Raw genomic sequence first — 57,671 nt, forward strand, 5'->3', positions numbered from 1 at the left:
CAATCGACGGCATCCGTTAATTTCCCGATCGACAGCGACTCTGCAATCATTACACAAACAAGTGTAGCGGAAGCAACTAAAGTAGCGAAAATGATTAACTTGGGGGCTATGCCGCTAAAGTTAACCGAAAAATATATTCAACGTGTTGATGCGACGCTAGGACAAGCATCCTTGCACCAAACAGCGCGCGCTGGGCTTATTGCATCGATCCTGATTTTCGTCTTCATGGTACTGTACTACCGTGCACCGGGGCTTGTTGCGGCTTTCACGCTAATTACATACATTTGGGTTCTTCTTGCGGTCTTCGACTTTATGAATGCAACCTTGACATTGCCGGGTATTGCGGCCCTTGTACTCGGAGCAGGTATGGCGGTTGACGCGAACATTATTACATACGAGAGAATCCGTGAAGAAATTCGCGCGGGCAAGAGCATCCTTTCCTCTTTGAAAGCAGGATCCAAGCACTCCTTCCGCACAATCATGGACGCTAACGTGACGAACTTGATTGCCGGTATTGTTCTTTACTATGTAGGGAACGGCGCAATCCGCGGATTCGCGGTTATTACAATGCTAAGTATTATCATCAGTATCTTAACCAACGTTCTTTTCTCCAGATGGCTGCTTCATCTGATCATACGAGGCAACTTGCTGAAAAAGCCAAGTTATTTCGGCGTGAAGGAGGCAGACATCCGTGGACTCTAAGAACAAGTTTGATTTTGTAAGATCTCGTAATAAATTCTTTGGTATTTCGATTGTTCTTCTTATCATAGGATTAGCTGTAATGCTATTCTCAGGGATGAACTTCGGGGTCGATTTCAAAGCAGGAACGAATATCGATCTGGTTGTAGGCAAGCAGTTGGATAAAGCCAAAGTCGATGAGATTCTGAACGGTTTGTCAACGAGCGGCGATGTGAAATCGCATCATGCGGACCCGACAATCGGCGGGAATAACAGCGATCGCGTCTCAATCCGCTTCGATGACGTGCTGAACGACGACGCGGTGAATAAAATTCAAAAAGCATTCGCAACGGCTTACGGCGTTGATGTTTCCAAAGAGATCAATACCGTAGATCCTCAGTTGGCCAAAGAATTGCTGTTGAAAGCCGTATATGCGGTAGCGATTGCCAGCGTATTGATTTGTGTGTATGTCAGCATCCGTTTCGAATGGCGTTTTGCGATTGCTGCGATTATTGCCATTCTTCACGATGCATTCATGGTTATCGCAGTTTTTGCGATTTTCCGCCTGGAAGTCAATCTTCCGTTTCTGGCGGCGGTTTTGACGACCATCGGTTATTCCATCAATGATAAAATCGTTATTTTTGACCGTATCCGTGAAAATCTCAGATTCGCTAAGCTCAAAACGGACGAAGACCTGGTTGCCTTGGTTAACGATAGTATTTGGCAGACGATGGCGCGTAATATCAATACCGTTCTCGTGGTATTAATTGCCGCTGGCTGCTTGTACATCTTCGGAAGCGAGTCCATCAAGCTGTTCGCACTTGCGAAGCTGGTCGGATTAACGAGCGGTGCTTACTCTTCCATCGTTATTGCTTGTTCTCTGTGGTACCTCTTGAAAAGAAAATCGTTACGGAGTTCTAAAAAGAAAGCTGCAGCGTAATAACCATAATAACTGGCCGCGTGAATGTTGCGCGGCCTTTGTATCCGTTCAGGGGGAGTGTCAGCGTGAAAGACGAGCGTTTTCAAAAAACGGAGCTTGCAGTATGGGGCGGCATCGCCGGTAATGCAGCTCTAGCGTGTCTGAAAGGTATTGTTGGGATTATGGCGCAGAGCTCAGCCTTGTTAGCGGATGCCGCACATTCGGCATCAAGAGCCATAGCTTCATCCGCAGCACTGATTCGGGTGAGATCAGATCAGCAGCCTCCAGAGGAGTTGGATGCCCAAAGTCCAGAAAAGAATATGTCTATTGCAAGTATTCTGCTGGCTATTGTCGTTCTTATTATAGGAATCGAGATGGGAATTTCAGCGATTCATGCCTTAGGGTCTGCCGAGGAACATACTGACAAGAATTACGCGCTCGCTGCGCTTGGACTTTCGCTAGTCGTCAAAGAAATCATGTATCAATACGTGAGCCGGTTAGGCAAACGTATAGGTTCTCAGGAATTAATTGCTAATAGCAGAGGGCACCGTTCCGATATATACTCTACTATTGTGGCTCTGATCGGGGTATTCGGCGCAACACTCGCCAACGTTTTGCAGGTCCCATTCCTTTCCTATTTGGATCCGATAACAGGAATTATCATTTCTCTTTTGATCTTGAAAATGGGGTATTCGCTTGTCAAGGAAGCTTTACATAGGAAGCAAGAGTACGTTCTACAGCAAGAGGATGCTGACGATTTGATTGCCGTTGTGCAGTTGATTAAAGGTGTAATCACTGTAGATGACTTAAGAGCCAGAGAGCACGGACATTATGTGGTGGTTACGGTCAAAATCAGCGTGAATCCAAGGGTAACGGTTTGGGAAGGGCATGAAGTTTCCAAAAGGATCAAACAGCAGCTGATGAAAAGATTCCATCATGTTTCGGATGTGTTTGTGCACGTGGCTCCTTATGATGCCGGCTATCCCTACAAACATTCTACGGATTCAGAGCTCAGCGAGCTCCCGTCCGTTATTCATTAATTTTGTAATAAGCACGAAGAAAGTTTTGCATAGCAAAACGCTAAGGAGGACACACAAGTGCTAGCACCAAAGGCAAGATGGAGCATTGGCCATGCGGATGAAATGCTCATAGAAACTTTTGTGCGCGAGCTGCAGATCGACCCGCTTGTGGCCCGACTGCTTGTTCTCCGAGACATTCGGACGGTACCTGAAGCCGAACAATTCATGCATGGCGGGGTTCAGTATTATCATGATCCCTATTTGCTTGACGGCATGCTCCCGGCTGTTGAACGTATCCGGAAAGCGCTGCAGAACAACGAATTTATTCGCATATATGGGGACTATGATGCAGACGGCGTTAGCAGCACTTCGCTCATGCATCATTTGCTCACAGGCTTAGGCGCCCGGTTCGATACGTATATCCCGCATCGCATTCGTGAAGGCTATGGTCTGAATCGCTCAGCGATTGATTTGGCCAAAGAGCAAGGTGTAGATCTATTAATTACTGTGGACACTGGCATTAGTGCCGTTCAAGAAATCGCCTACTGTGAAGAGCTAGGCATAGATGTCATCGTGACGGATCACCACGAGCCTCCGGAGCACCTGCCACAGGCTCTGTCTGTGATCAATCCGAAGAAGCCCGGCTGTCCTTATCCTTTTAAGCACCTTGCCGGTGTCGGCGTTGCTCTGAAGCTGGCACACGCTTTGCTGGATAGGCTGCCAGAGGAACTGCTGGAATTTGCGGCGCTTGGCACGGTAGCGGATTTGATGCCACTGAATGGCGAGAATCGCTTAATTGTCAAACAAGGTCTGCAGCGCATGCAGGATTCGGCTTACGCGGGATTCCGTTCGCTTATTGGCGTCTCAGGCATTGAACGCAAGGAAGTGACAGCAGGGCACATCGGCTTCTCGCTCGCACCAAGAATCAATGCCAGCGGAAGACTGGAAGCAGCGGATATCGCGGTTAAATTATTGACAACGTTCAATGAAACCGAGGCGGAGCAAATTGCTTTTGAATTGGATATGCTGAATAAAGAACGTCAACTTATCGTTGAAGAGATGGTGAAAGAAGCCTTTGTTCTAGCGGAGGAGCAGCAGGCCAAAGGTTTGGACAAAGTGATCGTCGTTGCGAAAGAAGGCTGGAATGTGGGCGTTGTCGGCATTGTAGCCTCCAAAATCGTGGATAAATTTTACCGTCCGACCCTGGTACTCAGCATTGATCCGCAGACGGGGATTGCCAAAGGTTCAGCACGTTCCATTGCCGGTTTTGATTTGCACAAGGCTTTGACCGTCTGTGAAGAGTGGCTGGACCACTATGGAGGCCATCAAGCGGCAGCTGGCATGAGTTTAAGTAGAGACCATTTGGAGGCTTTCACGCAAAAGTTGAATGAGCTTGCAGCTGCGATATTGACGGAGCAGGATTATATCCCGCTGTTGAAGGCCGACGCTGTATGCAGCTTGCCCGATGTTCCGATTGCCAGCATTGAAGGGTTGGAGAAGCTTGCGCCATTTGGCATGGGCAATCCCGCGCCCAGGTTCATGTTCACTGATCTGTCGCTGGATGACATCCGGACCATGGGCAAAGAGAAGCAGCATCTGAAGCTCGCGCTCTCTCAGGCCAAAGATGAAGTAAGCTGCTCGGTGGAGGCCGTTGGATTCGGCAAAGGCAGCCTGGCGGGACTCATCACGCAAGCAGCAAAAGTCGATGTGCTTGGCGAGCTGTCCATCAATGAGTGGAACGGTGTCCGCAAGCCGCAAATTGTCATGCAGGATTTGAAGATCACGCATATGCAGCTCTTTGATTGGCGTGGAGCGGGGCAATTAAGCGCCAAGCTGAATATGCTTCAAAATAACCTGGCAACAAGCAACACGAAGAATCAAGTACCTGGTATCGTGCTCTTCGACGAAACGGATGTGAAAGCTTTTGCTGCCACGTCTTTCCAAATCGGCGACGAAATCCCTTACTGGGTCGTTCAAGACAGCGGCTTATTACGGCCAGGCAATGAAACTGCCAGTCAGCTGGATTTTGCCCATATGAAGGACATCATTCTGTACACGATCCCAAGGAGTTTAGTTAGCTTACAAGGTGTGTTACAGCAAGCCCTTGGCATGATGCGTTGTTATCCGGTTTTCGCAGAGTTAGGTCCTGACAGCGGAAGCACATTGCCTTCCCGTGAGATGTTCAAGATGATGTACGGAACGTTGCAAAAAGAGGGTTCGTTGAATGTGCAGGATGCCCGTCTAATGGCCTCATTCAGCAAAAGATCGGGCTTGTCACCAGCAATGATTCAATTCATTTTATCTGTGTTTGAGGAGTTAGCGTTCATTGAAAGACAAGGGGCTATCGTTAAACTGCATGCATCACCTGCAAAAAAAGATCTTACGGCATCCCGCATTTATCAGCATAGAATGAATCGTCAAGAAGTTGAATCTGTTGTGATGTATTCTTCAGCCAAAGAATTAGAGCAGTGGATTGCCCAACATATCAAGCAAGAAAACCACATATTGGAGGAAATTATATGAATTTCAAAGAGTATATTCGCGTTATCCCAGACTTCCCGCAACCGGGAATCCGTTTCAAAGATATCACCACGCTGCTTCAAAACGGTGCTGTCTACAAAGAAGCCATTGATCAACTGAAAGAAATGGTTAAAGAGAAAGAAATTGATGTCATCGCGGGACCGGAAGCTCGCGGCTTCGTGATCGGCGCTCCGCTGGCATATGCGCTTGGCGTAGGTTTTATTCCGATTCGCAAAAGCGGTAAGCTGCCAGGCGAGACCATTGAAGTGGATTATGCCTTGGAATACGGCAAAGATAAACTTGCCATGCACAAGGATGCCATTAAGCCTGGTCAAAAAGTTCTAATTGCCGATGACCTGCTGGCAACCGGCGGAACGATCCAATCGTCGATCGATTTGATTCAACAGCTTGGCGGAGATATTGTTGGGGCAGCGTTCTTGATTGAACTTTCCTATTTGGAAGGCAGAAATAAGTTTAATGGTATAGATGTGGTTTCCTTAGTTCAATATTAAAATAAGCGAAGAATCGAATGTCATATTCGATTCTTTTTTGTACCTAGATATAGGCCGTAAGGAAGGAATATTTCAAAGGATTTTAGGCAAAATGATGTTTTTTGTCGAAAGGTTAGCGTGGCATAGTTGACGCGGAGCCTGCCTTGCAGGCATAATGAATAAAAATCGACTAAAGATGAGCGTTTGAAAAGTTCGCTTTTTAAACAACCTCTAAAGGGAATGGGTAGATGCATGGGTATAGAGCAGCTGTTAGAGAAGGCAGCCACCTATCTGAAAGAGAATGATTTGCAGAGGATACGGGAGGCCTATGAATTCGCGGATGAAGCCCATCATGGCCAAGTGCGCAAATCGGGGGAGCCCTATATTCTGCATCCACTCGCTGTTGCAGATATACTGGTGAACATGCAGATGGACGTCACTTCCGTGATCGCGGCGCTTCTGCATGATGTCGTTGAAGATACAACAGTTTCACTCGAAACTGTTCTAGATAAATTCGGGAAAACCTGCGCAATGCTTGTAGACGGCTTGACGAAGCTCGAACGGATTAAGTTCAAATCCAAGGAAGAGCAGCAGAATGAGAACTACCGCAAAATGTTTGTTGCTATGGCGCAGGATATCCGCGTTATTTTGATTAAACTGGCGGATCGGCTGCATAACATGCGCACATTGAAGTACCAATCGGAGGAAAGCCAGCGCCGCATAGCGGAGGAAACGCTGGAGATTTTCTGTCCGATTGCACATAGGCTCGGAATTTCCACCATCAAGTGGGAAATGGAGGATATCGCTCTCCGTTATTTGAATCCTCAGCAGTATTACCGGATCGTGAATCTGATGCAGAAGAAGCGAACCGAGCGTGAGCAATATATTGAAGATGTGATCCACAGTATCAAAGAAAAGCTGGATGAGATGGGAATCCAGGGAGATATCTCCGGAAGGCCCAAACATCTCTACAGTATTTATAAAAAAATGAGCTCCCGCGGCAAACAGTTCAATGAGATCTATGATCTCATGGCGCTGCGCGTCATTGTCGATGGCATCAAAGATTGCTACGCTTCTTTGGGTATTATTCATACATTGTGGAAACCGATGCCTGGGCGTTTCAAAGATTATATCGCTATGCCTAAGCCGAATATGTATCAGTCTCTCCATACAACAGTGATCGGTCCCAAAGGGGAACCTCTAGAGGTTCAGATTCGTACTTGGGAAATGCATAGAACGTCCGAGTTCGGTATTGCTGCACACTGGGCGTACAAAGAAGGCGGTTCTGTTGTTCCATCAGGCACGTTTGAAGACAAGATGAGCTGGTTCCGTGAAATTTTGGAGCTTCAGCATGAAACGAATGATGCTTCGGAGTTTATGGAATCCATGAAGATGGACTTCTTCTCCGATCTTGTCTTTGTGTTTACACCAAAAGGCGAGGTCATCGAGCTTCCGGCTGGTTCTGTGCCATTGGATTTTGCATACCGTATTCATACGGAGGTCGGTAATCGGACAATTGGCGCCAAAGTCAATTCCCGCATCGTCCCCTTGGATCACAAGTTGAAAACAGGGGATATCATTGAGATTTTGACGTCCAAACATTCTTATGGACCAAGCCAGGACTGGATCAAACTCGCGCAATCGTCCCACGCCCGCAGTAAGATCAAGCAGTGGTTCAAGAAAGAGAAGCGCGAAGAGAACGTCGAAAAAGGGAAAACCATGATTGAGCGCGAGCTCAAACGGTTGGCCATTGATCCGCCGACACTGATGAGCGATGAGAAAATGCTCGAAGCGGCAAAGAAGTTCAATTTTAACGACATTGAAGACATGCTCTCTGCCGTCGGGTTTGGCGGGATTACAGCCGCGCAAATTTGTACGAAGCTTACAGAGAAGCTGCGTAAGGAAGCCGAAGAAGCTCAGGTGCTTCAGCTCACTACGGAGGTTAAAGAAGTTAAGTCGCCAAGCGCAACCGAACGGAAAAGCCGTCCAACCAACGGCGTGAAGGTGAAGGGCGTGGACAACTTGCTTGTGCGCTTTGCCCGCTGTTGTAATCCGGTTCCCGGCGATTTGATCATCGGCTACATTACAAGAGGACGCGGCGTGTCCGTGCACCGGGCGGATTGTACGAATATCCCTACAAGTATGGGGGAAGAGGAACGGGTTATTGAGGTTGATTGGTGTGAAGCCATCGAATCCAATTTCAATGTGGAAATTGAGATTACAGGCCATGACCGTCGAGATTTCTTGAACGAAGTGCTTCAGGCTGTCTCAGAAAGCAAAACGAGTATTTCAGCGGTTTCAGGCCGATCGGATAAAAACAAGATGGCAACGGTTCATATGACCATTTTGATCAAAAATATCGATCATCTGCAATCCGTTGTCGAGAGAATCAAACGTGTGAGAGACGTTTATTCCGTTCAGCGCATTATGCAAAGCTAAGCTTGCGGCTGTGAACGAACGTGAGGAGATTTAGAGAAACCATGAGAGTAGTTGTTCAGCGGTGCAAGCGCGCCGAAGTAACTGTGAGTGGCGCATCTGTCGGACAGATCGAGCAAGGTCTGATGCTGCTTGTCGGCATCACCCACGACGATACCGAGCAGGATGCGAAATATATAGCGGACAAAGTAGCCGGACTGCGCATTTTTGAAGATGGGACCGGTAAAATGAATCTTTCCGTGCTGGAGACAGGCGGTCAAATTTTATCCGTTTCCCAGTTTACTTTGTATGGGGATTGCCGCAAAGGGAAAAGGCCCAACTTCATGTCAGCAGCTAGACCTGAGATTGCACAACCGTTGTATGATAAGTTCAATGAGTTGCTTCGCGCTCAGGGCTTGCAAGTGGAAACGGGCGCATTTGGCGAAATGATGGATGTTTCCTTTACGAATTGGGGACCTGTTACTTTGATCATCGATAGTAAATAGTCGGGTTGCCTCTTGCGCAAAGGATAAGATGCGGACAGCCTGGATATACTAAAACTGTATATTCTTGCAGTTAGGAGCATCCAGATGCGTCAATCGATCAAGCACAAAGCCATGACGGCGCCAGTGCAGCAACTGCTGCATACAACACTTGCCGAACGGATGAGTCAGGCACCGGCGTTAGCCGACGTTGAAATTAGCGCAGAGTTCACATCCGATCAGGAGAAAATGAAAAGCATTCCCAAAAAATCATATCGTTAATCGTAAAGCCCCGCGCTGCTTCGTCAGCCATGCGGGGCTTTATTTGTTGGATGAGAGGCAATATGGCAGGATTTCTCTAAGACTTTAAAATGTGGTAAACTAACAAGTGATGTTTTTGGCTGACAAAAATCGACTGCTCAAGAAAGCTTATCAAACCTTCAACCGGTAAGCTGTATGAAAAGCAGGGGACAAGGTGGGTGCTCTCGTTTTAATGGCAAATCCGAATCGTAATAATTCCGCTTCCAAAGGATGGCTTTGGTTGATGGGAATCTTGATTCTGCTCGCGGTGCTGGGGGCTGCGGCGTCTTTGTATTATCAATATAAACACCACATAAGCGGTGGACAGACTAAGGCGAAGCAAGAAATTGAAGAAGTGAAATCCGTAAAGAAAACAAAAGAAGCGTATGATGTCATTGTCGTTGGTACAGATCCTGAGGGGGTTGCTGCGGCTGTTTCGGCTGCGCGTAATGGGTTAACTACCCTTCTGGTGGATGGACGGAATCGTGAGATTCTGGGAGGGCTAATGACTCTGGGCTGGATTAACTCCATTGATATGAACTATGCTCCAAACAAGAACCTTATAGGGAAAGATGATGTCTTCAACAAAGGTTTCTTCTCCGAGTGGTATGCCAAAATTGAAGGGGATTCCTTCGATGTGAACACAGCCGCGAATGCGTTCTATGATTTGGTTAAAAATGAATCTAAAATCGATGTGCTGCTCAAAACGAAGAAGATCGATCCGCTCCTTACTCAAGATAAAAAGGCTGTGCAAGGCGCTACGATTACACTCGAAGACGGCAGGACGCAAGTCGTGAAGGCGGCTTCGGTTATCGATGCGACGCAGGATGGAGATTTCGCGGCAGCGGCAGGAGTGCCGTTTACGATCGGACACGAGGATATCGGGGATCCGAATTCCAAAATGGCCGTGACGCTTGCGTTTCGTTTGAAAAACGTAACACCGGAAGTTTGGAACCTGATGGCCACAAGGCTGAACGGGGATAATAATCCGGATACAGGAGTCAACGATGTAAGTGTATTTGGTTATGGGGAGATGAGTAAGTACCCGCCTCTTAACAAAGAAAGAGCCAAGATGAGAGGGCTTAATATGGGTAGGGAAAATGACAATACCGTCCTTATTAATGCCTTGCAAATTTTCGGGGTTGATACCTTTGATCCGAAAGCTGTTCAAGAAGCTTTTGACATCGGGAAAAAAGAACTGCCTAATATTTTATCTTATATGCAAAAAAACTTCCCTGAATTTGCAAGCCTTGAACTAGATGGATCTGCACCAGAGCTATATGTTCGGGAAACGCGTCATATGCAAGGGGAATACCGACTGAGCATTGTTGACGTTTGTACGAACAATGATCAATGGGACCGTATTGGATTCGGTTCTTATCCAGTGGATATTCAAAGGATCTCTCCGACCGATAACGGTAACGTTGTGTGTAAACCGAAGCAGTACGCTATCCCGTTCCGCAGCCTAGTGCCTCAGAAGGTGGATGGACTGCTTGTAGTAGGTAGAGCCGCCAGTTACGATACATTGCCGCATGGAAGCGCCCGCGTTATGCCTACAGGCATGGCCGAAGGGGAAGCCGCAGGAGCTGCAGCGATGTTCGCGAAACAGGAGAAGATGACGTTTCGTCAACTATCGGCGTCCAAAGAAGTCATTGCGAAGCTGCAGGAACAGTTGAACAAACAAGGGATGGAGATTCATCCAATGACGCTCAAGCCGCAGCCTTTTATGGAGCATAAAGCTTACGAGGGGCTGAAATCCGCTCTTATGCTTGGCTTGGCTTCCGGCGCGTACGACAACAATTTTCACTTGGATGACCCCGCGAATCCGAAACGGATGGTCAATCTCGTGAGCGGCGCGAAGAAAATGAAGCCGGATGCCTTCAAAGGGGATGTATCGCAGGCCATCGCGAAGATGGAAAATGCTGATAAAATTCCGTTATCGCTTGAACAAGCCACTTATACGGTAACACAAGCTTTGGGACTGACGGCTACATCCAAAGAGGCGCAGGCAAAGCTAATAGAGAATAAGCTGTTGACCGATGCTTCATTGAAGCTAATAGCAGACAATCAAAAGTTAACAAACGGTGACGTATACTTGCTTATCAAAGATCTGAAGGTTGGCCTAACCGGCAAACCTTAATAAATAACAAATAAGAGCCTTATTACACCGTAGTTGCATGTGGCGATAAGGCTCTTATCTTTTTTTTCGAAGCCAATGGAAGTTTTGACTGCGCTTACAAAATTCAGTCAGCTTCTGATGCATCCTCTTCGGCTTCCGCAGATTCTTCCGCATCTTCTTCGGCAGAATCATCACTATCTACTTCGGCTTCCTCGTCGGCATCAACTTCCGCTTCTTCTTCCGCTTCGACTTCTTCTTCCTCAGCTGCTTCTTCAGCTTCGTCCGAATCCTCAATGGCCTCTTCTTCGGCTGCTTCAGCTTCTTCGGCTACATCGTCTTCAACTTCAGCTTCGGCTTCGGATTCCTCAGAGAAGAGCACCACTAGATCCTGCCGTTCCTCTTGAAACTCGTTTTGTGTTGTCATTGTTACAGCCTCCTGATGATAAATTCAAGGCCATTTGCCTTGTTGTAATGTATATGTGTAAAAAAGGCTGAATATACGAGGGGAGCAAAATGAAAATGATTGAAAATACAGGGAAAACACTGTAATGAAATTGTAATTTAAATTTCATACTGCGTTAATCAACCATGGATATAATAAAGCTCGACCCCCTTTAATTTATATATTGTCTAGAGGCCTGCCGCCACTCGTGCTGCAGGCTATTTTCTTTTGTAAGATGGGCTCATGTTTCGCCATCGAAATAGAAAAGGGCTATCACCCATCGAGTCATTTCTGACTTAAGGAGATAGCCCATTTCTTCATTTTTTACAATAAAGCATCCAGAGAATAGCCGCCTGCACCGATAAGCGCGACGCCCAGTGCCGCAACAATCAAAAGCAAATTGTACTCGAACCCATTAGAAGTGGACCAATAGCTTTTGTTATGAACCTTTACAATAGCAACAAGCATAGTAATGATAATAAGTGCAGCCGCAAATGGTGTCCAAAGTCCTGCAGCAAAGAGCAATCCGCCTGCAATTTCCGACAAACCTGCAAGGACGGCCATCAGGACACCGGGCTTAATGCCGATGGAATCGAAAAAGCCTCCTGTGCCTTTTGGTCCATACCCACCAAACCATCCAAATACTTTCTGTGTGCCGTGCGCGGCTATTGTTAAACCTAACACCAAACGGATAAGAAGAAGACCTAAAGCCATGACTAACTACTCCTCTTTAAATAAATTTTATTTAATTACTTACTTTATGTTAGTATATTATTACGCAGCACTTACTTTTGTCAAGCGACTATGTTAAAATTGTTTATAAGGAGATGATTTATATGGAAGACTACCAACTGTGCCCGAAATTCGAAAATGCATTTGAACTTCTGGGAAAGCGTTGGACGGGGCTCATCGTACATGTCTTGTTGACGGGGCCGAAGCGGTTTAAAGATATATCCGTGCTTATCCCAAGTATGAGCGATCGCATGCTTTCGGAGAGATTTAAAGAACTTGAGGCTGCAGAGATCATTGTCCGACACGTGTACCCGGAAACTCCGGTTCGTATTGAGTATGAATTGACAGCTAAAGGAAAAGGACTTAAGCCTGTTATGGACGAGTTGCAAAAATGGGCAGACTCTCATTAATTAAATGAAGGCGGCGCTAAGTCAAGTGGACGTATATCTCTTGACTTTACTTCTGCCAATGTTTACAATAAACAATAATTCAATACCTTTGTGATCCGTTGAAGGGATAAAGTATTTCGCCCCCACATTATCAGAGAAGGAAGTCCAGGCTGCGAGCTTCCTATGATGAGCGAACGAAAAGACCTCCCCGAGGACCTGCTGGGAACGACATGTCGATTTATGACCGTCTAGTAGCGGCAGTGCGTATTCGCGGGCGTTAACCGTAAAGAGCAGATTTCTGTTTATTGTGCCTATGGCGCGAGAACAGACGATCTGAATGTGGGTGGTACCACGGGTGAATTTGTGAATCAAATCTCTCGTCCCTGACGAACGTCGGGGGTGGGGGATTTTTTTGTTATATAACCAAGAGCGACAGATAAAGGGAGGTTGAACATATGAGCATTCAAAAGCCAAAAGGCACGCAGGACCTGCTTCCAGGCGAAGTGGAGAAGTGGCAGTATCTGGAGAGTATGGCGAGAGACCTATGTCAACGATTTAACTACAAAGAAATCCGTTCGCCGATTTTCGAAAGTACGGAGCTTTTTTCCAGAGGTGTCGGAGAAACGACCGATATTGTCGAGAAAGAAATGTACACCTTTATGGATAAAGGCGATCGCAGTATGACATTGCGCCCGGAAGGGACAGCCGGCGTTGTTAGGGCTTATGTGGAAAATAAGCTGTATGGAGTTCCAGATCTGACGAAATTGTTCTATGTGGGACCGATGTTTCGCTATGAGCAGCCCCAAGCCGGAAGATACCGTCAGTTCCACCAGTTCGGGATTGAAGCTTTCGGATCCGTTGATCCAAGCATTGATGCCGAAGTTATTGCTCTAGGCTACACGTTTTACAAAGAAATTGGGTTAAAAGACGTAACCGCTGAAATTAACTCCGTGGGCACACCATCCGTTAGAACGGTTTACCGTGAGAAATTACAGGAATTTTTTGCACCTGTGAAACACTTGCTTTGCAAAGATTGCCAGTCCCGTTATGATCGCAACCCAATGCGCATTCTTGATTGCAAAACCGATCAGAAGTACGCGGTAGGCGCTCCTGAGATTCTGGATTATTTGGACGAAGAATGTTCGACACACTTTGCACAGGTTCGCGAGCACTTAACCGCTATGGACATTCCCTATCGGGTGAACCCTCGCCTGGTGCGCGGGCTTGATTATTACACACACACCGCTTTTGAGTACAAAGCAGCCGGCATTGGAGCTATCGATACAATTGGCGGCGGCGGGCGCTACAACGGTCTCGTTGAGCAAATTGGCGGACATGGCACGGATCAGCCAGGGGTAGGATTGGGGCTAGGTCTGGAACGCATTCTGCTTGTGCTGCAGGCGCAAGGTGTTGAGATTCCGAAACCGGAGCCGCTTGATGTATACCTGATCGGGTTAGGCGAGCCTGCCGAGAAGGAAGTCACGAAGCTGCTGCACCAGTTAAGGGTTCAAGGCCTCAAAGCCGAGAAGGACTACCAAGGACGCAAATTGAAGGCGCAAATGAAATCAGCAGACCGTTTTCAAGCGAAATATGTGGCGATTCTCGGAGACGATGAGTTAGCCCGCGGCGAAATTACGCTGAAGCAGATGGAAACAGGTTCTCAAGTCATTGTAAGTTTAGTGGATCTTGCTTCAAATGCTGCAAAGACACTATTCGAATAGATTAATTACTCATGAGGAGGCAACAACATTATGATGCTCAAAACACATCATTGCGGGCAGCTTACGAAAGATCAGGTAGGACAGACTGTTATTCTAAACGGGTGGGTACAAAGAAGACGTGACTTAGGCGGGGTACTATTTATTGATCTTCGCGACCGCAGCGGGCTTGTACAGACCGTATTTAACCCGGATTTCTCAGGGGATGCTCTAGCGATTGCTGACCGTGCACGTAATGAATATGTGCTTGCTGTAAAAGGGAAAATCGTAGAGCGTGACGCCGAAACGGTTAATAAAAATATCCCGACGGGTGAAATTGAAATTCAAGTAACAGAAATCGAAATCATGAACGCTGCCAAAACACCTCCGTTCTTCATTGAAGACGGCGTGGAAGTAGATGAAGCCGTTCGTCTGAAATATCGCTATTTGGACCTTCGCCGTCCGGAAATGCAAAGAACGTTAATGCTTCGCTCAAAAGCGTCCAAAATATTCCGCAATTTCTTGGACGACCAAGGATTCGTAGAAGTGGAAACACCGATTTTGACGAAAAGCACACCGGAAGGCGCTCGGGATTACTTGGTGCCAAGCCGTGTTCACCCAGGTGAATTTTTCGCGCTGCCGCAATCCCCACAAATTTTCAAACAGCTATTGATGGTTAGTGGTCTGGAACGGTACTACCAAATCGCACGTTGTTTCCGCGACGAAGACCTTCGTGCAGACCGTCAACCGGAATTTACACAAGTCGACATTGAGACTTCCTTTCTGGCGCAAGATCAATTGCTGGATATTTTGGAAGAGCTTGTCGTGAACTTGATGAGAGAGACGGCACAAGTCGAAATTCCGCGTCCTTTCCAACGGATTACGTATGCGGATGCGATGGCGAAATACGGCTCAGACAAACCGGATCTTCGTTTCGGGCTAGAACTTGAAGATGTATCGGATATCGTGCAAACTTCCGGCGTTCAAGTATTCGCGAATGTGGTTAAAGGCGGAGGCCAAGTGAAAGCGCTGAATGCCAAAGGCTGCGGTACTTGGAGCCGTAAAGAGATCGATGACCTGCTGCCATTCGCGGCGCGTTACGGGGCCAAAGGCTTAGCTTGGATTCAAGTCAAAGACGGCGAATTCAAAGGGCCTATCGTGAAATTCTTTAGCGAAGCTGAAATTGCTGCTCTGACTGAGCGTCTAGGCGCTGAAGAAGGAGATCTACTTCTTTTCTCCGCTGACAAAAAGAAAGTCGTTGCCGATGTGCTTGGAAACCTTCGTCTGAAAATCGGTCGTCAGCTTGGACTTATCGACGACTCCAAATTCAAATATGCATGGGTTGTAGACTTCCCACTGCTTGGATACGACGAAGAAGCGAAACGTTATGTCGCCGAACACCATCCGTTCACGCGTCCTAATGAAGACGACATTCATTTCTTCGATACGGACCCAGGTCAAATTCGCGCTCAAGCGTATGACCTTGTATTGAACGGCTATGAAGTAGGCGGCGGTTCCATGCGTATTTACCAACGTGACGTGCAAGAGAAAATGTTCGGAGCACTTGGTTTCTCAAATGAAGAAGCACAAGAAAAATTCGGCTTCTTGCTCGATGCGTTCGAATATGGAACGCCTCCACATGGCGGTTTCGCCTTCGGTTTCGACCGTTTAGTGATGCTGATCACAGGCCGAACGAACTTGAGAGAAACGATTGCATTCCCGAAAACAGCTAGCGCGACTGACCTGTTGATGGATGCACCGGGAACTGTAGATGACAAACAGCTTGATCAATTGTCGATTCGCTTAGCGCTTAAGCAGCCTGCTAAAGCCTAAGAACATTGAAGAGGACGTGTTTCTATGCTTCACCAATTTTCGCGGACTGAACTAGCCATTGGCCCTGAAGGTCTAGATATTATGAAAAATAGCACTGTCGCCGTCCTGGGCATCGGCGGTGTCGGTTCGATCGCTGCAGAAGCATTGGCGCGTACAGGGGTCGGACGGCTTATTCTGATCGACAAGGACGTTGTCGACATCACGAATATTAACCGTCAGATTCATGCCCTTACAACGACCGTAGGGCAGCCGAAAGCTGATCTGATGCGCGATCGGATCAAATTGATTAATCCGGAATGCGATGTTATTTCGATGCGGATGTTCTACACAGAAGAAACATACGAGGAAGTGTTCGCTCATCACATCGACTACATGCTCGATGCCAGTGACACCATTTCCTATAAAATTCATCTGATCAAACAGTGCCTGGAGCGGAAGATTCCGATCGTCTCCAGCATGGGCGCCGCTAACAAAATGGACCCTTCGCAGTTCAAAGTAGCGGATATTTCCAAAACAAGCATGGATCCGATCGCTCGGGTCGTGCGCCAGAAGCTGCGCAAAGAAGGCATCAAAAAAGGCGTAAAAGTCGTCTTCTCCACCGAAGAGCCGATGAAGCCGCGTGAAGACGTTACACAACAAATCGTACCCGCGAATGCACCGGAAATTCGCAAAGCGAAGCAGCCTCCGGCGAGCAACGCTTTCGTTCCTCCGGTCGCGGGATTGATCATGGTCAGCGTGGCCGTGAAAGATCTGTTGGAGATTGGTTCGAAGAAATAAAAGATGAGGGGCTATCTTAACAGGTCAGAGATGATCTGTTGAGGTAGCCCCTTTTTGTTTTGGAAAGTGGTGGTGGGGGCATGGTGCTGTGAAACAGAGAGGTGCTGCATTCGGGAGCCGTGTGCAACTCCAAGTGCAAGTGCTAAATGCAAACCCTCGACCCCAGCTCCACGCCCACCTCACGTTATCTAGACAGTAGCCATCTTTTTACGGACTCAGTAGCCGCTATTTCGACAATTGAGCTAAATTTCAAGAGCTAACGGACTGAGGAGGCGTTATTTAATGGTTTTGTTGCTGTTTTAGGCAATTCCGAGGCATTTAGCAACTGGTGAGTCCGTTAGATGTAAAATTTGTCCCAAAAGCAGCAAATAGAGATACCTCAGTCCGTTAGCCCACAGAAATTCTCAACAAGCAGTAAATTCCGACAGAATGCCCAATTTCCAACCAATTCCCAGTTGTTAACTGTAGGAATTACAGTACCACATTTTAAACACCAGTTTTGCAACTAACTTACTTGTACGAAATACAGCTTCTCCTCGCGCTCTAGCCAAGCAGCCACCTCACACAAGACATGACAGTCTACCCTATGAGGCGTATAATGAAAACAGTCTATTTAAACCCAAAGCAAAGGAATAACCAACATGGACTTGTTTACATATGCCTCATCGCAAGAACCGACCGGCAAGCTGCTCGCCGACCGTATGCGGCCTACAACGCTAGACGAATACATCGGTCAGGAGCAAATTGTCGGCAAAGGCAAGCTGCTGCGCAGAGCCATTGAAGCCGATCAGGTGAGCTCCATCCTGCTCTATGGTCCGCCGGGCACAGGGAAGACCACTCTCGCCAATATCATCGCGAACCGGACCAAGGGAGAGTTCATGAAGCTGAACGCGGTCGATGCTTCGGTCAAAGATGTGCGAGAGATCATCGAGCTCGCCAAGACCAATAAAGCGATGTACGGCCGCAAGACGATTTTGTTCTTGGACGAGGTGCACCGCTTCAACACCTCGCGCCAGGATGCGCTGCTCCCTGCCGTAGAGCAGGGCATCCTCATCTTCATCGGGGCGACCACAGAGAACCCGTTCCACCATGTGAACGGGGCTCTGCTGTCGCGCTCGACGCTGTTTCAGCTCGAGCCCCTCACGGCGGAGCATGCGCTCATCGCCATGCGAAGAGCCATCGCCGATCCCGACAAGGGGCTCGGTTTCATGCGCCTTCACGTGGACGAGGAGGCGCTGGAGCATATCGCGCAGATGGCCGTTGGCGACATCCGCCGCTCTTTGAACGCGCTGGAGCTGGCAGCGCTCACGACCTCGCCCGAACCGGATGGTACGGTTCGGATCACGCTGGAGGTGGCGGAAGAGTCGATCCGCCGCCCCATCGTGAAAGCGGACGAGTCGACGCAGTATGACGTCTTGTCCGCCTTTCACAAGAGCGTACGCGGCTCCAGTGACGCCGCGCTGTTCTGGTTCTTGTATGCCGTCGAGAAGCTCGGCATGGACCCTATGACGTTCCTGCGGCGCCTTATCGTCGCTAGTAGTGAAGACATCGGCCTGGCTAACCCGCAGGCCATGGTGCAGTCTGTGACGGCCATGGATGCGTACCACAAGATTGGCTGGCCGGAATCGAAGTACGTCATTTCCCAGGCAATTTTATTCGCGGTGGAGAGTCCCAAATCGAATTCCATCCCGATCGCGATCTCGCGTGCGGAACAGATGATGGAGCGCGTTAAATCTGCAGACGTGCCGCTTCATTTGCGCGATACGCACTACAAAGGAGCGGAGAAGCTCGGGCACAAAGGATATATGTATCCGCACGATTATCCGGGGCATTATGTGCAGCAGCAGTATTTACCGGATGAAATTAAACATGAAATCATCTTTGCGGCCAGCGAGCAGGGAACGGAAGATAAGATGCGGCAGAATCAGCACAAAAGAAGAGGGAAGCCTGCAGATCTATAAGATCTGTAAGTTCCCTCTTCTTTCTTGTTCCATTTGAATGGTAAAAAGTTTTTCCGACACAGGGTCATATCGTATGGATACGATCAGCGGGAATTCAACGCCCTGATGTCGAACCCAGAAGCGAAATTGTTGCTGATCCACCCCTGGCGCTACACGGGAATGGCCCAAATACTTATAGTCTAGCAACGTGTATACTTTGCCAGCTTCATGGAAGGCGACTCGGCTCCATTTGGCATAGAGGGGGTCAGGATCTTGAGACGGAGCTGGCTGTCGGGCTATAGCTTCCAGGATGTCAACTTCCATGCTCGCTTGTGCTGTGCCGCACCAGCTTAGTCCAAGCAGGAGAAGCACGGCTGAGATTTTCCTCATTCGCTCACACCTTTCGCCTATAGGGTTCGCGTAGGCGCGAGGCGGCATACTAGCAGGCATTGAGGTAAATTAGGGCACTTTTTGCAGATTGAGGGGATAAAAAAAGAACCTCCTAAGAAGAAGAGGCCCTTTTCTTTTTTTACTTATAACTTAAAAATCTTTCCAAGGTATTGAACTGCCTTAGAGCTATAACGCTCCTGAATATAAGCTCTAAACTGATTTTTCGCTTCAGGTGTCGGTAATGAATTCACCGCTAAACCATGAAGTTCCATCCAATGCAGGGCTGTCATATAGCAGGTACTGTTCCAGCCGTTTTTTGTACCATTGGCGGTCAAACGCTCGCTGATGCCCGCAATTACAATATCCGTTTTGCTCTGCAGCTCAATGAGCGCACGGTCGAATTCACTTTTGGACTCTTTGGCTTTCATTCCGGTAACAGCCCGAAGCTCTTTGACATCAATGCCTTCGTTCGCCTCAACCGCTTGGAACAGCTCGACGGCTGATTTGGGAAGCAGCCCGTCTTCATAGCGTTCTTCCACAGAGTAGGGGTCTTCCAACAGATTTTTTACCAAAGGGAAAAGGTCCGCTGAAATTAATAAAGGCTTCTTAGCGAAAAAACGCCCATAGGCGGCAAGTCCGTCACCTGGCAGGCGGTCCCGCCAAAGCCAAGGATCTGTCTCCAAGCCGGTATGCCATTGTCCTTGTGTTGTCATGGATTCAAGTGAAGGATGATCCGGTATAAAAGAAGAGAGAGATAGAATGCCGACTTCTTTCACGATTTTTGTCACATCCTCGTACGTAGCAGCCTTCAAGTCCGCCTCATTCATTTTAATCAAATTGATCATCCTTCTTTCTCGAACCAACTATTTTGTCTCGTATTATTTATGAACTTTATCAATTACACCGCCGCCTAAACAAACCTCACCGTCATAAAAAACAACGGATTGCCCAGGCGTGACAGCTTTCTGCGGCGAATCGAAAACTACTTCAACAGTTCCGTCCTCTTGAAAAGTCAGAACGACGCCTTGGTCAGGCTGACGGTAACGGAATTTCGCTGTGCAGGCGAATGAGCCTTGAGGTTTCTTCGGAGAAATCCAGTTTACATCAGTCGCTGTCAGCCCCTTGGAATAAAGTCCAGGGTACTGCTCGCCTTGAACGACAAGGAGTTCGTTGGTTTCCAAATTTTTATCTACGACGAACCATGGCTCGCCTGAGCCTGAACCGCCAATGCCAAGACCTTGTCTTTGGCCTAGCGTGTAGTACATCAGCCCGTCATGACGGCCTTTAACCTCGCCGTTGCGGATATCAACCATATTGCCGGGTTTGGCAGGCAAGTACTGGCTGAGGAACTCTTTGAAATCGCGCTCTCCGATGAAACAGATGCCCGTGCTGTCTTTTTTCTTTGCCGTTGCAAGACCGGCTGCTTCGGCAATTTTACGAACTTCCGGTTTCGGCAGGTGGCCGATTGGGAACATCGCTTTGGACAGCTGCTGCTGCGTAAGCACGTTGAGGAAGTAAGTTTGATCCTTGCCAGGGTCATTGCCCCGCAGGAGCACATACTCGCCGTCTTGTTCTTTCACTTGGGCATAGTGGCCGGTAGCGATATAGTCGCCGCCTAAATCTATGACTTTCTGGAGCAGCTCACCGAATTTGATTTCTCTGTTGCACATCACATCCGGATTCGGCGTGCGACCTTTGGTGTACTCGTCCAAGAAATAAGCGAACACCTTATCGTAGTACTGTTTTTCAAAATTAACTGTATAAAAAGGGATTCCGAGCTGGTCGCATACTCTTCGGACATCCTCTGCATCTTCTTCGGCTGTGCAATGGCCAAATTCATCGGTATCGTCCCAGTTTTTCATGAAAATGCCGATGACTTCATATCCTTGCTCTTTCAAGAGCAGTGCGGCAACAGAAGAATCGACACCCCCGGACATACCCAGAATGACACGTGTTTTTTTATTCATGGCTTGTGTTCCTCTTTTCTATCCTGTGAGACTTAGTCGTTTATCTTTGAAACTCTTCCTATTATACATCTCTCTAGTTAAAAATTAAAATATTTCATGAGAATGTCATTGTTTTTCCCCCACAGAACAAGGAATTATGATAACATAGATACGATATACGGATGTTTAGGAATGTTTTTGTTAAAAATGGAAACGCTGTTTACCTAGATAGGGACGAGCATACTGTCTGAACGTGGACAAAGCAGTAGGTAAACAACTCACAATTTCTCGTAATATCAATTAGCCCCCTTGATGGCATAAATGTTGAATGAGGTGTAAATTTTGAAAATTTCCACAAAAGGCCGCTATGGTCTAACGATCATGATGGAGTTGGCCAATCGAGTTGGTGAAGGTCCGACTTCACTCAAAAGTATTGCCGAAAAGCATCAGCTATCCGAGCATTATCTCGAGCAGCTAGTTGCTCCTTTGCGTAACGCGGGATTGGTCAAAAGTATTCGTGGAGCGTACGGTGGATATATTCTCTCCAAGCCTGCTGATCAAGTGACAGCGGGTGAAGTGATTCGCGTGTTGGAAGGACCGATTAGTCCTGTCGACTTTACGGAGGAAGATGACCCGGCGAAGCGCGATTTATGGATCCGTATCCGCGACAGCATCGCGGAAGTGCTTGATTCTACAACGCTTGCGAACCTAATTTCCTTTGAAGACGCAGGCCAGCACGACAATTACATGTTTTACATTTAAGGTGATTTATGAATCCAATTTATCTTGATCACGCGGCGACCACGCCGGTGCATCCCGACGTTATGGAAGCTATGCTTCCTTTTTATACAGCTTATTTTGGCAATCCTTCCAGCACGCATAGCTTCGGCAGAGCGACGAGAACAGCACTGAACCGCTTTCGCGACGCGATGGCGAAGTCACTTTGCTGTCTGCCTGGTGAACTCATCTTTACGAGCGGCGGGACTGAAAGCAACAATATGGCGATCTTTGGGATCATCCATGCGAACAATAATGGCAAGAAACATATCATTACGACAGAGATTGAGCACCACGCTGTCCTGCATCCCTGTGAGCGGCTGGAGAGCCTCGGTTACGAGGTCACTTACCTTCCAGTAGGTCCGACTGGTCTTATTCAAGTCGAAGATGTGGAGTCGGCTATTCGTCCCGATACGGCTCTCATCTCTATCATGTATGTGAATAATGAAATAGGCACGATTCAACCGATTGCAGAAGTTGGCCGGTTAGCACGAAGCCGGAATATTCCTTTTCATGTTGATGCCGTTCAAGCTTTAGGTAAATTACCGCTGAATCTTCATGAACTGCCGGTTGATTTGCTTAGCTTGTCTGCTCATAAAATATATGGTCCTAATGGTGTGGGTGCATTGTATGTCTCCAAGAATACGAAGCTGGTTCCTCATGCATTTGGCGGTGCGCAGGAAAGAAAACGCCGCGCGGGAACGGAGAATGTAGCTGCCATAGCGGGGTTTGCCAAGGCAATGGAGATGATTCTCCCTATGACGGAAACCCTTTACGAGCAAGCTGCAGAGCTTAGACAGTGTATGATGGCTAGCTTGGAGCAGCAAATAGGCCGTGATCAATTTACGATAAATGGACATGCCGAACAACAAGTTCCGCATATTCTGAACATCAGCTTTCCTGGCGTATCCACAGAGACGCTGCTTATGAATCTTGACCTGGAAGATGTGGCTGCAGCAAGCGGTTCTGCGTGCACCTCAGGTTCACTTGAAGTGTCTCACGTTTTACAAGCAATGAAACTTCCAGAAAATGTTACAGCCTCTGCCGTTCGATTTAGCTTTGGAATGGGGAATTCTAAAGATCAAATTGAAACAGCTGCCCAGAAAATTGCAACCATTGTCAAACGGCTGCGTAATAATTAGTACCGGGTGGTTCTAGGAGGAAAGCACCTTGCGCAGAGCGCATGATTTGATCGGACTTCCCGTTCTGACGGTAGATTCCGGCAAACAATTAGGCCAAGTGAAAGATTTGATGATTGACCCTGAATGGAACATACGAGGCATTATTCTAGAAGCAAAGATGTGGTTTTCCTCCTTACGGTACGTACCGTGGGATGGAGTTGTCGCTGCAGGTGAAGATGCCGTTACCATACCGAACGAAAATGTCATAGTCGAGTTTGAGCAGGCAGTTGAATGCCATGCTTTTCTGGAAGGAAGCCACCCGATTAAAGGTCTTCCAGTCGTTACTGTCGGCGGAGACAAATTAGGCGTGGTAGAAGATGTTTATTTAACCCAAGATTGGGGTAAACAAATAGTAGGTTATGAATTGTCCGAAGGGTTTATTTCTGATTTAAAGGAAGGGCGTAAATGGCTTCCCATGCCGGATTCGGCAACCAAAGGTGAAGATGCCATTATAGTGCCTGTACATTGCTCTCAGGAAGTAGAAGAACTCTTCGTATCCAAAGAAGAATAGGGTGAGCAAGATGCGTTGTCCAAACTGTAATTCCAAAGATATTGGAAAGATCGGTTCCCACCAGTTTTATTGCTGGGGTTGCTTTATCGAACTCAGCGTCAACGGAGAGAAAATGTCCGTGTATCAAGTAGAAGAAGACGGAACGCTAAGTTCTCTGGATGATTTATTTTTTGAAGAAGAAATGCCATTGATCCAAGAACACGCAAATTAATCATAATAGCAAACAGGAGACGTTACTTATGGGCACATCCGTGCTTGTAAAGTAGCGTCTCTTTGTTTTGGTCTACAAGGTTAATTTGACCAGCATGTACATATACTGTATGAGCGTAGATATATTTAGAATCACTGAGGTGGACGAGATGGAACGTTTTTGGAGAAATCGTTGGTTTGTAGGGCTGGTGTATTTGCTTTTGGCACTGGCCTGTATCTATATGCTGCTGCTGATCAAACCCATTTTACTAAGCTTATTCACTTTTTTAAAAGCGATATTAGCGCCATTTTTCATCGCAGTAATTATTTCCTATATCTTGAACCCGGTCGTGAACATGCTGAACCAGCGCAAAGTGCCGAGAACGATTGCCGTGCTGTTGATTTATTGTGTTTTTATATCCTCGCTCACGGTCATAATCATGAATATGACTCCTGTATTTATGACGCAAATTGCGGAGCTGAACGAGCACATGCCGCAGATGGAAATTCGCGCGCAATCGATTGTGGACGGATTTAACCAGAACAGACTGCTGCCGGACAGTGTGCGAGACGGCTTTAACCACTCGTTAACGAAGTTGGAAAATAGCATTTCCATGGCGATATCGAATTACATGAATCAAATTGGAAGCACGATTTCCATGCTGTTTATTGCATTTATCGTGCCATTCGTTGCCTTTTACATCATGAAAGACTTTCAAATCATCGAGAAAACGGCGCTAGCCATCGTACCGAAGGAGCATCGCAAGAAAACAGTTAAGCTTCTCATCGATATCGATACTGCGCTTGGGAATTATATTCGCGGCCAGCTGTTGGTTTGCGTCATTATTGGGGGGCTTGCGTACTTGGGGTATTGGCTCATTGGTATGCCGTATGCGCTTTTACTCGCCAGTGTGGTGGCGGTTTTCAATATTATTCCCTACCTTGGCCCGTTTTTTGGAGCCGCGCCCGCGATCATTATGGCCTCAACGATTTCGCTAAAAATGGTGCTATTTGTCGCGATTGTGAATTTAGCCGTGCAAATTCTTGAGGGGAATGTCATTTCACCGCAAGTGGTAGGCAAAAAGCTGCATATGCATCCACTCGTTATTATCTTTGCCTTATTGGTCGGCGGGGAAGTAGCGGGTATAGTTGGCCTCATCCTAGCGGTACCGTTCTTCGCGGTCATGAAGGTGATCATTCAGCACGTTTTCTTGCACTATGTCCATAAACCCACGACTTAGCGGGATCTAAGGATGGGCTAGGCCAAAACTAGGCTAAGCGCATAAATAGACGCACAAAACCCCCGTGTATCATGACTTGCGGGATCATGGTACACAGGGGTTTTGCACGAGGGTTGAGGATATTAAAGGGTGTGGCATACGTAAACCATCGAATGGGCTACGGAATGAATTAAACGTTGATTCTATGTTGCTTCATTCGATAATGAAAATCATTATCAATGAGTTTAGTATATCGCCATTGAGAACGATTGTCAACTATGATTTTAATCCTTTATCTTTATCGTCTCCTTGATCGGCATTTTCTTCTTTTTCTTCTTTTTGCTCTTGAAATTGAACGCGGGTTTGGCCTGTTATATAATCGAAAGGATTATATCGGCTATCCGGAATTTCCTTCTTAATGAGTGTTTTGGCCATGATGTAGATGACGAGAACAAAAACAGGTGTAATTAACCCTAGCAGCATAAGAGCTGATAAATCCATTAGCATCACTTCCTCATCATTTTGTTGGATCAATATTTTATTGTACTTACGATGTCCACACCAAACTGGTTCCATGAACAGGGATCAATATTGACACGGTTCAGGCATAAAGTTATAATTTGCCTTATCTAGATCTACTGCAAAAGCGTTGATGAAATTGAAGTAAGTCATAGTCCACTGTCAGAGATGAGGTTCCGGTGAGCGGCTTTTGCGCGAATCCGGCTGGAAGAACCTCTCGGTGCTAGGATGGCTGAAAGCTAATTTCGGAGTGTGGATGAACTCCACCGGATGGACCCGTTACAGATCCGCACAAGGAGATTGCCTGATTTCCTCTGCCGTAGGTTCGGTGGGAGGGAAACGCAATAACCAGGGTGGTACCGCGATGATTCGTCCCTGTATGTTACAGGGGCGTTTTTTGTTTGTTTTCAAACATTATAGGTAAATATGGAGGCTTGAGTGAGATGAAGGCAAGTGAAATTCGTTCCAAATGGTTGCAGTTCTTCGCAAGTAAAGGGCATAAAGTAGAGCCCAGCTCTTCGCTTGTTCCGCATAATGATCCGTCGTTGCTCTGGATTAACGCCGGTATTGCGCCGTTAAAGCCATATTTGGATGGACGGGAAATTCCGGAGAATCCGCGTATTACGAATGCTCAGAAATGTATTCGTACGAACGATATTGAGAATGTCGGGAAAACGCGCCGTCACCATACATTTTTTGAAATGTTAGGGAACTTCTCCATCGGTGATTACTTTAAAAAAGAAGTTATTCCATGGGCTTGGGAGTTTTTGACGGATCCGCAATGGATCGGATTTGATCCGAATCGTATTTCCGTTACCGTGCACGAAGATGATGAAGAAGCTTTTGAGATTTGGCACAAACAAATCGGTATCCCGGAAGAGCGTATCTACAAGCTCAAAGAAGATAATTTCTGGGACATCGGCGAAGGTCCATGTGGTCCTTGTACGGAGATTTTCTATGACCGTGGCGACAAATACGGCGATTTATCCGATCCGGAGTGCTGGCCTGGGGGAGAAAACGAACGTTTCTTGGAAGTGTGGAACCTTGTGTTCACACAGTTCAACCATAATAAGGACGGCAGCTACACACCTCTTCCTAACAAAAACATTGATACAGGCGCAGGACTGGAGCGCTTCGCTTCAATTCTGCAAGACGTAGATTCCAACTTTGACACGGATCTGTTCAAACCGATTATCGATAAAACCTGTGAGCTTACAGGTGTAACGTATCATGTGAACGATGATCACGATGTGGCATTGAAAGTAATCGCCGATCACATTCGTACGGTGGCCTTCTCCGTAGGCGATGGCGTACTTCCTTCTAATGAAGGACGCGGTTATGTGATCCGCCGTTTGCTGCGCCGTGCTGTGCGTTACGGGAAAGTGCTTGGCCAAGATAAACCGTTCCTCTACAAACTGGTTGCTACTGTCGCTGAAATCATGGGCGTTTACTACACGGAGGTTGTAGACAAACGTGAATTTATCGAAAAGGTTATCCGTACCGAAGAAGAGCGTTTCCATGAAACGTTAAGCGATGGTTTGGTCATCCTGGCGGAGATGGTCGAAAAGACGCGTCAAGCCGGTACGAATCAAATCAGTGGACCGGATGCCTTTAAACTATATGATACGTATGGCTTCCCGTTCGATTTGACGGAGGATTTTGCTTCAGAAAAAGGCTTGACGGTTGATCGTGAAGGGTTCGACGCTTCGATGCAGGAACAGCGTGACCGTGCAAGAGCAGCTAGTCAAAAAGAAGGCGGAATGAAGGTACAAGGCGGCCCGCTGTCCGAATTGACGGTTAAAAGCGAATTTGTTGGATATAATGAATTGGTAGTTACTGCTAATATTGAAGCTATTGTTCATGAAAATGAGCTTGTCGACATCGTTGGCGTAGGCGAGACTTGCCAGGTTATTCTGGACCGCACACCTTTCTATGCGGAAAGCGGCGGTCAGGTGAGCGACTTCGGAACCATCCGCAACAGCCAGGTTACACTGAAGGTTGAAGATGTCATTAAAGCGCCTCATGGGCAGCATGTTCACAAAGTCGTAGTGGAGTCTGGCGTTCTGCGCAAAGGCGACACGGTAGAGGCTATCGTAGCATCTGCTGAGCGCGGCGATATCATCAAAAATCATACGGCTACGCATTTACTGCATAAAGCGCTGAAAGAAGTTCTGGGCTCGCATGTTAACCAAGCAGGCTCCCTGGTAGAACCGGATCGTTTGCGTTTTGACTTCTCGCATTTCGGCAGCATTAGCAGCGAAGAATTGCAGGATGTTGAGCAGCGCGTGAACCGTCAAATTTGGAATAACATTAATGTCGAAATTTCATTGAAACCAATTGCTGATGCGAAAGCGATGGGAGCAATGGCACTATTCGGCGAGAAGTACGGCGATATCGTGCGCGTCGTGCAAGTCGGCGATTACAGCTTAGAGCTGTGCGGCGGCTGTCACGTTCAGAACACGGGCCAAATCGGTTTATTCAAAATCGTGAGCGAATCCGGTATCGGGTCCGGCGTACGTCGGATCGAGGCAGTTTCCGGCCGCAGCGCGTATGAATACCTTGACCAGCAGCTGCAATTGCTCAAAGAAGCAGCAGGCATGCTCAAATCGAACGTTCAAGACGTTCCGAAACGTGTCGAAGCGGCACTGCAGCAAGTGAAAGAGCTTGCACGTGAGAACGAATCGCTGCGCGGCAAACTTGGCCGCATTGAAGCGGGATCCTTAACGGATCAAGTGAAGCAAGCTGCCGGTGTTTCGGTGCTAGCTGCCCAAGTCAACGCAGCGGATATGGATTCACTTCGTAACATCGTCGATGAAATGAAGACGAAACTGGGGTCTGCTGTTATCGTTCTAGGCGCTGTGGCTGACGATAAAGTCAATTTGGTTGCAGCTGTTACACCGGACCTTGTTGCAAAAGGCTTCCATGCCGGCAAAATTATTAAAGAAGTAGCTGCAGCAGTTGGCGGAAGCGGTGGAGGCCGACCGGATATGGCCCAAGCAGGCGGTAAAGACGCTTCCAAATTACAGGCTGCACTTTCCGGCGTTGAGGGACTTCTGTCGCAATTTGCATAATTATTTTTTTGGGGGACAGGAATTTTTAAACCCATAGAGAATATAAACCAGTATACACGAACAGTTTTCAAATTTTTACAAATGGTATCACAAGGAAAGTGAGGTGCTCCTGATGAGTTCCATGGATAAAACGATGAAGTTCAACGTGAAAGCAGAAGAAATTGAGACATCGCCCAAAGATGTGTTATTAGCGGTGTACGATGCTCTTCAGGAAAAAGGGTATAATCCGATCAACCAGATTGTCGGGTACTTGCTTTCCGGAGATCCTGCTTATATTCCACGGCATAATAATGCGCGCAGCCTCATTCGTAAACGGGAACGCGACGAACTGATTGAAGAGTTGGTTCGCGCTTATCTGGGTCAACACAAATAGAAGGAAATGAGAACCGCATGAGATGGATAGGCTTGGATTACGGGGATAAAACGATTGGTGTAGCGATGAGCGATGAGTTGGGATGGACCGCACAAGCGCTGGAAGTCATACATCGTCGTAAGCCAGGAGAAGACATTGACCGGCTGGTTGCGATTGTCGAGCAGTACGGTGTCACACAAATTGTCGTTGGCTTACCCAAAAATATGAACAACACGATTGGTCCTCGCGGCGAATTGGCCATCGAGTTTTCGAAAGAGTTAGAACAAAAACTAAGTGTACCCGTACACTTGTGGGATGAGCGTCTAACGACCGTTGCTGCGACTCGCACACTGCTTGAAGCAGATGTGAGCCGGAAGAAGCGGAAGCAGGTCATTGATAAAATGGCCGCGCAAATCATCCTGCAAGGGTATATGGATGCCAATATGAAGAGGTGAATGAACATGTCCAAAGAAGAATTGCGTGAAGAGGAACCAGAAATCATTTACATCCCGGACGATGAAGGCAACGAAGAAGAGTTCGAGGTTATCATGAAATTCGAAGTGGACGGTTCTGACAAGAAGTACATGATGGTGGTGCCTACAGACGGAGGAGACGAAGAATCCGACGAAGTGTATGCCTTCCGTTATGAAGAAGATGATGACGGCGAAGATTTGAAGCTGTTCACCATCGATGATGAAGAAGAGTGGAATATCGTGGAAGAAACATTTAACACATTAATGGCAGAATTCGATGAGGAAGAAGAAGCATGAGTACGACGCTTTCTGACGTATTGCGCAAAGCTTACGGGGATGATATTATTTTGTTTGATGAGCAAAATGAATCAACGGTTTATCATCTTCTTAAAGAATTCGTTTATGACAATAGAACGTATGCGGTTTTGCAATCCGATGAACTCAAGAAGGAAGACGAGGTTGCGGTTTTCCGGGTGACGCAGAATGCGGACGGCGAATACGAGCTGGAAACCATCGAAGATGACGACGAATACGAGACTGTTTCGGAGCTCTACGATGAGATGGTATTTCCAGATCAGGATGACTTGTAAGAAGCAAACAACCGAGCGGAGCGCATCCGCTCGTTTTTGTTTGCTTGGAGAGCTCGCGATAGCAAAGTTTTGTTTTTTGCTGCTGCATAACGTTTAGGAGGATCATCGTGAACAACATGCTTGATCAAGAAAGCGCAGGGAAGACGACGAAAACAAAGAAACTGAAGCTAACACTTCTTATAGTGGGTACGTTTCTGCTCATTATTATCGGGACAGCAAGCGGTATAGGATTATATATTGCGAACGGCCTGCAGCCGGTTGAAGCCTCGGAGCAAGAAGTGAGGGTATCCATTCCCCCAGGCGCCGGATCTGGACAAATCGCGAAAGAGCTTGAAACAAAGGGCCTTATTAAGAACTCATCCATTTTTACGTATTATTTAAAAGTTAAAAAGCAAGGCTCCAGGTTTCAAGCCGGTGAATATGACATGAAGCCCGGCTTAACTTTTGATGAGATGATTGAAAAGCTGAATAAAGGGGAAACGGTAAAGGAAGAGGTTATTCGAATAACGATTCCTGAGGGATACACCGTTGATCAAATTGCTGCCAAATTAAGTGAACAGACGCCATGGAACAAAGATGTGTTCTTGAAGCTGGCAGATGCGCCTGCAGGCTTGACGGAAGATACCGCCGCGAGCGGCATTCCGGATAATAAGAATTTGAAGCACCGGCTTGAAGGGTATTTGTTCCCGGAAACGTACGAGTTTAAGAAGGGTTCGACGGAAGAGGAGTTCGTTGAGCGAACGCTGCAGCAATTGGACAAGAAGCTTGCAACGCTGCCGCCTGACTGGAAGGATAAACTCAAAGAACGTGGACTTAGCGTGCATCAGATGCTGACGATCGCTTCTTTAATTGAGCGAGAGGTTGTTGTGGATGAAGAGCGGGCTCTTGTTTCCGGCGTTATCCAAAACAGGTTGAAACAGAACATGCCCCTGCAAATTGATGCAACGGTGCAATATTTGTTTGATAAGTCCAAGGATCGGTTGTTGGAAAAGGATTTGCAAATACAAAGCCCTTATAATACGTACTTGAATACAGGGCTGCCTCCGGGGCCAATTGCCAGTCCGAGCCTTGCCTCGATGAAAGCAGCAATTTATCCGCAAGAAACGAAGTACTTGTTTTATGTAACAAAGAAAGACGGCACGAAAGGGCATTTGTTCGCGGAGACCTATGAAGAACACAAGAAAAATATTGCGGAAAGTAAAAAGGCCGCGAATTAATACCACGTTAGGAAGCTGACAGAAGGTAGGGTAAGCAAGTGAAAAAACCAGAGTTAGTAATAAGCTGCGGTAGTAGCGCTGAATTGAAAACAATGATTGAAGCCGGCGCGGACAGTGTCATAATTGGAGAAGAGCGTTATGCTATGCGTCTGCCTGGAAATGTGAAGCTAGAGGAGATTGGAGAATCAGTTGCTTGGGCGCACGACAAACAGGCAAAGGTGTATGTGTCGGTGAACAAGATTTTTGACAACAACTCCTTGGAGGGCCTGTCAGACTATTTAAGCAAGCTGCAGGCATTCAATGTGGATGGCGTTATTTTCGGTGATCCTGCAGTCCTAATGGCTGCGCGCACGTTACCAAAGCCGCTAGTGCTGCACTGGAATGCGGAGATGACTTCTACCAATTTCGCAACTGCGAATTATTGGGGCAGACAAGGGGCAACCCGCGTTGTGCTGGCTAGAGAGCTGAACATGGAACAGGTGTTGGCTTTTAAAGAGAATACGGAGTTAGCGGTTGAAGTTCAAGTGCATGGGATTACCAATATTTATCACTCAAAGCGAGAGCTAGTGAAAAATTATATCGAACACCAAGGGAAAGACGCATCAACGCAGGATCGTTCCATTGAACGCGGACTGTTCCTTATCGAGCACGAGCGCCGTGATCAGCGTTACCCTGTGTATGAGGATAGTAACGGTACGCATATCATGAGTTCTGAGGATTTTTGCATGCTGGAGAATTTGCCTGAGCTTATGGACGGCGGGATCGATAGCTTCAAAATCGAAGGTCATCTGAAATCGACCGCGTATAACGAAACAGTTGTTCGCAGCTACCGTGCTGTCATTGACGCTTATGCCGCAAACCCGGAAGAATTTGAGTTCCAGCAAGAATGGCTGGATGCGATAACAGAATTGCAGGACCCTGAACGCGAATTGTCGTACGGGTTTTTCTATAAAGAACAGGTATATTGATAGATGGAAGAAGGTGCGTTTTCGAGATGACGACAGCATTAGAAGCACGAGCGAGAGGGAAGCGTGTTAGACTGCATAAACCGGAATTACTTGCCCCTGCGGGCAATTTGGAAAAATTGAAATTTGCTATTCATTACGGGGCTGACGCGGTATATATTGGCGGACAGAAGTATGGTCTCCGTTCCAGTGCAGACAACTTTTCACTTGAAGAAATGCGTGAAGCAGTTGAGTTTGCGAACGGGTACGGAGCCAAAGTGTTCGTAGCAACGAACATTTATGCACATAACGAGGACATTGTAGGGCTGGATGATTACCTACGAGGACTACAAGAGGTTGGTATTTCAGCCATCATTGCAGCGGATCCGCTGATTATGGAAACATGCCGAAGAGTGGCGCCTAAACTGGAAGTTCATGTGAGTACACAGCAATCGGTGATGAACTGGCAAACCGTGAAGTTCTGGAAAGACCAAGGCATTGAGCGCGTCGTTCTGGCTCGTGAAGTCAGCATGGAAGAAATTGATCAAATTAAAGCGCATGTCAATGTTGAGATTGAAGCTTTCATTCATGGCGCGATGTGCAGCTCCTACTCTGGCAGATGTGTGCTTTCCAATCATTTTACGGATCGTGACTCCAACCGCGGAGGCTGTTCGCAATCATGCCGCTGGAAATATGATCTGTTTGCCAAAGATCAACCGGAATCAGCGCCACTGGCGACGGATTTGCCGTTGTTTGGCGAAGAAGATGATGCCTTTACGATGGGATCGAAGGATCTCAGCATGATCGAGCATATTGCCGATATGATTGAATCCGGTGTAGACAGCTTCAAAATCGAAGGAAGAATGAAGAGCATTCATTACGTAGCGACGGTTGTTAATGCGTACCGACAGGCGATTGATGCTTACTTTGAGGATCCGGAACACTTCAAACTCAATCCTGTTTGGCAGGAGGAGATCCACAAAGCGGCGAACCGTCCTTTGAACGAGGGCTTCTTCTACGATACGCCCGGCCCTGAAGATCATATTTTCGAACCGGAGGATAAAGTGGTTGGCTTTGATTTTGTCGGTCTAGTGCTGTCTTATGACGAGGCAACGGGTACTGCGCTGATTCAGCAAAGAAATCATTTTAAGCCAGGACAGGAAATTGAATTCTTTGGACCAGAAGGAACGCATTTTAAACAAAAGGTTGGCGTCATCTGGAATGAAGAGGGGCAGGAGCTGGACGCAGCAAGGCATCCGCTTCAAGTCATTAAACTAAAAACAGAATTTCCTGTAAATAAGTGGGATATGATGCGTAAGAAAACAGGAAAATAGTACCATGGAAGCTTTCTCCAGACTGGGTTATATTGGAGAAAGTTTCTTTTTTTTATTTTCGTTTAGAGCGAATATTAAAGGAAATTGTTAAATGTTGTCGAATTGAATAAAAAACATGAATTGTAACCCTTTTCATTTTAGGACGAAAGTACGGGGACAATGAACAGAAACTAATGGCGGTGAAAAGATGAAGAAGAGACTCCAAAGTATTCTCGCATTTGTAAACAAAGCTGTCGCGCAAACATTCCGAAATGTGCCATGGGGTCGCGTGGCGGGAGCGGCAGGAAAGACATCGAAGCAAATGGGCACAGTCGCTTTCAAAGAAATGAGGCAGGTTAAATTGGGAAATCCGGTGAAGTCCGTAGGCATGAAGCTGTTTTTAATGTTTTTTATCAGCATTTTGTTCTTCGTTCTCATTGTGGGTATGATTTCTTACAGCGTGTCCAAAAATGTCATTAAGAACAAAGTGGCAGAATCCTCCTTGCAAACTGTTACACAAGCAGGCCAGAAGCTGGATTTCCTTTATCAGACGTTCGAAGACACATCTTTACAAATTATGCTGAACAAAGAGCTGCAGGACCTTCTGGAGAAAGTTCCTACGTTAGATCCTACTTCTTACGAGTCACTGGAAGTTGTTCGCCAATTAACGGATAAATTAAATGTGGTGACCTTCGCTAACAAGTCAATCAAAACGCTTCATCTGTATCGACCAGACGGCAAGCTGATTGTCATTACGGGTTCTGGCGGAAGCACGTTAAGCGAAAATTCAGGATCGACCGATTGGTTTAAGAAAATTGTGGACAATGGGGGAAAAGTAGCGTGGTTGGATAGTAAAGTTAAAGGATACTCCAGCTCTTCCACGAATACATTTGCCATTGGCCGTCTTATGAGAAATACGCTAACTAACAGCACGACCGCCGTGTTAATGTTGGAGCTTAGCACGGATCTCTTGAATAAAGAAATTACGGGCATGTCTCTCGGAGACGACAGCAAGGTTGTCATTACGAATGCTGAGAATAAGAATATTGCATCTGCGAATATTACTGAGCTCGAAAAAGATGCAGCCATCCAGTTAACGAAAGAGCAATTGGATCAAGAAAATGGCTCTTTTGTAACAAAAGATGATCATTTGGTAGCCTATTACAAATCATCTTTATCAGGTTGGAATTTAGTCGGGGATATTCCAGTTAGCTCGCTTGTGAAGGATGCTAAGAAGATTTTCAATTACACGCTTTTAATCGCTTTATTTGCGGCTATTGCGGCAGTGTTAATCGGATTATTCGTTGCCAGAATGATTGGACGACCGCTGATTAATCTTCGCAACTTGATGCAGCAAGGCGCTAAAGGCAAGTTAACCGTGCGTGCCAACTATACAACGCAAGATGAGATTGGGCAGTTGGGCGCAAGCTTTGACGTAATGATGCAGCAGATTACAACGTTGGTTCAACAAACCAGCACCTCTGCGCAAGCGGTTTTTGAAACGGCGCAAGAGTTAACGAACTCCTCCAAGGTGACGGCTACTGCGGCTAGAGAAATTGCTGTAGCTACGGATGAAATCTCCAACGGTGCCGGAGGTTTGGCGACAGAATCCGAAAGAGGCAATGAGCTGACGCATCATATCGGTATCCAGATGAAACAGGTTATCGAAGCCAACCTGGAGATGGGAACAGCTGCAGCGGATGTGCAGAGCTCCAGTGAGCAAGGAACGAAATATATGTCCGAGCTCATTTCGAAGACGAATTTGACGGAAGAAATGATCCGTTCCATGGTGGATAAAGTCGACAACTTGAAAGACAGCACACGTTCGATTCGTAAAATCCTGGATGTTCTGAATAATATGACGAAGCAAACGAATATCTTGTCCTTGAATGCGACAATTGAAGCTGCGCGTGCCGGAGCTGCGGGCAAAGGCTTCATGGTTGTTGCGGATGAGATTCGGAAGCTTGCAGACCAATCCCGTCAATCGATTGATGTCGTAGGTCAAATCACTGAAACGATTCAGAAAGAAATCGATGAAACGGTGAAGGTGCTTTCCACAGCAACGCCGATCTTCAAAGAACAGATTCTGGCGGTGAAGGAAGCCGATATTATTTTCAAACAAGTAACGAACCACATGGGCGGCTTCATTGAGCAGCTCAGCACGGTCAGCGATTCGATCTCAACTTTGGAACAATCGCAAGTCGTTCTTTCGGACGCTATGACGAATGTAAGTGCGGTAGCGGAGGAATCTCTTGCTACTTCGGAGGAAGTTGCTTCCTTGAGCTCCGAGCAGCTTAGCATCAGCGATGGCTTAGTGAAACTGTCGGACAAGCTGGATTTGCTTTCCAAATCACTTACCGACACCTTATCCAAATTCGAAGTCTAGTTGTATACAATTCGAAGTCCACTCTCTGTTTAAGAGGGTGGGCTTTTTTTATTTCTAAGAAGGTGTTTCGACGGTTTGTCTACGTGCAGGAGTGACGATACTGATAACATCTAAGATTAGGATGATTGACATCGTGAGGAGTTAGATGTATGAGGGTCAAACAGTTATCTTCACTTGAAAAACGCCGTATTTTTCTTGTTCTTCTTACCATCGTACTCCTGTTTATTGGCATAACGGGTAAGCTGTTTTGGATACAAATTGCAGCAACGGAAAATTACAGTTCACACGGAGTTAATTTGCTTAAAAACTCAGTCGTTCAAAGACAACGTGCGCTAGTGCTGGAGAGCGGCCGAGGCGAAATATTGGATCGGAATTTGCAGCCGATGACTGGGAAGATTGTGAAATCCCTCGTTGTGTTTCCCATCAATAATGATCTCCAAGCAAGCCCGCAGCAGGTAAATAAGCTTGTCCAGATTTTGCGGACGAATGCGGAGTCTTGGCGTGGATTCACCAAAGATCTGAAAGAGCCGCAAGTGTGGAATCAATCCAGCGGGGGCAAACCTGTCGCGTTAACGGATGGGCAGGAAGAGCAGATCGATGCGCTGAACTTGCCGAATGTGAAGGTGGTGCAGATGGAAGATCGCTACCCGACGGGGATGACGGCGCGGCAGTTGATCGGTTTCATCGGGCAAAATCCGGATCGTGTAATGAACTTATACGGCGCGGATCTGGAAAAGGGCAAGGTCGCGCTAACGACGAAGATTGGCGGAGCGGGTCTTGAAAAGAGCTTCGATCTCTGGCTTCGCGGCATCGGGGAGACATCGATCTCTTATTTTATGGATGCGGGCAAAAGGCCGTTAACCGGATTGGATGCGCGTATGATTGCGCCGAATAATGCTTTTTATCCCGTTAAATTAGTTACGACTCTTGATGTAAACGTTCAGCAGCAAATTGAGGCGCTAATGGATAAATTGAAAGTCCGGGACGGTGCTGCCGTCGTTCAGGAAGTCGCACAAGGCGATATCGTCGCCATGGCGAGCAGGCCCAACTATGATCCCACATCCGTGGATCTTGCAAGTAAAAGCTGGAGCAACTATGCCCTTAAAGCAACGGCTCCCGGCTCTATTTTCAAAACTGTTGTGGCTGCCGCTGCGCTGGATTTAGGTGTGGTTAATCCCAAAGAGACATTCACTTGTGAAGGAGCTCTTGGCAAGTACGGTTTTACCTGCTGGAGGAAAGAGGGGCATGGCCCCTTAACCTTGGAACAAGGGTTCGCGCAGTCCTGCAACATCGTGTTTGCCAAAGTCATGCAGCGCTTAACGGCTGGCCAACTGGAAAGCTTCGCGCATAAGCTTGGCGTGCTGGATGAAGTGGGATGGACAGGGAAGACGGATACGAAGATCCTTCTCCATCAATTAGATAGCGAAGAGACTGGACAGCTCTTTGGCGCTCATACGCCGCGCGATGATGAAGGTGTTCTTATGCAGACAGCCATCGGGCAAAGAGACGTTATGATGACCCCTTTGCAGGCGTCTAATATGATTGTTACTTTACTGCATAATGGAAAAGGCTACTCGCCGAGAGTGGTCCAAGAAATCCGCTACCAGACCGATCGCGTGATGGAGAAATTTGAACCGCAAACGCGAAAGGATGAAGAGGGATACGTCTCCGCCGCGACAAGCCGTACGCTTTTGAGCTGGATGAGAGAAGTCGTGACCGAAGGAACCGGCCAAGGGTTGAAGGATGCAAAGTGGCAGCTCGCAGGGAAATCCGGTACGGCTCAAACGATGGTCGGCAAGCAGGAAAAGGTAAATCAATGGTTTATCGGATATGGCCCGGTGGCTTCTCCCAAGTATGCAGTATCTGTTGTTATCAAAAATACGGATCCAACGGAAAGCAACAAGGCCATACCTTTGTTCAAAGGGATCATGGATATTCTTGCAAGCCAATCAAACAGCCGGCAGTGATATTGTAAAACAGGTACCTTGGTTGGGCTCGCTCGTAACTTCAATGAGTCCTCCTAAGGTGCGAATGATGCGATAGGAGACCATCATGCTGAGTCCAGTGCTTTTGTTTTTGGTGGAATAAAAAGGGGTTCCAAGGCGGTTGATCTGTTCAGCTGTCATACCGATACCTGTATCTATAATTTGCAGAATAATGTGGGGGCCTCGTTTGAAGCCTACGATTTGCAGTGCTCCTCCGCTTGTCATAGCCTCAATACCGTTTTTGGACAGGTTGAGGAGGCATTGCATGATTTTTTCTTCATTTGCTTGGATGACCAACGGGGATTTCATGTCGATTTGAACATCAACCCCGCGCATTGCGGCATATGGAAGTATCAGATTGCTCAGTTTAAATGATAGTTCAGATAAGTTAAGCGGTTCAAGCTTCTCAGCCTCGGGTTTGGCAAAGGACAAATAGTCGGTAATAATGCTTTGGGCGCGGTCAATTTCTTCGATGACCATGGCTGTGTATATATGTTTCTTCTCTTCAGTGACCTGAGATTGGCTGAGGATTTGCATGAATCCCCTGGCTACCGTCATAGGGTTGCGAATTTCATGGGCGACAGAAGCCGCCAATTCACTGAGGACATTGAGCTTCTCAGAGCGCTGAATTTCTTGGCGCAATGTGATATTTTCGCGAATTCGGGCAATTAAGTACGTAATGAGCCACATCGTAAATAAGTGAACGAGACAATACAGTATTCCATATAGCAAAAAAGTACGATCTACGGTGTCAAAAGAACCGACTCTATATAGCAGGGTGATACAGAAAGTTGCTAGAGCGCTGATGAAAGCAAGCAGGGTGGGAAACATCACTTTGGGGGTTAGGTGCTTCCAATTGCTTAGCGCAATGAAAGCCACGATGAAGGGGATGAGAAGAGCTAATAAGGTGACGATCCACACGAAATTCGGGCCGTTCATGATGTACACATAGGCGAGTATGAATCCGGAAACCGCTAGTCCTGAGCGTATGCCGCCATATAAGAAAGCGATGAGTACAGGAATAATATGCAGATCGAAATGATTGCCTATGGGTTTAAAAAAAGGATGGGTCACGCAAAAAATGGCGGCTAGTGTGCAGATAAATATAAGAAATACCTGACGATATTTATCGTAACTGTCTAGAGAGCCGGGTTTTTCGAGCCAAAAGATGTGAGTTAAAACAATGGGGACGGTTAAAACAAGGATATTCAGGAGTAAATCGTCAAAAATGTTCAAAGATCTCGCCTACTTAACAAAAATTTGATGTTCCACTTTTTAATCGACACAGATTTTTATTCGACACAAAACTTGGAATTCCTTCGAAATGTATCCTAAATTTTGATGTTTTTTGGCGAAAAGCAGCGATTTTTACATTGCGGCTAACGCTAGATTCGCTTACAATTCGGAAGATGAACATAAATAGCAGGCTCAGGAGATTATGTAAATGACGAATATACCCCTTTCTTCTTCTATGGTCATCCTTGACCGAACACAGGAAACGGCCTCAAGATCGATTTTATATGCTTTTGCGCTGGAAGAACTTCTTTGCCGGTCTATTGGGAAAATGGCGCCTCCGATCCTCCACATTTGGCGGCACCCGCGAGCTTTTGTCATGGGACTGAGGGATAGCCGGCTCCCGGAAGCGGCACTTGCTAACCAATGGTTGCTTGGCCAAGGGTATGATACGGCTGTTAGAAATTCCGGAGGCGCAGCGGTTCCGCTGGATCTGAGCGTTGTGAATGTCTCTTTGCTGCTGCCGAAAGAAGCAGGGGATATGGAGCATCGCAAAGATTTTGAAGCCATGGTGGGCCTGATCCGTGAAGTGATGAGCAAACTAACCGATCATATTGATCAAGGTGAGGTGATGGGGTCTTTCTGCCCGGGAGAGTTCGATCTCAGTGTAGGCGGCCGTAAGTTCTGCGGAATCGCACAGCGCAGGCAGCAACTGGCTTTGTCAGTCCAAGCGTTTATTATCGTCGAAGGTGAAGGCGAAGCGAAAGCAGCTCTGGCTAGAGGCTTCTACGAGCGCGCGGCGCAGTCCGCAGACCCAAGCGAGTATCCTGCTGTGGCGCCGGGGAGTATGGCGAGTTTGGCGGAATGCTTGAACATCCCTTTAACAGCTGAGCAGTTTACTGCGAACTTGGTTGAAGTCATGATGGCGAGAGGGTTGCAAGTGAAGACTCCTGAAACAATCCCAGGATATCCGACGGACGGGCAAATCGGCGACATGGTGGACCTGATGAAAGCCCGATACGCGATCAAGCAGTAAAAAAACGGTCTGACTTCGTCATCTGACGGAAGCGAGACCGTTTTTCTATGTGATAGTTTTACCCCAGAAAATAATGCAGCGCCGCGCTCAATTCCCCTTGCCAGAACCCCCACAAATGTTTGCCAGGTTTCTCAATATAATGAAGCACGGCATTTTTCCTTTCGAGATCTTCCTTGGCCAGACGGTTCTCTCTGACGAAATCAAAGGTTCCACGCTCCGTTTTGACATCCGTTTCATCCAAGCCGATCAACATGTACATTTCAAGCCAAGATAAATCGTCGACCGCTTTAAGGCGTTCGCGGGTAATGTCGAAAAATGCGCCAGACAAGGATATAACGCGGCAAAAAAGGCTAGGATAATCTAAGGCGAGATGCAAGGAAACGGTCCCACCGAGAGAATCACCTGCGACAATGCGTTCACTGCGCTCCGTCCTTACAGGATAGCGGCTTTCCACATAAGGAAGCAGCTCCTCGGCGAAAAAGCGGCAGTAAGCGTCATGACGCTCACCCTCCGGCGCATATTCGGACGTGCGGTTAGCCGCGTTCACATCCACACCTACCACAATAGCTGGCTCCAGGTCTTCATCTAATATACAGCGGGTAATGGTTGTGGCAATGCGACCGAAATTGAAGAATTGCTCGCCATCTTGACAATAGATAACCGGATAGGAGAGCAGTTCATTGTAACCGGGAGGCAAATAAACGCGAAGTTGGCGTGTTTCTTGAAGCAGGACCGAGGTGAGTTCATCTTTCACAATCGTTCTTTGGTAGTAGCGAGCGTCATCAGACATCGAGTAATCTCCTTAATATCCTTGTGGGGAAAAATGGTATGTGAAGCGTAAGTTGGAAATGGTTTGGGTAAGGTGTATTATAGCAGTTGTAAATTTCATGTTAACTGTATTATATATTTTCCTAAACTGTACTATTCGCTTCCACGAAAAAAGGTCATATATCATAAGGATAGCGGTGTACAATTCACAAAAACAGGTTTATAATAATACTATAACAGAAGTGTAGCTAGCAGGCATCAAAATCATATAAGAGGTGAAATGGTATGAGTAAGCCACTTGTCAGCCAAGCAAATTACGAAGTGACCACAGAAAAGGTTGAGCCTTTACAAGTACTGGCTCCAGACGGCACAGTTGTAAATCCCGACAAAATGCCTAAACTTAGCGATGACCAATTAAGAGAGTTAATGAGAAGAATGGTATTCACACGTGTTTGGGACGAAAGAGCCGTAAATCTCGGTCGTCAAGGACGTCTTGGTTTCTATGCGCCGGTATCCGGACAAGAAGCTTCCATGATCGGTAGTGAATTTGCTTTAAATAAAGATGACTTTATTTGCCCAGGGTACCGCGATATGCCGCAGCTCGTATGGCACGGACTTCCGCTTTACCAAGCATTCCTATATTCCCGCGGACACCAACATGGCGGTCAAATTCCGCAGGATGTTCACGTTCTTATGCCGCAAATCATCATTGGTGCACAAATTCTGCACGCAACTGGTGTAGCGATGGCGTTCAAAAAACGCAACCAACCGCGTGTAGCGATTACGTACACAGGGGACGGAGGAAGCTCTGAAGGAGATTTCTACGAAGGTTTGAACTTTGCAGGAGCATTCAAGCTGCCTGCCATTTATTTTGTACAAAACAATGGTTATGCGATCACAACGCCTTACTCCAAACAAACAGGAGCACTTTCTGTTGCTCATAAAGCACTTGCTGCAGGTATCAAAGGCGTGCAAGTAGATGGTATGGACGTTCTGGCTGTTGTTCAAGCAGTGTCTGAAGCTGCTGAAAGAGGCCGCAAAGGCGAAGGCGCTACTTTAATTGAAGCATTGACGTACCGTTACCGTCCGCACTCCTTGGCCGACGATACGACGAAATACCGTACCAAAGACGAGGAATCCGATTGGGAGCCGAAAGATCCGCTTACGCGCATGCGTATTTTCCTAACCAAAAAAGGTCTATGGAGCGAAGAAGAAGAGGCGAAAGTGAAAGAAGAAGCGAAAGCAACCGTTGCTGAGCACATTAAAAAGGCTGAGGAAACTGAGAAAATGACAGTTCCGGGCTTAATCGATTCCATGTTCGAAGTTACACCTTCCCATCTCGAAGAACAGAAACAAGCGTATAAATAAAATCTGGCAAAAACTCTTAGGAGGCACGGAGAAGTCATGGCACAAATGACGATGATTCAAGCGATTAAAGACGCAATGCGCGTTGAACTGGAAAGAGATCCAAATGTAATTTTGTTCGGCGAAGACGTTGGCCACGTTGGTGGCGTATTCCGTGCTACAGAAGGTTTACAAAAAGAATTCGGCGAAGAGCGCGTATTCGATACACCTCTTGCTGAGTCTGCTATCGGCGGACTTGCTGTAGGTCTTGGCGTTCAAGGCTTCCGTCCAATCGCTGAGATTCAATTCGTAGGTTTTATTTACGAAGCGCTTGACCAAATTTGCGTGCAAGCAGCTCGTATGCGTTACCGCTCCGGCGGCCGTTACAACTCGCCAATCGTATTCCGTACGCCTTACGGCGGCGGTGTTAAAGCAGCTGAGCTTCACACGGATGCACTAGAGGGTCTTTTGGTGCAAACTCCGGGGATTAAAGTTGTTGTTCCTTCCAACCCTTACGATGCGAAGGGCTTGCTCATTTCCGCGATTCGCGATAATGACCCTGTCTTCTTCATGGAGCATCTGAACTTATACCGCGCTTTCCGCGCAGAAGTACCAGAAGGCGAATACACCATTGAACTTGGTAAAGCGAACGTAGTTCGTGAAGGTTCTGACGTAACGATCATTACTTACGGAGCAATGGTTCATACATCCGTTAAAGCGGCTGAAGAGATCGAGAAAACACAAGGTGTGAAAGTTGAAGTCATCGATCTTCGGACCCTGCTTCCGCTTGATATCGAGACGATTGTCGCTTCGATCAAGAAAACGAACCGTGCAATTATCGTACAAGAAGCCCAAAAAACTTCTGGAGTAGCCGCAGAGGTTATTGCTCAAATTAATGAAAAAGCAATCCTGCACTTGGAAGCTCCAGTTCTGCGTATTGCGCCTCCGGATACCGTTTATCCGTTCGCACAAATCGAAGATGCTTGGTTGCCTAGCCCAGCAAGTGTTATTGCCGGTATTAAACAAGTACTCGAATTCTAATTCATAGTCGAAGGTAACAGGAGGTAGTACACGTGGCATTGTTTGAATACAAGTTCCCAGAGCTTGGAGAAGGCATACATGAAGGCGAAATCGTTAAGATGCTCGTTAAAGCGGGTGACACCGTAACTGACGAAACCATTCTTATGGAAGTACAAAACGACAAAGCTGTTGTTGAAGTTCCTTGTCCGGTAGAAGGTAAAGTTGTTAGCGTCGCTGTCAAAGACGGCCAAATCTGTACGATTGGCGAGCTCGTGATGACAATCGAAGTAACAGGCGAGATGCCGGCTGAGTCCATGCATCACAGCAGCTCCAACAACGCTGCGCCTGCTGCCGCAGCGGCACCTGCTGCTACAGCGGTAGCCGTAGCAGAGGCTCCTGCAGCAGCACCGGCAGTAGCTGCTGCGCCAGCAGCGCCAAGCGCTGGCGGCCGCGAAGTGCTTGCGACGCCTAGCGTACGCAAGCTCGCAAGAGAAAAAGGCATCACACTCGCAGAGGTGACACCTACAGGCAAGCACGGCCGCGTTACACGCGAGGACGTGCTCGGCTTTACAGGAGCCGGCAACGCCGCGGCTCCGGCAGCAGCACCAGCTGCAGCGGAAGCAGCTGGCAGCGCAGCACCTGCGGCTAGCACGCAGGTGGCTGTGGGCGATCGCGTAGAAGAGCGGGTTCCGTTCAAAGGAATCCGGAAAGTCATCGCGAACGCGATGGTGAAATCCGTGTACACGGCACCGCACGTGACCCTGATGGACGAAATCGACGTGAGCGCGTTAGTCGCTCTGCGTGAGCGTACGAAGCCTCTTGCTGAGAAAAAAGGCGTGAAGTTGACTTACCTTCCTTTCATCGTGAAAGCATTGGTAGCGGCTTGCCGTCAATTCCCGGCGTTGAACGCGATGATCGACGAAGAGAAGCAAGAAATCGTCTACAAAAAGTACTACAACATCGGTATCGCAACAGATACAGAGAACGGCTTGCTCGTTCCTGTTATCCATGATGCTGACCGCAAAAATGTATGGTCGATTGCCTCTTCCATCAAAGACTTGGCTACTCGCGGACGCGATGGCAAGCTGACTCCGAACGAGATGAAGGGCGGCACAATCTCCATCACAAACATTGGTTCCGTAGGCGGTATGTTCTTCACGCCGGTTATCAACTTCCCTGAAGTTGCGATCCTGGGTGCTGGCCGCATTACTGAAAAACCTGTCGTGAAAAACGGTCAAATCGTTGCAGCATCGGTAATGGCTCTTTCCTTGAGCTTCGATCACCGTATCGTTGACGGAGCGACAGCGCAAAGCTTCTTGAACTACATCAAACAGCTCCTGGCTGATCCAGAGCTTCTCGTCTTGGAGGTGTAACAACATGGTAGTAGGAGATGCTTCTCTTGATATTGACTTGCTAGTTATCGGTGCAGGACCAGGGGGTTACGTAGCTGCCATTCGCGCGGCTCAACTTGGTCAAAGCGTCCTTATTGTAGATAAATCGGAATGGGGCGGCGTCTGCTTAAACCGCGGCTGTATCCCTTCCAAAGCGTTGATCTCCGCTGCTCACACCTATGAGCATGCGCAGCACGCTGACAGCATGGGTATCTCTGTAGAGAACGTGAAAGTGGACTTTGCAAAGGTACAAGCTTGGAAAAACAGCATTGTTGCTAAACAAACGGGCGGCGTTGGCGCGCTGCTCAAAGGCAACAAAATCCAAACGTTCCAAGGCGAAGTGATGTTCATCAACGAGCACGAAGCACGTGTGTTCAATGATGCAGAAGCTCCGCGTTACCGCTTCAAGCACTGTATTATCGCGACGGGTTCCCGCCCGATTGAGCTGAAAGCATTCCCTTTCGGCGGAAGAATCATTTCTTCCACGGAAGCTTTGAACTTGCCTGAAGTTCCGAAAAGCATGATCGTGATCGGCGGCGGCTACATCGGAATCGAACTTGGCCAAACGTACGCGAAGTTCGGTACGAAAGTAACGGTGCTGGAAGGTTCAGATCACGTACTGCCAGGCTTCGAGAAAGATCTGACGAAGCTTGTAGCACGCAACCTGGAGAAAGTTGGCGTAGAAGTTCATACAGAAGCGCTGGCGCAATCCTGCACGAAAACAGAGAACGACGTAACCGTAACGTTCACAGTGAAAGGCGAAGAGAAACAAGTTACCGCTGATTACGTGCTTGTAACGGTCGGTCGTCGTCCGAACACAGACGGCGAGCTTGGTCTTGATCTGATCAACTTGAAAATGACGGACCGTGGTTTGATTGAAGTTGATAACCAAGGTAGAACCAGCATTCCGCATATCTTTGCGATTGGCGATGTTGTGCCTGGTCTTTCCCTGGCTCACAAAGCTTCTTATGAAGCAAAAGTGGCGGCAGAAGCGATTGCAGGGCATTCCAGCATTGTTGACTACAAAGCAATGCCGGCTGTTGTGTTCTCCGATCCGGAAATTGCCGGTGTAGGCCTGAGCGAAACAGAAGCAAAAGCTCAGGGCATCAACGTAACGATCGGGAAATTCCCTTACGCAGCTAACGGCCGCGCTAACTCTTTGAACGCAGGCCAAGGTTTCGTGAAACTTGTCGGCGACAAAGAAACAGGCCAACTGCTAGGTGGTCAAATTGTTGGTCCAGAAGCATCGAACTTGATTGGAGAGCTTGCTCTTGCCGTTGAGATGGGAGCTAACCTGGAAGATATCGCCCTTACGATCCATGCACATCCAACATTGACAGAAATGATCATGGATGCAGCAGAAGGTGCGCTTGGACACCCGATTCACCAACTTGGTAAATAAGCATCATCAGAGCGGTTTCCAATACCTTTAGATAAAAAGTCCCGAGAGCATGGCGCAAGCCGCTCTACGGGACTCTTTTATTTTGTTTATCCGTTTCTCCGGGCAAAATCAAGCATGAACTCCGCTAAAGCTTGGCAGGCTTCGAGAGGGACCGCGTTGTAGGCGGAGGCGCGCAGACCGCCAACGCTGCGGTGTCCGGCCAAGCCCTCAAAGCCATGGGTCTCGGATTCCGCGATGAAACGGCGTTCAAGCTCACTATTAGCCATACGCCAAGTGATATTCATGGGGGAACGGTCTTTCGCATCAACTATGCCTTGATAAAAGCCACCGCTTGCATCGATGACCTCATAAAGGAGGCCGGCTTTTGCAAGATTATGGCGTTCTAGTTGTTCCACGCCGCCTTGCTTTTGCGTCCATTTGAGCACCAAATTCGTCATATAAATGGCGTGGACAGGTGGCGTGTTGAACAGGGATTTGTTCTTGGCAAATGTGCTGTATCGCATGATTTCCGGAATCTCGCCTGAAGCTTGTTCCAGCCAGCTTTCGCGGATCACGACCACGGTGACACCCGCGGGTCCAAGATTTTTTTGTGCGCCGGCATAGATCATGGTGAACTTCGTGAGATCCAGACTGCGGCTCAGGATTTCGCTGGTCATATCGCCAACGAGAGGGATATTGCCGACTTCGGGAATATCCGCATAACGCGATCCCTCAATGGTATTGTTCATCGTGATATGCACATAGGCAGCATCTGGGCTGAGATCCTGTGCGTCCCAGGCAGGAATGCCGCGATAACCTTGTGCTTTGGAGCTTGCTACGACATGGGTACGACCAAGATACGCGGCTTCCTTATAGGCTTTTTCTGCAAAGCTGCCTGTTAAGGCATAGTTAGCTGTTAGCTGGGGGCTTAAGAAATTCATAGGAAGAAGAGCGAATTGTGTGCTTGCCCCACCACCCATGAAGAGCACTTCATACCCTTTGGGCAAATCCAGCAGGGAAAGTAAGAGAAGCTGCGTTTCGTGATTCAATTCCTCGACGGCCCGGCTTCTATGCGACATTTCAAGCAGAGAAATTCCTTTCCCCTCATAGTCGACAAATTGCTCCTGAGCTTCTTCCAGAACGCCTATAGGCAGTGCGGCCGGACCTGGATTGAAATTGTACCTGCGTTTTGTTTGGTTCATGTGATTGCCTCCCGTAACCGAATTTTGGACAACAAAAAACGCTCCTCATCCGATTGGGACGAGGAGCGTTTGCTCGCGGTGCCACCCAATTTAAGAAACATGACGTGCATGCTTCTCCACTTGGTTCCGCGGTAACGGGCGGTGCCGGTTAACTTAGCATGACTTTACATCCAACAAGCATGCTTGGCGATAACGCCTCCGAGTTGGATTCTCATCATAGGCACAATCGAATATAGAAGTTGAATAAAAGTATATGCTTCTTGTTTGAAAAGGTCAATGCTTTATTTTACTGTTTTGTTATAAGCGGCTAATTTCTCAGCGATGGTTTTTGAAGCTGCATCCAAGGCATCTTTCGGTGATTTTTTGCCCGTGAGTGCTTCTTCAATAGCCGTTTCAACGAGTTGACGAGCTTCTGGGAATACACCCATGACTGCGCCTTGCGTTGCTTTGTTCGCTTTTGTGTTGTGCAGTTGGTCGATTGCCGTTTGGAATTGCGGGAATTTCGCTAAATTATCTTTAAGAATTGGCTCATCATAAGCTTTTTTCGTAATTGGGAAGTATCCTGTGTTCACGTTCCACCATGCTTGCGTTTGCGGGTTCGTCAAGAATTTGATGAATTCCCATGCGCCTTTTTGCTCAGCTTCTGATTTGTTGTTCAAGATATAGAGACTTGCGCCCCCAACAACAACACCGCCGTCTTTGGCATCAGCTGGTTTAGGCATAACGCTTGTTCCAACTTGGAATTTGCCTTCTGCACCAGTAACAATACCACGTAAAGAAGCTGTTGAATCAAGTGTCATTGCAATTTGGCCAGCTAGGAAAGCTTTTTTCGTATCATCGGTTTTACGGCCAAGGTTCATGAGGGATTTGTTATCGACCATGTCCTTCCACCAAGTCAAAGTTTTGACGCCTGCTTCATTGTTAAGAAGAGTTTCCGTAGCTGCAGCGGTACGGCCGTTTCCGTTGTTTAAGAATTCTGCGCCTTGTCCAGCGAAAAACTGCTCCATGAACCAACCGTAAATCGCGAAGGATCCGCCGGCTTTACCGTCTTTGCTCAGCGCTTGCGCGGCTTTTGTTATTTCTTCATATGTTGTTGGCGGCTTCTCCGGATCTAGTCCAGCAGCTTTGAACATATCTTTGTTATAGTAAAGGATTGGGTTGGATGTGTTAAAAGGCATGGAATTCAATTTATCGTCAACTTTGTAGTAATTCAATATGTTTTCTTCCAGTTGGGAAAGGTCGAATTTGTCGGCATCAACGAATTTTTGAACCGGTGTAATTGCCTTGGAATCGATCATGAAACGCGAACCGATCTCGTAGACTTGAATGAGGGATGGGCCGCTTTTTGTATCCATGGAAGCTTTCATTTTGTTCAAGCTTTCATCGTAAGTACCTTGGAAGACAGCTTCAACTTGCACATTTTTTTGGGATGCATTGAAGTCTGCGACTAATTTGTCGACAGCTTTGCCAAGTTCACCGCTCATGGAGTGCCACCAGATGACTTTGACCGGCTCTGCGGCTTTGGTCGGAGCTGCTGAAGCGGCAGTTGAACTTGCAGGTGCAGTACTGCTAGCTGGCGTTACTTCTGCTTTGCCGCATGCACTAGCCAACACCATGGTGAGTGCTGTCATTGCGAGAACGGAAGTTCTTATGTTTACGGATTTCATTGATTTGTTTCTCTCCCTTTTTTAACTTTTTTTATTTATGGAAATCTGATTCAGCTAATATAGCCTGTCAGAGCAGCCAACAAGATTAACCTTTCACAGCTCCAGCGGTAAGTCCGCGTACGAGCTGCTTTAAACCAAGGATGAGCAAAATAAGCGATGGCAAGAGGACGATGGTGACACCTGCCAAAACGAGGTTCCACACGGTTAATTCTTCAAATTGCAGCATAGCGATGCCGATTTGTGCAGTTCTCATTGCTTCACTGTTCGTAATGAGCAGCGGCCACAGGTACATGTTCCACGCGTTCAGGAAGGCGTAGACAGCTAGTGTAGCAAGCGCGGGTCTTCCCAAAGGCAGCACGATCCGGAAAAAGATGCGAATGTGACCACATCCGTCGATACGCGCAGCTTCGAACAATTCTTTGGGCAGCTGCAGGAAAAATTGGCGCAGCAGGAAAGTGCCGAAAGCTGTTGCCAGGAAAGGAACCGTTAGGCCCTGCAGGCTATCGAGCCAATCCCATTTTTTGACCGTTAGATAATTCGGTATGATCGTGACTTCCCAAGGAATCATCATGGTCGCCATGAACAAGGAGAAGATGAAAGCTTTTCCTTTAAACCGGATATTGGCAAAGGCATAAGCGGCCATCGAGGAGGTCATCAGCTGCCCAATCATGATGATTAGTGAAACGATAAAGCTGTTTGTAATAAATTTGGCTATCGGAACGAGTTGAAAAACGGCCACTATACTACCCACATAGAAACTGCTTGGCAAAAATCGCGGCGGATAAGCCGAAGCTTCATCTGGCGTCATGAACGTAGCGGAAAATGTGTAAAAGATTGGATACAGCACAAGTGCGGCTGCAATCGCCAACAGAACATAAACGGCTGTTTTTTGTAAGGGACGGTTCATTGATAATGCACATTCCTTTCGAACACTTTGAATTGCACAAAGGTGAAAATCAGGATGATGGTGAACAGTACCAGGGCCTGCGCGCTTCCAGTTCCGAACCGGAAGTTAATGAAAGCATCTTGATACAAGTTATAAACGAGCACATCCGTCGAGTTGATCGGACCGCCTTTGGTCAGAATGTGAATCTGTCCGAAGGATTGGAAAGCACCGATAATTGATACAATCGTGACGAAGAACACCGTAGGTGAAAGCAGGGGTAAAATGATTTGCACAAACGTCCGTATAGGACCGGATCCGTCGATTTTTGCGCTATCGTAGATTTCATCGGGAATGCCTTGAAGTCCGCTAAACAGGACGATGTAATTGAAGCCAAGATTCATCCATACGGTCATCAAGGACACGGAAAGCAATGCCCACCGAGGATCCGTCAGCCAAGCCACAGGCTCTAAGCCAACAAGCTGCAGCAGGTAGTTAAGCATGCCGACACTAGGATGAAATAGCATCATCCAGATGACAGAAGATGTTCCCACAGACAGAACGACAGGCAGCGAGAAAATAAATTGGAAAAAACGCATCCCTTTTAACTGATTGTGAGTGAGAGCTGCGAGCAGAAGCGCTAGGGCGATGCTTGTCGGTACCGTCAGAATGGTGAATAAACCTGTGACCTCCAAGCTTTTGTAGAACTTCTCCGACGTGAAGATAGCCGTAAAGTTATCGAAGCCGACAAAGGAAGCCACCCTGCCTCTGGGATCGGTCTCATGCATGCTGAGATAAAAGGTTTGAATCAAAGGGTAGAACAGAAACACACCGAATAGCAGCAATGACGGAAATAAGAAAATATAACCAAGCAGCGTCTCCGCCCAATTCGAGAAGAACATAGAACGACGGGGGAGTTCAGCACGTGTTGTTATTTTTTTTGGTGCATTTGTTAAGGTTAAATCTTGGTCCAGCGTACCCATGCATTGACCTCCATAAAGATTATTAGGCTTGTTCGATCTCTATAAGGTTAACGTTCGGTTATTTGACCAATGTTAAATAGGTTTAAATAATTTGTTAATTTCACCTCGTTGTTTACATAATATTTACGAAGATTTACTGGGCAAAAGCGGAGCTGCTCTACTATAATTTGAGGGTAAGCAGTTAATGAGGTTAGGAGAGTGTTACGTATAATGAGCAAACAACCACTTGTAATAGGCCATAGAGGAGCAGCCGGGGATGCACCGGAGAATACGTTAAGATCTTTCGCTTTAGCTTTCGAGCAAGGAGCAGAAGGTATTGAATTGGATGTTCACCTGACGAAAGACGGCGAAATTGTCGTTTGTCATGACGGTACATTGGATCGCACGACGAATGGTTCAGGCCTAATTTGCGAGAAAAACTGGGATGAAATCAAAGAACTCGATGCCGGTTCATGGTTTTCCGAGGATTTTATCGGGGAAAGAGTGCCTTTGCTGCGTGAGGTTTTTGAGCTTGTGCCACGTGGTTTCCTCATCAATGTGGAAGTGAAGTATGCGTATGAAGGGCGAATGGAGAAAGCCTTGCTCGCCTTTTTGCGTGAAAGCGGCAGGATGGAAGATGTCGTTATTTCCTCTTTCGATCACAAAGTGATTCAGCGGATCAAGTTGGCAGAGCCAGAAGTGAAAGTTGGGCTGCTGTATGCCGCCAACCTAATTGATCATGCGGCTTATGCCAAGCAAATCGGGGTTGAGGTACACTCGCTGCACCCTCAACATCATCATTTTGAAAAAGAAGATGGGGTATCGGCAGCAGAAGCAGGATTAGCCACGTATCCGTGGACCGTGAACGTTGTAAGGGATTTTCAAAAGATGATCGATGCTGGCGTTTCGGGCATTATTACGGATTATCCAGGGAAGCTTAACGCTTTATTAAAAGGCGAATAAGCGCTAGGCACTGGCAAGGAAACAACGGATTCGGCTGAAATAGCTGACTCTAGTTCCTTTATCGCAGACGTTCAGATGGATGTTCTATCACACCTTATACGAGTATGGTAGAATATGGGTATACCGGTTTGGAAGGGGATATCTATGAACGAGAACATCTTAACTCGAATCGCACAAATTTCTATCAATGTCGTTGATGTTGAAAGAGCTGTTGCTTTTTATCGCGATACCTTGGACATGAAATTTATGTTTCAAGCTGGGCAAATGGCTTTTTTTGATTGCAATGGCATCCGTCTGATGCTCAGCCTTCCGGAGAAACCTGAATTCAATCATCCAGGATCGATCATCTATTATAAGGTGGAAGACATGAAGCAGGTGTACGAAGCTTTCATCGAACGTGGTGTTACCTTTATTAGTGAACCACATGTCGTTGCAAAAATGGATCATATGAATATCTGGATGGCGTTCTTCCGGGACTCCGAGGGGAATACACTAGCACTAACAAGTGAAGTTTCGAATTAAATAACGTGCAAAAGGGACCGCTGCATACGGATGCTGTGGTCCTTTTTTAATAGTGGGTGAGGAGGGCAACAAAGGTCGCTGCAGTACGAATCCATCAGGTGATTGGCGAGTAGTACTAGGTAAAGTTAGTACTATCAGAATCGCAGCAAATGCATACAATGGGATTATGACCTGGTATTAAGAGAAGCCCAATAAATTAACGGATGCTTAATATGTTGTACCAAGGTTTTCTCAGATTTGCCATGCGAACGCTTAGGAGGAGTCACCATGATCAAATGGTTGTTTATTGTACTGTTAAAGCTTCTGCTTCCAATCTTGCGTCCTGTTATACTAGCTAGTTTTCGCGTAAAAGTGAAGGGAATGCAGCGGCTTGATTTGACAGATAAAACAGTGCTCATACCTAACCATGTCTCATTGTTGGATGCTGTTCTGCTGGCGTTGATTCTGCCCGAGGAAGTGGCTTTTGTCGTGAATACACGAATGGCCAAACGTTTTGCTTGGCCGCTTCATTTCCGTACGCATATTCCAGTAGATCCACTCAACCCTTACTCCGTACGGAAAATGCTCAAAACAGTGCAGAGCGGTACGCCGCTTGTCATTTTTCCGGAGGGGCGCATATCGACCACGGGCAGCATGATGAAGGTGTACGGCGGCATTGGTTATATTGCATCAAGATCTCAGGCTCACATGGTGCCGATTGCGATTTACGGACTGGAGCATTCCAAATTATCGTATCTTCGTGGCAAAATGAAACAGATTTGGTTTCCGGCCGTAACCTTCACGATTGGGGAGTCCTTTCAAGTGCCTGTGAATGAAAAGCTGACGAGAAGAGTTCAGAAGGAACGGGCAACAGAGTTCATCGGCAGTCGAATGCAGAGTCATTTGGTGGAAAGCCGGATGGAACCGGAACTTAATTTATTCAATGAAATGCTCATAGCTGCCAAGCAGCATGGCTTTTCCAAAATCATTTGTGAAGACATCCTATCAGATACATCGATAAGTTACCGCAAACTGCTATTAAGCAGCTATACGATGGCGGAGCGTTTGAAGGAGCTGCTTGGTAACCAGAAGCGAACAGCTGTCTTATTGCCGAATGCGGCGGCGCATGTCGTGACTTTATTTTCCTTATTCCGGTTAGGCATTACACCGGCGATCCTGAATTATACGGCAGGAAAACACGCCATGCTGGATGCCTGTGAAACCGTTTCGGCGAAGACGATTATTACGTCTCGCGCTTTTATCGAGAAAGCGGGGTTATCTGATTTTATCAACAGTGCCAGTGAAGTTTACTCGGTTATCTATCTGGAAGAGGTTAGAGAGAGTATTACTTTTCAACATAAATGGGTAGGGGTTCGTAATCTCTTGATGAAAGTGCAAGGTCCGGTCGGAGAAGGGGAGAATGAGGTCGTTCTCTTCACATCCGGGAGTGAAAGCAAACCGAAGGGGGTTGTGCTGACGCACCGCAATATTTTTGCTAATCTTCAGCAGGCCAAAGCTGTGATTGCTTTCAATGCGGCGGATATCCTTCTCGGGGCGATGCCCATGTTTCATTCTTTCGGCTTAACAGCGGGGACGATGCTGCCGGTACTTTCGGGCATGAAGGTGGTCATGTATCCAAATCCATTGCATTATAAAGTCATTCCAGAGATTGTATACGATCGCAATATTACCATTTTGTTCGGTACGTCAACGTTTCTATCGGCTTACGCGAGAACAGCTCATGCTTATGATTTTGCCTATGCGTTGAAATATGTCGTGGCTGGCGCCGAGAAGCTGAAAGAGGAAGTCCGTCAAACCTGGATCGATAAATTCGGCATACGGATTCTGGAAGGTTACGGTACGACGGAGACAGCGCCTGTCATTTCGCTCAATACGCCTATGCATGTTAAAAAAGGAACCGTAGGCCGTGTGCTGCCAGGTATTCAGGTTCGAATCGAGAAGGTGGATGGCATCGAGCTTGGCGGCAATTTGCTTGTCAAAGGCCCTAATGTGATGAAAGGATATTTGATTCATGGTCAGGGTTTTGTGCCTTGCCCGGAATGGTACAACTGCGGCGATATTGTGCAAATTGATGACGAAGGCTACTTGTCGATTCAGGGGAGGATGCAGTCTTTTGCCAAGATTGGCGGGGAGAAAGTGTCGCTGCCGATGGTCGAAGAACTCGTGCTGCCAAGCTTGTCGCATCAAGCCGTGTGCGCAGCCGTTGCCGTTCCGGATGCACGAAAGGGAGAGCGGATTGTGGTATACCACAATAGCCCGGACATGCAGCTGCAGTCTCTTAAAGAATGGATGAAACAGAAGGGGCATCCGGGGATTTATATGCCTTCGGAGCTGCGATATGTAGAGAAATTGCCGCTTTTGGGCAGTGGAAAAGTAGACTATGTAACCATTAAGCGAATTGCGCTTGAGGAGCATCATGCATCCTAAGGAGAGAAATGATATGAAAATGAAACCGCTTCAGACGCTCAATTTGACCCAATTTCTTTCCGCTTTTGCCGATAATATGATTCTCTTCATTACATTGGCGATTATTAAGCAGAATGCTTTCCCGGACTATTACATCGGTGTTGTTCAAGCTTCTTTTCTAGTTGCCTTCGTCGTGTTGGCGCCTTTTGTCGGTGCGATAGCTGATAAGCACTCCAAATCCCGCATCCTTCTCGTTGGAAATGCCATCAAGAGCATCGGCATCATCGCGATGTTCCTTCATGTGGACCCGGCTGTCAGTTATGGGATTGTCGGCATTGGCGCCGCGGTGTATTCACCGGCTAAATACGGTATTTTGCCCGCGCTTACCGATTCCGATCATGAGCTGCTTCGAGCTAATGCGCGCATGGAAGGTTATACGATCATGGCCATTTTGCTTGGATCTGTTTGCGGTGGTATTTTGGCGAAAATGTCGCTATCCGGTTCGATGATCGCCTGCCTAGCCCTGTATTTGTTATCTTTGCAACTGACGCTGCAAATGCCGAAGATGCAAGGGGATAGGACGATCCGCTATGGCAAGGCAGCGAGAACGTTCGTTTCCGACATGAGTTTCTTGTTAAAAGACCGCGCTACCCGTTTCTCGCTTGTTGGCACGGGCTCGTTCTGGATGACGTCCTCGGTCGTCCGATTGGCGATCATTGCATGGGTGCCAGCTCACCTCGGTATCCAGTCCGTCGATCAAATCTCTATGCTTGTCGCGGTAACCGGCGTAGGGATCATGATTGGGGCGTTGATGACACCGAAGCTGGTCCCGGCAAGGCGTTATTATAATTCATTTATTTTTGGCATTCTTATGATCATTTGCATCTTGCTGTTCCCACTAATCACCAATTTGTATCTAACAATAGGGCTGCTTTTACTTGTAGGTTTCAGCGGCGGGGTGTTTATTGTACCTATGAATGCCGTGCTGCAAGATAGAGGTCAGGGAATGATAGGTTCAGGGAAAACGATAGCGGTTCAAAACTTCCTGGAAAATGCGATGATGCTTGCTGGAGTTGGTCTCTATACGCAGATATCCAAGGATGGGCTGTCACCGGACCTGTCGATTACGGGGATTGCGTGTATCCTTGCCGGTTTTGTCGTGTATTTGATTGTACAGCGTGAGCGTTTGAAACTTTCCGTTTAGCTAATAACGGTGATCGAAGACGGGCCCCAATCGTATGGCAACCGAATGTTCCTGGATAAAAAAGATGGCGAGCTCTTTGGCTTCGCCATCTTTTTGCGTTATTTTAGCCGCATAGGGAATTTGGTTCTGTTCCGGATAAGTTTCAATCTCCTTCCAGATGTTAGCTCCTCTTCCATCGGCTGAAATCGGATTCACAATAAAGACTATTGATTATCTGGCAAATATTCCCGATCCGTAGCAGAAATAGTAGTAAATTACTAGGATAAAAGTTCTATAGTTACACGTTTTTTGACGAATTTTATCTTTACATAATGTTAACTTGTTTGTAAAATAAACCATAGGTAAATTAATCATTTTTATGTAAGGTAATCTAACATTGGTTAGTGGGTTATCTGCATGTCGGGAGGAGAACAGGGCTTTGAAATTCAACATGAGTTTGAATGTGAATCAACAAAAGAAGGCAAGAAATGTGAAAGTCAACCTGTCCGTCCTTCGCAACCTTAAACTGCGTTACAAACTGCTCTTCATGAATGCTATTGCTATTTTATTCCTGCTGATTGTAGGTATTACGGGTTATTACTTCATGGATAAGATGTCTAGTAATTCCACTAGAATGTACAAGGAAAGTCTGTTATCTGTCAAATGGATTAATCAGCTAAAAACGAACTTCAATGAAACCGAATCCAACTTGCTTGAAATGATGTTATCCGTAGATGTGAAATATAAAGGTAAGTTGAAGGCCAAACTTGATGAAAACAGCGCTATGAATCAGGAGCTTGTCACGAAGCTGTCAGGCATTCGGTTGACGGAAGAAGAGGCGGCTGCTTTCAAGGATTTTGAAGAGTTGAATAAGAAATATCGTGAAATTGTTGCAACGACGATCGATCATGCTACCAAAAATAATCAAGTGGCTTACCAAGTTTATAATAATGAAGTGTCTCCGCATGGGGATAAAACCATCGTGGCACTGGATAAATTGGTGCAGCTTAAAGAGACAGCGGCTGAAAATTTCCAGAAAACGAGCAGCAGCGACTCTAAAACCTCTCATTGGGTCATCATTCTTACGATTGTTATTGCTATTGTTATTATGACGGTGAACGCAATGGCATTGAATATGATTATTACGACCCCGATTCGTAGATTGCAGGAGCATATGGAGAAAGCCGCTGGCGGAGATCTCTCTGTCAAAGGAGACTATCCTTACGAGGATGAAGTCGGTAAACTAACCGGTTCTTTTAATGTAATGACAGGAAGCCTACGCAGCTTGGTGTCCCAAATCGCAGATAATGCGCTAACTCTTTCGGCAAGCTCTGAAGAGCTTCTTGCCAGCTCGGAGCAAAGTTCGCAAGCGGCCAAACAGGTCGCATCGTCGAGCCAGCAGCTTTCGGAGGATTTTGAGAAGCAGTTTGCGGGTGTGAATCAAGCAAATGAAGCCGTGCAGCAAATGCTTACGAGTACGAAGCTGATTGATGATTCAGCGCAAGAAGTAGCCAGACTTGTTGGACAAGCCACGACTGCCGCGCAAAACGGTAAACGTTCTGTCGTATCAATCGTAGGCCAGATGGGCGAGATTTCGGAAGCCGTGCAAGAAGTAAATGGCGTCATTGAAGCTTTAGGGAAAAATGCTCACAAAATTGGCGAGATTGTCAATGTCATCAATGAAATTTCCACGCAAACCAATTTGCTCTCTTTGAACGCGGCGATTGAAGCAGCGCGTGCGGGGGAAGCGGGCCGCGGGTTCGCGGTTGTTGCTGGCGAAGTGCGCAAGCTGGCGGAGCAATCTGCTTCATCAGCGCGCAACATTACGCATCTGGTCTCGACGATTCAGAGACAGATCAACCACGCGGTAAGCTCCATGCAAGATGGAGCGGG

Annotated in this window: 52 protein-coding genes (2 of these 52 only partly in view); 39 read left to right on the plus strand and 13 right to left on the minus strand. The window is 47.2% G+C overall.

What is annotated here, in order from left to right; all coding sequences use genetic code 11:
* The 9 genes from secD to AC3WTJ_RS01215 all read left to right on the plus strand — a co-directional run.
* Nucleotides 1-702: the 3' portion of a protein translocase subunit SecD gene (secD, locus tag AC3WTJ_RS01175; RefSeq protein WP_492520947.1), read on the plus strand. Its footprint begins 531 nt before the window's first position; the window shows 702 of its 1,233 coding nt (coding positions 532-1,233); its start codon lies off the left edge, out of view; its stop codon occupies nucleotides 700-702.
* Complete coding sequence (secF, locus tag AC3WTJ_RS01180) at nucleotides 692-1,618, plus strand: protein translocase subunit SecF (protein ID WP_127455337.1); 927 nt, start codon at nucleotides 692-694, stop codon at nucleotides 1,616-1,618. The genes secD and secF overlap by 11 nt, the downstream gene beginning before the upstream one ends.
* 65 nt (nucleotides 1,619-1,683) lie before the next feature.
* A complete protein-coding gene (locus AC3WTJ_RS01185; RefSeq protein ID WP_492520195.1) occupies nucleotides 1,684-2,637 on the plus strand; it encodes a cation diffusion facilitator family transporter in 954 nt (317 codons plus the stop codon).
* A gap of 57 nt (nucleotides 2,638-2,694) precedes the next feature.
* The gene (recJ, locus tag AC3WTJ_RS01190) at nucleotides 2,695-5,139 is read left to right on the plus strand and encodes a single-stranded-DNA-specific exonuclease RecJ (protein ID WP_492520196.1); all 2,445 of its coding nucleotides are present in this window, start codon (nucleotides 2,695-2,697) and stop codon (nucleotides 5,137-5,139) included.
* Nucleotides 5,136-5,648 carry an adenine phosphoribosyltransferase gene (locus AC3WTJ_RS01195; RefSeq protein WP_157319191.1) on the plus strand — a complete coding sequence of 171 codons (513 nt, stop codon included), beginning with the start codon at nucleotides 5,136-5,138 and terminating at the stop codon, nucleotides 5,646-5,648. Before recJ ends, AC3WTJ_RS01195 begins: the two co-directional genes overlap by 4 nt.
* Nucleotides 5,649-5,879: 231 nt before the next feature.
* Nucleotides 5,880-8,066 (plus strand): RelA/SpoT family protein, encoded by a 2,187-nt coding sequence (locus tag AC3WTJ_RS01200; RefSeq protein WP_157319190.1) that lies wholly within the window; start codon nucleotides 5,880-5,882, stop codon nucleotides 8,064-8,066.
* A 41-nt stretch (nucleotides 8,067-8,107) separates the two neighbouring features.
* Nucleotides 8,108-8,548: a D-aminoacyl-tRNA deacylase gene (gene dtd, locus AC3WTJ_RS01205; protein WP_492520197.1), complete on the plus strand. Its 441-nt coding sequence runs from the start codon at nucleotides 8,108-8,110 to the stop codon at nucleotides 8,546-8,548.
* 84 nt (nucleotides 8,549-8,632) lie between these two features.
* The gene (locus AC3WTJ_RS01210) at nucleotides 8,633-8,806 is read left to right on the plus strand and encodes a hypothetical protein (protein ID WP_492520198.1); all 174 of its coding nucleotides are present in this window, start codon (nucleotides 8,633-8,635) and stop codon (nucleotides 8,804-8,806) included.
* Between the two features lie 262 nt (nucleotides 8,807-9,068).
* Nucleotides 9,069-10,964, plus strand: a complete 1,896-nt coding sequence (locus AC3WTJ_RS01215; RefSeq protein ID WP_492520199.1) for an FAD-dependent oxidoreductase — start codon at nucleotides 9,069-9,071, stop codon at nucleotides 10,962-10,964.
* A gap of 103 nt (nucleotides 10,965-11,067) precedes the next feature.
* Here the strand turns inward: AC3WTJ_RS01215 and AC3WTJ_RS01220 are convergent, their stop codons facing one another.
* Both AC3WTJ_RS01220 and AC3WTJ_RS01225 read right to left on the minus strand, forming a co-directional pair.
* Complete coding sequence (locus AC3WTJ_RS01220) at nucleotides 11,068-11,367, minus strand: hypothetical protein (RefSeq protein WP_492520200.1); 300 nt, start codon at nucleotides 11,365-11,367, stop codon at nucleotides 11,068-11,070.
* Nucleotides 11,368-11,709: 342 nt separating this feature from the next.
* Complete coding sequence (locus AC3WTJ_RS01225) at nucleotides 11,710-12,099, minus strand: DoxX family protein (protein WP_492520201.1); 390 nt, start codon at nucleotides 12,097-12,099, stop codon at nucleotides 11,710-11,712.
* Nucleotides 12,100-12,221: 122 nt separating this feature from the next.
* Between AC3WTJ_RS01225 and AC3WTJ_RS01230 the strand changes: the two genes are divergently transcribed.
* The 5 genes from AC3WTJ_RS01230 to AC3WTJ_RS01250 all read left to right on the plus strand — a co-directional run bounded on the left by AC3WTJ_RS01230 (nucleotide 12,222) and on the right by AC3WTJ_RS01250 (nucleotide 18,774).
* Nucleotides 12,222-12,527 carry a winged helix-turn-helix transcriptional regulator gene (locus AC3WTJ_RS01230; RefSeq protein WP_127455345.1) on the plus strand — a complete coding sequence of 102 codons (306 nt, stop codon included), beginning with the start codon at nucleotides 12,222-12,224 and terminating at the stop codon, nucleotides 12,525-12,527.
* Nucleotides 12,528-12,961: 434 nt separating this feature from the next.
* Nucleotides 12,962-14,227 carry a histidine--tRNA ligase gene (hisS, locus tag AC3WTJ_RS01235; RefSeq protein ID WP_492520202.1) on the plus strand — a complete coding sequence of 422 codons (1,266 nt, stop codon included), beginning with the start codon at nucleotides 12,962-12,964 and terminating at the stop codon, nucleotides 14,225-14,227.
* A 30-nt stretch (nucleotides 14,228-14,257) separates the two neighbouring features.
* Nucleotides 14,258-16,036, plus strand: coding sequence for an aspartate--tRNA ligase (gene aspS / locus AC3WTJ_RS01240; RefSeq protein WP_492520203.1), 1,779 nt, complete (start codon nucleotides 14,258-14,260; stop codon nucleotides 16,034-16,036).
* A gap of 24 nt (nucleotides 16,037-16,060) precedes the next feature.
* Nucleotides 16,061-16,813 (plus strand): tRNA threonylcarbamoyladenosine dehydratase, encoded by a 753-nt coding sequence (locus AC3WTJ_RS01245; protein WP_157319184.1) that lies wholly within the window; start codon nucleotides 16,061-16,063, stop codon nucleotides 16,811-16,813.
* A gap of 641 nt (nucleotides 16,814-17,454) precedes the next feature.
* Complete coding sequence (locus AC3WTJ_RS01250) at nucleotides 17,455-18,774, plus strand: replication-associated recombination protein A (RefSeq protein WP_157319183.1); 1,320 nt, start codon at nucleotides 17,455-17,457, stop codon at nucleotides 18,772-18,774.
* Here the strand turns inward: AC3WTJ_RS01250 and AC3WTJ_RS01255 are convergent.
* The 3 genes from AC3WTJ_RS01255 to mnmA form a co-directional block, all read right to left on the minus strand.
* Nucleotides 18,769-19,143: a DUF3889 domain-containing protein gene (locus AC3WTJ_RS01255; RefSeq protein ID WP_492520204.1), complete on the minus strand. Its 375-nt coding sequence runs from the start codon at nucleotides 19,141-19,143 to the stop codon at nucleotides 18,769-18,771. The genes AC3WTJ_RS01250 and AC3WTJ_RS01255 overlap by 6 nt on opposite strands.
* 143 nt (nucleotides 19,144-19,286) lie before the next feature.
* On the minus strand, nucleotides 19,287-19,970 hold the full coding sequence (locus tag AC3WTJ_RS01260; RefSeq protein ID WP_492520948.1) for an AlkZ-related protein: 684 nt from the start codon (nucleotides 19,968-19,970) through the stop codon (nucleotides 19,287-19,289).
* A gap of 51 nt (nucleotides 19,971-20,021) precedes the next feature.
* Nucleotides 20,022-21,110, minus strand: coding sequence for a tRNA 2-thiouridine(34) synthase MnmA (gene mnmA, locus AC3WTJ_RS01265; RefSeq protein WP_492520205.1), 1,089 nt, complete (start codon nucleotides 21,108-21,110; stop codon nucleotides 20,022-20,024).
* Between the two features lie 321 nt (nucleotides 21,111-21,431).
* Between mnmA and cymR the strand changes: the two genes are divergently transcribed.
* The 5 genes from cymR (at nucleotide 21,432) to AC3WTJ_RS01290 (ending at nucleotide 24,988) form a co-directional block, all read left to right on the plus strand.
* Nucleotides 21,432-21,851: a cysteine metabolism transcriptional regulator CymR gene (cymR, locus tag AC3WTJ_RS01270; protein WP_127455352.1), complete on the plus strand. Its 420-nt coding sequence runs from the start codon at nucleotides 21,432-21,434 to the stop codon at nucleotides 21,849-21,851.
* Nucleotides 21,852-21,859: 8 nt separating this feature from the next.
* Nucleotides 21,860-23,008 (plus strand): cysteine desulfurase family protein, encoded by a 1,149-nt coding sequence (locus AC3WTJ_RS01275; RefSeq protein WP_492520206.1) that lies wholly within the window; start codon nucleotides 21,860-21,862, stop codon nucleotides 23,006-23,008.
* Nucleotides 23,009-23,036: 28 nt separating this feature from the next.
* The gene (locus tag AC3WTJ_RS01280; RefSeq protein ID WP_157319179.1) at nucleotides 23,037-23,558 is read left to right on the plus strand and encodes a PRC-barrel domain-containing protein; all 522 of its coding nucleotides are present in this window, start codon (nucleotides 23,037-23,039) and stop codon (nucleotides 23,556-23,558) included.
* Between the two features lie 10 nt (nucleotides 23,559-23,568).
* Nucleotides 23,569-23,769, plus strand: a complete 201-nt coding sequence (locus tag AC3WTJ_RS01285; protein WP_079419326.1) for a YrzR-like zinc ribbon domain — start codon at nucleotides 23,569-23,571, stop codon at nucleotides 23,767-23,769.
* Nucleotides 23,770-23,917: 148 nt separating this feature from the next.
* The gene (locus AC3WTJ_RS01290; RefSeq protein ID WP_127455355.1) at nucleotides 23,918-24,988 is read left to right on the plus strand and encodes an AI-2E family transporter; all 1,071 of its coding nucleotides are present in this window, start codon (nucleotides 23,918-23,920) and stop codon (nucleotides 24,986-24,988) included.
* Nucleotides 24,989-25,243: 255 nt separating this feature from the next.
* On the opposite strand, the gene AC3WTJ_RS01295 is transcribed toward AC3WTJ_RS01290, so the two are convergent.
* A complete protein-coding gene (locus tag AC3WTJ_RS01295; protein ID WP_492520207.1) occupies nucleotides 25,244-25,468 on the minus strand; it encodes a DUF3951 domain-containing protein in 225 nt (74 codons plus the stop codon).
* Nucleotides 25,469-25,929: 461 nt separating this feature from the next.
* Here AC3WTJ_RS01295 and alaS point away from each other — a divergent pair, with 461 nt between their 5' ends.
* From alaS to AC3WTJ_RS01345, 10 genes are all read left to right on the plus strand, one after another.
* On the plus strand, nucleotides 25,930-28,557 hold the full coding sequence (alaS, locus tag AC3WTJ_RS01300) for an alanine--tRNA ligase (protein WP_492520208.1): 2,628 nt from the start codon (nucleotides 25,930-25,932) through the stop codon (nucleotides 28,555-28,557).
* A 112-nt stretch (nucleotides 28,558-28,669) separates the two neighbouring features.
* Nucleotides 28,670-28,930: an IreB family regulatory phosphoprotein gene (locus tag AC3WTJ_RS01305; RefSeq protein ID WP_028555746.1), complete on the plus strand. Its 261-nt coding sequence runs from the start codon at nucleotides 28,670-28,672 to the stop codon at nucleotides 28,928-28,930.
* A gap of 17 nt (nucleotides 28,931-28,947) precedes the next feature.
* Nucleotides 28,948-29,364: a Holliday junction resolvase RuvX gene (gene ruvX / locus AC3WTJ_RS01310; RefSeq protein ID WP_127455357.1), complete on the plus strand. Its 417-nt coding sequence runs from the start codon at nucleotides 28,948-28,950 to the stop codon at nucleotides 29,362-29,364.
* Between the two features lie 6 nt (nucleotides 29,365-29,370).
* Complete coding sequence (locus tag AC3WTJ_RS01315; protein WP_056610485.1) at nucleotides 29,371-29,679, plus strand: DUF1292 domain-containing protein; 309 nt, start codon at nucleotides 29,371-29,373, stop codon at nucleotides 29,677-29,679.
* Nucleotides 29,676-29,972: a DUF1292 domain-containing protein gene (locus tag AC3WTJ_RS01320; protein ID WP_127455358.1), complete on the plus strand. Its 297-nt coding sequence runs from the start codon at nucleotides 29,676-29,678 to the stop codon at nucleotides 29,970-29,972. The genes AC3WTJ_RS01315 and AC3WTJ_RS01320 overlap by 4 nt, the downstream gene beginning before the upstream one ends.
* A gap of 116 nt (nucleotides 29,973-30,088) precedes the next feature.
* Nucleotides 30,089-31,189 (plus strand): endolytic transglycosylase MltG, encoded by a 1,101-nt coding sequence (gene mltG, locus AC3WTJ_RS01325; RefSeq protein WP_492520949.1) that lies wholly within the window; start codon nucleotides 30,089-30,091, stop codon nucleotides 31,187-31,189.
* A gap of 38 nt (nucleotides 31,190-31,227) precedes the next feature.
* The gene (locus tag AC3WTJ_RS01330) at nucleotides 31,228-32,157 is read left to right on the plus strand and encodes a peptidase U32 family protein (protein ID WP_492520209.1); all 930 of its coding nucleotides are present in this window, start codon (nucleotides 31,228-31,230) and stop codon (nucleotides 32,155-32,157) included.
* Between the two features lie 26 nt (nucleotides 32,158-32,183).
* Nucleotides 32,184-33,467, plus strand: a complete 1,284-nt coding sequence (locus tag AC3WTJ_RS01335) for a peptidase U32 family protein (RefSeq protein ID WP_492520210.1) — start codon at nucleotides 32,184-32,186, stop codon at nucleotides 33,465-33,467.
* 187 nt (nucleotides 33,468-33,654) lie between these two features.
* Entirely contained in the window at nucleotides 33,655-35,832 is a 2,178-nt protein-coding gene (locus tag AC3WTJ_RS01340) for a methyl-accepting chemotaxis protein (protein ID WP_492520211.1), read from the plus strand.
* A 149-nt stretch (nucleotides 35,833-35,981) separates the two neighbouring features.
* Nucleotides 35,982-37,799 carry a peptidoglycan D,D-transpeptidase FtsI family protein gene (locus AC3WTJ_RS01345; protein WP_492520212.1) on the plus strand — a complete coding sequence of 606 codons (1,818 nt, stop codon included), beginning with the start codon at nucleotides 35,982-35,984 and terminating at the stop codon, nucleotides 37,797-37,799.
* Here AC3WTJ_RS01345 and AC3WTJ_RS01350 read toward each other — a convergent pair.
* Nucleotides 37,782-39,053 carry an ATP-binding protein gene (locus AC3WTJ_RS01350; protein WP_492520213.1) on the minus strand — a complete coding sequence of 424 codons (1,272 nt, stop codon included), beginning with the start codon at nucleotides 39,051-39,053 and terminating at the stop codon, nucleotides 37,782-37,784. The genes AC3WTJ_RS01345 and AC3WTJ_RS01350 overlap by 18 nt on opposite strands.
* 208 nt (nucleotides 39,054-39,261) lie before the next feature.
* Here AC3WTJ_RS01350 and AC3WTJ_RS01355 point away from each other — a divergent pair, with 208 nt between their 5' ends.
* The gene (locus AC3WTJ_RS01355) at nucleotides 39,262-40,086 is read left to right on the plus strand and encodes a lipoate--protein ligase family protein (protein WP_492520214.1); all 825 of its coding nucleotides are present in this window, start codon (nucleotides 39,262-39,264) and stop codon (nucleotides 40,084-40,086) included.
* 58 nt (nucleotides 40,087-40,144) lie between these two features.
* On the opposite strand, the gene AC3WTJ_RS01360 is transcribed toward AC3WTJ_RS01355, so the two are convergent.
* On the minus strand, nucleotides 40,145-40,876 hold the full coding sequence (locus AC3WTJ_RS01360) for an alpha/beta hydrolase (protein ID WP_315953563.1): 732 nt from the start codon (nucleotides 40,874-40,876) through the stop codon (nucleotides 40,145-40,147).
* A gap of 263 nt (nucleotides 40,877-41,139) precedes the next feature.
* Between AC3WTJ_RS01360 and pdhA the strand changes: the two genes are divergently transcribed.
* The 4 genes from pdhA to lpdA are packed head-to-tail and all read left to right on the plus strand — an operon-like array spanning nucleotide 41,140 to nucleotide 46,011.
* Entirely contained in the window at nucleotides 41,140-42,222 is a 1,083-nt protein-coding gene (gene pdhA, locus AC3WTJ_RS01365) for a pyruvate dehydrogenase (acetyl-transferring) E1 component subunit alpha (RefSeq protein ID WP_127455364.1), read from the plus strand.
* Between the two features lie 36 nt (nucleotides 42,223-42,258).
* Nucleotides 42,259-43,239: an alpha-ketoacid dehydrogenase subunit beta gene (locus tag AC3WTJ_RS01370; RefSeq protein WP_127455365.1), complete on the plus strand. Its 981-nt coding sequence runs from the start codon at nucleotides 42,259-42,261 to the stop codon at nucleotides 43,237-43,239.
* Nucleotides 43,240-43,271: 32 nt separating this feature from the next.
* Nucleotides 43,272-44,591, plus strand: a complete 1,320-nt coding sequence (locus AC3WTJ_RS01375) for a dihydrolipoamide acetyltransferase family protein (protein WP_492520215.1) — start codon at nucleotides 43,272-43,274, stop codon at nucleotides 44,589-44,591.
* A 4-nt stretch (nucleotides 44,592-44,595) separates the two neighbouring features.
* Entirely contained in the window at nucleotides 44,596-46,011 is a 1,416-nt protein-coding gene (gene lpdA, locus AC3WTJ_RS01380; RefSeq protein WP_127455367.1) for a dihydrolipoyl dehydrogenase, read from the plus strand.
* A gap of 86 nt (nucleotides 46,012-46,097) precedes the next feature.
* Here the strand turns inward: lpdA and serC are convergent, their stop codons facing one another.
* The 4 genes from serC to AC3WTJ_RS01400 form a co-directional block, all read right to left on the minus strand.
* On the minus strand, nucleotides 46,098-47,192 hold the full coding sequence (gene serC / locus AC3WTJ_RS01385) for a 3-phosphoserine/phosphohydroxythreonine transaminase (protein WP_492520216.1): 1,095 nt from the start codon (nucleotides 47,190-47,192) through the stop codon (nucleotides 46,098-46,100).
* Between the two features lie 281 nt (nucleotides 47,193-47,473).
* Entirely contained in the window at nucleotides 47,474-48,859 is a 1,386-nt protein-coding gene (locus tag AC3WTJ_RS01390) for an ABC transporter substrate-binding protein (protein ID WP_492520217.1), read from the minus strand.
* Between the two features lie 85 nt (nucleotides 48,860-48,944).
* A complete protein-coding gene (locus AC3WTJ_RS01395) occupies nucleotides 48,945-49,766 on the minus strand; it encodes a carbohydrate ABC transporter permease (protein ID WP_407869157.1) in 822 nt (273 codons plus the stop codon).
* Nucleotides 49,763-50,725, minus strand: a complete 963-nt coding sequence (locus AC3WTJ_RS01400) for a carbohydrate ABC transporter permease (RefSeq protein ID WP_492520218.1) — start codon at nucleotides 50,723-50,725, stop codon at nucleotides 49,763-49,765. The genes AC3WTJ_RS01395 and AC3WTJ_RS01400 overlap by 4 nt, the downstream gene beginning before the upstream one ends.
* Nucleotides 50,726-50,935: 210 nt before the next feature.
* Here AC3WTJ_RS01400 and AC3WTJ_RS01405 point away from each other — a divergent pair, with 210 nt between their 5' ends.
* The 4 genes from AC3WTJ_RS01405 to lplT all read left to right on the plus strand — a co-directional run bounded on the left by AC3WTJ_RS01405 (nucleotide 50,936) and on the right by lplT (nucleotide 55,799).
* Entirely contained in the window at nucleotides 50,936-51,667 is a 732-nt protein-coding gene (locus tag AC3WTJ_RS01405; protein WP_492520219.1) for a glycerophosphodiester phosphodiesterase, read from the plus strand.
* Nucleotides 51,668-51,811: 144 nt separating this feature from the next.
* A complete protein-coding gene (locus AC3WTJ_RS01410) occupies nucleotides 51,812-52,189 on the plus strand; it encodes a VOC family protein (RefSeq protein WP_492520220.1) in 378 nt (125 codons plus the stop codon).
* Nucleotides 52,190-52,456: 267 nt separating this feature from the next.
* Entirely contained in the window at nucleotides 52,457-54,616 is a 2,160-nt protein-coding gene (locus AC3WTJ_RS01415; RefSeq protein ID WP_492520221.1) for an AMP-binding protein, read from the plus strand.
* 13 nt (nucleotides 54,617-54,629) lie between these two features.
* Nucleotides 54,630-55,799, plus strand: a complete 1,170-nt coding sequence (gene lplT, locus AC3WTJ_RS01420) for a lysophospholipid transporter LplT (protein ID WP_492520222.1) — start codon at nucleotides 54,630-54,632, stop codon at nucleotides 55,797-55,799.
* Here lplT and AC3WTJ_RS01425 read toward each other — a convergent pair whose 3' ends face one another.
* Complete coding sequence (locus AC3WTJ_RS01425) at nucleotides 55,800-55,994, minus strand: hypothetical protein (RefSeq protein ID WP_492520223.1); 195 nt, start codon at nucleotides 55,992-55,994, stop codon at nucleotides 55,800-55,802.
* Between the two features lie 223 nt (nucleotides 55,995-56,217).
* On the opposite strand from AC3WTJ_RS01425, the gene AC3WTJ_RS01430 reads away from it, so the two are divergent.
* Nucleotides 56,218-57,671: the 5' portion of a methyl-accepting chemotaxis protein gene (locus AC3WTJ_RS01430; protein ID WP_492520224.1), read on the plus strand. It continues 319 nt past the right edge of the window; 1,454 of the gene's 1,773 nt are visible here — the first part of the coding sequence; it begins with the start codon at nucleotides 56,218-56,220; its stop codon lies beyond the right edge, outside the window.

The sequence above is a fragment of the Paenibacillus sp. FW101-FHT12H11 genome (assembly GCF_058790355.1).

Coding starts and splice junctions, on each gene's coding strand:
- AC3WTJ_RS01355 (WP_492520214.1), top strand. CDS start 39,262: ATGACGAATATACCCCTTTCTTCTTCTATGGTCATCCTTGACCGAACA.
- AC3WTJ_RS01290 (WP_127455355.1), top strand. CDS start 23,918: ATGGAACGTTTTTGGAGAAATCGTTGGTTTGTAGGGCTGGTGTATTTG.
- mltG (WP_492520949.1), top strand. CDS start 30,089: ATGCTTGATCAAGAAAGCGCAGGGAAGACGACGAAAACAAAGAAACTG.
- AC3WTJ_RS01305 (WP_028555746.1), top strand. CDS start 28,670: ATGAGTTCCATGGATAAAACGATGAAGTTCAACGTGAAAGCAGAAGAA.
- dtd (WP_492520197.1), top strand. CDS start 8,108: ATGAGAGTAGTTGTTCAGCGGTGCAAGCGCGCCGAAGTAACTGTGAGT.
- ruvX (WP_127455357.1), top strand. CDS start 28,948: ATGAGATGGATAGGCTTGGATTACGGGGATAAAACGATTGGTGTAGCG.
- AC3WTJ_RS01295 (WP_492520207.1), bottom strand. CDS start 25,468: ATGGATTTATCAGCTCTTATGCTGCTAGGGTTAATTACACCTGTTTTT.
- AC3WTJ_RS01400 (WP_492520218.1), bottom strand. CDS start 50,725: ATGGGTACGCTGGACCAAGATTTAACCTTAACAAATGCACCAAAAAAA.
- AC3WTJ_RS01215 (WP_492520199.1), top strand. CDS start 9,069: ATGGGAATCTTGATTCTGCTCGCGGTGCTGGGGGCTGCGGCGTCTTTG.
- AC3WTJ_RS01245 (WP_157319184.1), top strand. CDS start 16,061: ATGCTTCACCAATTTTCGCGGACTGAACTAGCCATTGGCCCTGAAGGT.
- AC3WTJ_RS01195 (WP_157319191.1), top strand. CDS start 5,136: ATGAATTTCAAAGAGTATATTCGCGTTATCCCAGACTTCCCGCAACCG.
- AC3WTJ_RS01200 (WP_157319190.1), top strand. CDS start 5,880: ATGGGTATAGAGCAGCTGTTAGAGAAGGCAGCCACCTATCTGAAAGAG.
- AC3WTJ_RS01390 (WP_492520217.1), bottom strand. CDS start 48,859: ATGAAATCCGTAAACATAAGAACTTCCGTTCTCGCAATGACAGCACTC.
- lpdA (WP_127455367.1), top strand. CDS start 44,596: ATGGTAGTAGGAGATGCTTCTCTTGATATTGACTTGCTAGTTATCGGT.
- AC3WTJ_RS01255 (WP_492520204.1), bottom strand. CDS start 19,143: ATGAGGAAAATCTCAGCCGTGCTTCTCCTGCTTGGACTAAGCTGGTGC.
- AC3WTJ_RS01315 (WP_056610485.1), top strand. CDS start 29,371: ATGTCCAAAGAAGAATTGCGTGAAGAGGAACCAGAAATCATTTACATC.
- AC3WTJ_RS01285 (WP_079419326.1), top strand. CDS start 23,569: ATGCGTTGTCCAAACTGTAATTCCAAAGATATTGGAAAGATCGGTTCC.
- AC3WTJ_RS01405 (WP_492520219.1), top strand. CDS start 50,936: ATGAGCAAACAACCACTTGTAATAGGCCATAGAGGAGCAGCCGGGGAT.
- pdhA (WP_127455364.1), top strand. CDS start 41,140: ATGAGTAAGCCACTTGTCAGCCAAGCAAATTACGAAGTGACCACAGAA.
- AC3WTJ_RS01345 (WP_492520212.1), top strand. CDS start 35,982: ATGAGGGTCAAACAGTTATCTTCACTTGAAAAACGCCGTATTTTTCTT.
- AC3WTJ_RS01220 (WP_492520200.1), bottom strand. CDS start 11,367: ATGACAACACAAAACGAGTTTCAAGAGGAACGGCAGGATCTAGTGGTG.
- AC3WTJ_RS01230 (WP_127455345.1), top strand. CDS start 12,222: ATGGAAGACTACCAACTGTGCCCGAAATTCGAAAATGCATTTGAACTT.
- lplT (WP_492520222.1), top strand. CDS start 54,630: ATGAAAATGAAACCGCTTCAGACGCTCAATTTGACCCAATTTCTTTCC.
- AC3WTJ_RS01360 (WP_315953563.1), bottom strand. CDS start 40,876: ATGTCTGATGACGCTCGCTACTACCAAAGAACGATTGTGAAAGATGAA.
- AC3WTJ_RS01210 (WP_492520198.1), top strand. CDS start 8,633: ATGCGTCAATCGATCAAGCACAAAGCCATGACGGCGCCAGTGCAGCAA.
- hisS (WP_492520202.1), top strand. CDS start 12,962: ATGAGCATTCAAAAGCCAAAAGGCACGCAGGACCTGCTTCCAGGCGAA.
- AC3WTJ_RS01370 (WP_127455365.1), top strand. CDS start 42,259: ATGGCACAAATGACGATGATTCAAGCGATTAAAGACGCAATGCGCGTT.
- AC3WTJ_RS01260 (WP_492520948.1), bottom strand. CDS start 19,970: ATGAATGAGGCGGACTTGAAGGCTGCTACGTACGAGGATGTGACAAAA.
- AC3WTJ_RS01275 (WP_492520206.1), top strand. CDS start 21,860: ATGAATCCAATTTATCTTGATCACGCGGCGACCACGCCGGTGCATCCC.
- AC3WTJ_RS01335 (WP_492520210.1), top strand. CDS start 32,184: ATGACGACAGCATTAGAAGCACGAGCGAGAGGGAAGCGTGTTAGACTG.
- alaS (WP_492520208.1), top strand. CDS start 25,930: ATGAAGGCAAGTGAAATTCGTTCCAAATGGTTGCAGTTCTTCGCAAGT.
- aspS (WP_492520203.1), top strand. CDS start 14,258: ATGATGCTCAAAACACATCATTGCGGGCAGCTTACGAAAGATCAGGTA.
- serC (WP_492520216.1), bottom strand. CDS start 47,192: ATGAACCAAACAAAACGCAGGTACAATTTCAATCCAGGTCCGGCCGCA.
- AC3WTJ_RS01225 (WP_492520201.1), bottom strand. CDS start 12,099: ATGGCTTTAGGTCTTCTTCTTATCCGTTTGGTGTTAGGTTTAACAATA.
- AC3WTJ_RS01415 (WP_492520221.1), top strand. CDS start 52,457: ATGATCAAATGGTTGTTTATTGTACTGTTAAAGCTTCTGCTTCCAATC.
- AC3WTJ_RS01320 (WP_127455358.1), top strand. CDS start 29,676: ATGAGTACGACGCTTTCTGACGTATTGCGCAAAGCTTACGGGGATGAT.
- AC3WTJ_RS01395 (WP_407869157.1), bottom strand. CDS start 49,766: ATGAACCGTCCCTTACAAAAAACAGCCGTTTATGTTCTGTTGGCGATT.
- mnmA (WP_492520205.1), bottom strand. CDS start 21,110: ATGAATAAAAAAACACGTGTCATTCTGGGTATGTCCGGGGGTGTCGAT.
- AC3WTJ_RS01340 (WP_492520211.1), top strand. CDS start 33,655: ATGAAGAAGAGACTCCAAAGTATTCTCGCATTTGTAAACAAAGCTGTC.
- AC3WTJ_RS01250 (WP_157319183.1), top strand. CDS start 17,455: ATGGACTTGTTTACATATGCCTCATCGCAAGAACCGACCGGCAAGCTG.
- AC3WTJ_RS01410 (WP_492520220.1), top strand. CDS start 51,812: ATGAACGAGAACATCTTAACTCGAATCGCACAAATTTCTATCAATGTC.